The sequence below is a fragment of the Pseudomonas sp. P4_C8 genome, assembly GCF_056401975.1.
Map to the genome: position 1 here is coordinate 230,686 of NZ_JBFUIH010000001.1, position 57,671 is coordinate 288,356.

The following is a 57,671-nucleotide window of genomic DNA, read 5'->3' on the forward strand; positions in this document are numbered from 1 at the left end:
TGTCCGGGTACACCGTGACCGAGCCGAACTGGCGCTGCAACGATGCTTTGACCCAATCCACGGCGAGGTCGGGGTTGGAGGTTGTCACGAAGGCGTCATGAATCGACTGAACCAACAGGCTCTGGCCGAAACCGGTGCCAGCGTTGGCTCGATAGTCCTGGAGGTAGGCGCGATTGGTTTGGGTGTTTTGACTGTAGACAATGCCCAGCGAGACGTTACTGCCATTCGGAATGAGCGTGGCATTGCTGCGGCCAACGGGCTCGGTAAAGATGCCCTCCAGAGAAGATACAGCGCTCGGCGCGGTGGGGATCGAGCAGCCTGTTAAAACAACGGTCATCGTCAGGGTACTGGCAAGCGCAAGTTTCATGGTGTTACTCCCGTGAAACATCTTGTGTCGGAAAGTTAGTGTGCCGGTGTTCTCCAGCGGTAAATCCAGACTAAACCTGTCTTTGCTGAATTAAATGGCAAAAATGCGCGCTTCTCGGGAGGTGAATAGTTTTATTGGGTTTAAACAGTGGCGGTTGATTGCGTAGAGAAATAAAGAGGCCCGAAATCGAAGTTCGAGCCGTTTTATTTATAGCTGTACGTACAGGTATCAGTTTTCCAATGGGATCAACACTTTTTCATCCGGAGACAACACCATAAACACCAGCAGTTTGGCAGGCTGGGTGGCACTGGCGTTTTTTGACACCAAGTGTTCCGATCCCGCCGGTTCATACCAGTATTGGCCGGCCTTGTAAGTGACGGGTTGTTCACCTTTGACCTGGGAAATAATCTCCCCGGATATCACGTAGGCCATGGCGGTGCCTTCGTGTTTGTGGGCAATGGACGATTGCCCGGGCTCGTAATCGACTTCGATCATCAACGCCTTTTTGCCGGGCACATTTTTCAGCATCTGATCCTGCAGCACCGTGACCTTTTCAGAAGGGCCTTCGTGAGCAATGGCAGCAGCCGAAATGGTCAGGGCGAGGGCAGCGAGCGGGGCAGCAAGGAAACGCAACGTTTTCATGGGTCATTACCTGCGGTGGTTATCGTCAGGAGCAACGATAGTCCGCAGGGTAGGGCAATCAAACAGCCAATATTCGGGAAGCTTGGGGGACCAATCCTACACCGCAATGTTGGGCGTTTTAGCGGATCGGGAAGCTGTTGAAATCCACAGCATTCGCCAATTGATTGTCGATCAGGCCGATAAAGCCCTGGACCTCAGGGCAATTGAAATGCTGCCGCATGGCCGCTTCCGATTGCCAGTGGGCGCTGACGGTCCAGCGGTTGGTGTCCTCGGGGCAACGGTCGACCATATAGGAGTCGCAGCCCGGTAGTTCGCGCAGGGTTTCGACAATCTTTTGCAGTTGCTTACCCAGTTCATCCGAGCGGCCGGGGGCAGCCTGCACCTGTACGGTATTAATCACTTCGTTGGACATTGCTCACGCTCCTGAATCAGGCCGGACGAATCCTGCTCATTGAGGGATAACGCTTAGGCAGGATAGGCCTGCTTCCCCGGACCGCCAATAGCCAAACGCCCGGTAAAGCCGCAGACCAATCCGTCAGGCCACCTGCTGCAGAATGTCGCGCATACGGTCCAGAGCGGTGTCGATGTCCAGGGTTTCAATGGCGCCAAAACCCAGCAACAGCCCGGCCTGCGGCGCTTGCTGGAAGTAAAAGGCTTCGATGGAATAGAGCCCGACCTCCACCTTTTTGGCCAACTCGATTACCAATGGGAGATCGATAGGCACTTTGCACATCACTACCAGGTGGAACCCGGCCGTGGTGGGCACCGGCTCGAACCATGGCGAAAGGTCGCCCGCCATGCGCGCCAGAATCCGTTCGCGACGCCCGGCATAGATCGTGTGGCAGCGGCGGATGTGCTTGAGCAGGCAGCCTTCGGCGATGAATTTGGCCAGCGCCCACTGTGGCAGTGTGGAGGTGTGCAGGTCGGTGAGTTGCTTGGCGCGGATCACCGCTTCGAGAATCGCCGGGGGCAAAATCGCATAGCCGAGGCGCAACTCCGGCAGCAAGGTTTTCGAGAAAGTCCCGACGTACGCGACGACCCCGCGCTCATCCATGCTTTGCAGCGAATCGGCAGGGCGGCCCTCGTAGCGAAATTCGCTGTCGTAATCGTCCTCGATGATGATTGCGCCCAGTTCATAAGCCCGTTCCAGCAGCGCTACCCGGCGTTCCTGGCTCATCGGCAGGCCGAGCGGGAACTGATGGGACGGTGTGACGTAAATCAGCCGCGTGCCGAGGGGGATTTGGTCTACCTGAATGCCTTCGGCATCCACCGGTACACCGATCACCGTGGCGCCGTGCGAACCAAACAACAGGTGTGCCGGCGGGTAGCCGGGGTCTTCCATGGCGACAATGCTGCCGGGGCGGGTCATCACTCGGGAAATCAGGTCCAGTGCCTGTTGCGCGCCATTGCACACCACCACGTCCTCGTCCTGGCAAATGACCCCGCGGGAAAACGCGATATGCCGGGCGATGGCATTGCGCAGCGCCGGCAGGCCTTCGGGCAGGCTGTAGAGGCCTTTTGAGCCCGCCATCTGGCGCAAGGCGTGGGACGTGCAGCGACGCCAGTCATCCTGCGGGAATTGGCCCCTGCTGACGGCGCCGCCAATGAAGTCATAGCGCAACGACCCTTCCAGTGTCGGATGACGCAGGAACACCGGCAGATTGCGCCAGGATTCGATGACCTCAAAACTCGCCAGCTCGGAATGGCTTTGTTTACGGGTGATTTTGGACGGCCGGGCATTCACGTAGGTGCCTTTGCCGATCACACCAATGAGGAAGTTTTCGTAGGTCAGTTGCGAGTACGTGTCGGAAATGGTCTTGCGCGAAATTCCCAGTTGTTCGGCCAGCAAGCGGCTGGGCGGCAGCTGTGTCCCGGCGGCCAGGCGCCCGGATTCGATGGCGCTGCGCAGTTGGTTGTACAACTGGCCTGCCAGGTCCTTGCGGCCGTTGATGACAACATGAAGTTCCATACCGGCGAGGCTCCTGCAACGGTTGAGGCGCATGTGCGTCGCGCCAGATTACCCGCATGAGTGGCTGTGCAGAAGTTGCGTGGGCCAAAAACCTCAGATTGGTCTGTTGCCGAATGGTCCCGGGCTTTTTCGTTGAATTGGCACTGTAACGTACGTGCATCACCGCCTAACGTGGAGGTCACTATTCGATCCCTGAGGTCGCCCCATGAGTTCCCGCCTGGATTACTACAGCGCTTCGCCCAAAGCGATGAAAGCGATGATTGCCATGGAGGCCTTGACCAGCAACCTCAGTATCGAGCCCGCGCTGCTGCACCTGATCAAGATCCGCGCCTCGCAGCTCAATGGCTGCGCTTTCTGCACCGACATGCATTCGGTGGACGCACGGCGCCTCGGCGAGACCGATCGGCGCCTTTACTCGATCGTCGTGTGGCGCGACAGCGGCTTTTTCAACCCGCGCGAGCGCGCTGCGCTGGCCTGGACCGAAGCCGTGACGCTGCTTGCCGAAAGCCACGTGCCGGATGACGTGTTCGCACTGGCCCGGGAGCAATTCAGTGAAGCGGAGCTGGTCGATTTGACGATTGCCGTGACCACCATCAACAGCTGGAATCGACTGGCGGTGAGTTTTCGGCAAACCCCTGGCGGCTGAATCGATTATCCGCGCCCAGTGTCACGTCAGGTTCATAAACACTGCGCAGGATGAGGGTTTCAAGGACAGATCGACAAGGAGTCATTGATGTCATTCATGGAATCCACTTGCGCTGCCGGTATCGATCCGGTGCTGGCGCAGTCCTTCCGGGTGAGCGCCCGTTGCGGGAGCTTCATGCAGGCCGCTCGCAGCCTCAATCTCAAATCCACGCAGTTACGCAAACACTTGGCGCAGCTCGAGGCGCAATTGCAATGTTCGCTGTTCAATCATCAGGACAATGGCCTGGCCCTGAGTCGTGAAGGGTTGGCGCTTCAGGCGCAACTGATCGCGTTGGCCCATGAGCGCGATGCGCCGGTGATTGAGCAACCGCTGATTCGCCTGGCGGTGGCCGAGTCGATCCTGCACGACATTTTCGGTCGTGACCTGATCGCGTTGTTGCGCCGCAATGCCAGCGTGCGGCTGGACATCATTACTCTCGACAGTGAGCTGAGCCTGCAAGCGATCAGCGCCGATGTAGTGCTGTGGCTGGCCGGCACTGATTCGCCACTGCCGGGGCCGAGTTTTGCAGTGAGCGAACCGCAACGCCTGGCACGTCTGGAGTATCTGCCGCACATCGCCAAGCGCTATTCGCGAGTCGCGGCCCGGCCAGACAGCCTCGACGACCTGGCCGACTTCATGTTGGTGCAATGGCAGCATGATCGTCAGGTCGAGAGCTTTCGGACGTGGAATAGCGTGGTGGATCAGCGTTTGGCCGGCGTGGTGCAATTGCACTCCTATGCGCTAATGCTGGAGATGATCCGTTGCAGCGCCTGCATCGGGCTGTTACCGCGTTACATGAGCCAATTCGACCGAGGGCTGATTGCGTTGCCCGGACTGTTCGACCAGCCGATGCAACGTCAGGTGTGGATGGCAGTGAATGCCGAATCACAAGGGCAGGCCGGTGTGCAGATGATCGTTGAGCTAATCCATAACACCTTCAATGAACGCCGGGAGTGGTTCGAGAGCTGAACGCGGTCAAACTGTAGGAGCGAGCCTGCTCGCGATAGCGGACTGACATTCAAAATAGATGTCGACTGATACACCGCTATCGCGAGCAGGCTCACTCCTACAGGAGATAGCGTTGTAGAGTGAGCGACCATATGTGCATCAAGGATGAATCACCCATGCCCGCCACTGACCCCGTCATCACCCTCGAACGTTTCAACGAATCCCACATCGATGGCATCACGGCGCTCTACAACGACCCGGCGATTACCCGTCAGGTGCTGCAAATGCCGTTTCAGTCCACCGAAGTCTGGCGCAAACGCCTGGCAGCGGATAACGAACACGTGGTGCAACTGGTCGCCCTGCATCAGGGCACGGTCATCGGCAACATTGGCCTGGAGCAGTTCTCGCGGATCCGCCGCAGCCATGCCGGCAACCTTGGCATGGGCGTCGCGGTGGCGTGGCAGGGCAAAGGCGTGGGTTCGACATTGCTGGCGGCGGCGCTGGACATCGCCGACAACTGGATGAACCTGCAACGTGTGGAGCTCTCGGTGTACGCCGACAACGAAGCGGCCATCGGTCTCTACCGAAAATTCGGTTTCGAGACCGAAGGCCTGTTTCGCGATTACGCCGTGCGTGACGGCCGACTGGTCGATGCCTTGAGCATGGCGCGTCTGCGTCACACGCTTAACGCCGATTGACTCAGTCGCCCAGTGCGAACGCCACCGCCGCCTGCGCATGCAGTTCGGTGGTGTCGAGCAAGGGCAGGGCGCTGTGTTCGGGTTTGATCAGCAGGCCGATTTCCGTGCAGCCAAGGATGATCGCCTGGGCGCCTCGCTGGGCCAGCGACTCGATCACCTGCTGATAGACCTTGCGCGACGCCTCGCTGATTACCCCGACGCACAACTCGTCGTAGATGATCCGGTGCACCGCCTGGCGTTCCTCGGCTTCAGGCACCAACACGGTCAACCCCATCGTGCTCAGGCGATCCTTGAGAAAATCCTGTTCCATGGTGAACGCGGTTCCGAGCAAACCCACCTTCAACGCACCGGCATCCACGGCTGCCTGGCCGGTTGGGTCGGCGATGTGCAGGAACGGAATAGTGATCGCAGCCTGAATCTGCCCGGCCACCTTGTGCATGGTGTTGGTACACAGCACCACACACTCGGCGCCGCCAGCTTCCAGTCGTCGCGCCGCATTCACCAGAATCGCCGCCGCATCGTCCCAACGCCCGGCATGCTGGGCTTGTTCGACAGGCCCGAAGTCGACACTGAACATGAGCAACTGCGCCGAACGCAACGGCCCGAGCCGGTCACGAACCTGCTGGTTGATGAGGCGATAGTACTCGGCGCTGGACTCCCAGCTCATGCCGCCGATAAGGCCGATGGTGCGCATGGAACACTCCCTTTGTTATCGCCTGTATTGACGTTGCAGGCGGGCAGGAGAGTTTCGAATTCTTTCGCCAAGCGTGCCAGTGATAAATGCACTGGATCGTTCATTGCGTCACTGCCTGATCCGCTGCGACATAATGAAAGGTGGCTGTCCCCGTGGGGCTATTCGCGGGGGTCAGGCGGATAATGGGGACCACAATTTTGGGGTTGGTCGAGTTGTAGAAATCCCGTTGGTTGTATTGCGCGTCGGCGAGTGGTTGCGGGTCTGTACCGCCGTAAACGTAAAAGAACGCCATGATCGGAAGCGTATTGGGGCGCCCGGATGTCCAGGTTTTGATGATGACTTCGTTATGCCCGTTGAACCCCTGAGTACCCAATAGGGTTTTTGCCCGAAGGGATTGATAAAATGCCGGGCCTGCCAAGGCATTGCGATCATCGGTAATGTCGAAACCGCATTGCCGCAGATTCGGATTGCCGCCCGGTATATTCCAGACGGCCAGCCATTGTTCGGCAGTGGTCACGCCCGCGTTCTGGCAAAGTTGACTCTGAGCAGGATAGTCGCGATGGGGAACGCAGACGGATGTTTCACTTCGGTGCCACGTCCATCCATCCATGGGGTAAGAACACAGATAGTCCAGATCTGTTTTGTCAGTCGGTGCCTCGAATATGGGGTACAGGATATAACCGTTGCCATAGCCCCATGCCAATCGACCAAAATTCGCATCGGCCCGTAGATAAGAAAAGGAAACACCGCCGCTTTTAATGGATGTAGGGCTTGGGTCCCAGACTTTATAGGTATTGGCGGGGTCTTTTACCGTCACTCTCAATGTGACGCCGGCACACAGGAAAGCAGGTTGAGAGTTGGAGTTGTTGCAGTTTGCTACTGTTCTGCCATAAAGCGTCGTTAGTTGATTCGCAATAGCGGGCCCATTTTGAGTATTTCCCCCGCTGAGCCCACCGACTACATCGGTTTGGGGGTGATCGATTTGGCTGCAACCCGCGACCAATGCGAATAGAAAAAATCCAATTAATTTTCGCATGACAAAACTCCCTGTCGATTGGCGGGTAGTGACCTTGGTTGAGTGATCTGTTTTGGGGTTCGGTGAACCTGACTAAATCTGCCGTAATAGCCACTCGGCTATAAAGCGACTCTTAAACACCATGAAAAAATTATGGGGTCATTGGTGTCTGTTTTTCTCAGGGTGTAATTGAATATCACGTCAAACCCACGATTCTCCGTTAGCCATGCCTGTAAGACCGGAAGATTGGTATAAGAGGGTTGTGTAATAGTGACTTCTTCACCATATCGAGTCACTCGTCCGAACAGCGCGAGGCGCACTTTATAACTCCCCTCCAACGCCGGGTAATAAGTCCTGAGATTAAGTTTATCCGTGGACAGAGTGGGTTCTGGAAGATGGTGTTTCTGCCCGGTGATTTGAATGCCCAGCGTTTTGGATGGCAGGTCCTCAGTGGTGCCCGGTAACCGGACGGTGTAACTGATCTGCGCACGGGTGCTGATGCAATCAACAACTTCCAGCCTGGGGACTCGAAAGATCAGCGTCTGACCCACATAGGAGACCGTTTGAATCTCACTGCCATAGGTCGAGTTGCGGCCGAGCCAATAGACTTTGACGGTTTGTCCGCGAGCCGAACCTGGGAAATCGACTTCGACCGTTGCAAACGGGGCCTCATAGAAGTCTTTTTCAAAGTTTAATACGGTGCCGTTCTGTTCCTTGGCTTCCAGCACTCTGGGCGGTTTCAGATCCAGAACCGGTTGTCGGATGTGCACGTCTATGTGAGTGGTGGGTGACCAGATCGCCTGCGGTCCTGATGAATTTCCGATTTGATCCACGACTCGGAAGCGCATTGGAAATTGAGAATTATCAGTTTTGAACGCCTCTGCAAAAAGCTTCAACACGATTGTGCCGGCAGCGGCTTGTGCCGCTGTCACTGTATGAAGGACCGTGTGGCCATCACAATCGAGCGTGATTTTGTCGTGCGCTCGCATGTAAACGTAATTCAGTTTGACCTCTACCCCTTCGGCAACGCGATTGGCATCCAGACCTTTGGCGATGACATCCGCGGGAAGTGTCATGATCAGGTTGGGATTGTCCCCGGTCCCCGTCACTTCGCCACCGGAGCGAGGCGTGTTGAAGAGAACGACCAGGTCCTCCGAGGTTTCCGGGTCCTGACTGATCCGTTTGACCCTCAAACGGATCCGGTTGATACCGTCCTGCAAGCGGGCGACTGGTAGAAACAGTGAGAACCTTTTGTTTTCTTCACCCGACTTAATGGTTTTGTCGGCAACGGGTGTGGATTCGTTATTCAGCAGCAACTCTGCAGTATCGAACTCACTCATGTTGAGCCAAGGATCGACCACTGCTTCAGCGTCGGAAAGCCGTATGCCACCCTCGGGATTGCCCGCATGAATGACCGGCGTCGCCCACGGCAGTATGGTTACTTTTTCTATCTTTAAAATCTGGCTACTCATGAAGTGCGGTCCTTTGCTGACGGCAGTGGGCTTTCTCGTTACGTCGACTGCCTGATCATCAGACACCTGATAGGTGAGTGTCGGCTACTGTCACATCTGACAGGTCGAAGGGAATTGCCCCCTAAAAGGTAACCACTCGTCGTTTTCACTCGCCTTTCAATGGGCGCAGCCACCTGGCAGCTTTGTCGTACGTCGGCGGCCGTCATCTGCCATGATGAAAGTCCGCAGCACCGCTCCAACGAAAGGAACACCGCAATGGACGACGTACAACAACTGGGCGAGATGCTTCGCCACTACGCAGAAAGCGAAGCGCACAAGAAGCAAACGTTCGAGTCGCAATCGGCCGTGTGGGCAACGCGTATCAGTCAGCTGTTCGATCAGATCCAGCACTGGCTGGAACCGGTCCAGGCGCCGAATCTGCTGGAGGTGAGCCGCGAGGCGTATGTCGCTTCAGGGCCGAGCGTGCCGGTCGAAACGTCGACGTTCAAGACCGAGAAACTGTCCATTATGATTGCTGGCAAGCCAGTGGAGTTCGTGCCGGACGTGATGGGCGCGGGCGGTCAGATTTCATTGGCGGTGATGGGGCTGACGGCCGCGCGCTATGGCAGCGTTTCGCTGGTTTGCCTGCCGCCGTCGAGTAGCTGGCAGTGGCGCAAGACCAATGGCTTGAAAGACCCGGACACCTTCGCGTTCGATGCGAACTTTCTGGCGCAGCAGTTGCAAAGCCTGATCCCCCGCGATCGCGGCCAGGTTCTCCCGGATTGACCCAAAACCCTGTAGGAGCCGAGCTTGCTCGCGAAGCGGTGTGTCATTCAACATCAATGGTGACTGACACACCGCTTTCGTCGGAACGCCGCCCGGAGCAAGCTCGGCTCCTACATTATTGGATAGGTGGTGGGTCAGATGTCGAGGTTGCCCCAACCCGGTTTGACCTCTTCCGGCGCCACTGCTTTTACCGTTTTCCCGGTGGCCAGTTCGACCCGCCGCGCCACCTCGGGGTCATCCGCAAACGGAATCAAACTGGCATCCTCCAGACTCACCGTTGTCTGCCGCTTCAGGCAATATTCAACCCCCAGCCAAAATCCCGACACAGCCATCACATTCAATAGCATTTCAAACATTCCAGGCTCCTTGCCTCAGGCAATCTGCACTTCACGTTCAGCCATCGCCACGTCCGCAACCCTCACCGTGCGCCAGGTGTTGTAGGCCATCAACAACATGCCACTGAGGAAGAACACCCCGCCGGCAAAGCGCACCACATACCCCGGATGGCTGGCCTGCAAGGCTTCAACGAACGAATACGTCAGCGTGCCGTCATCGTTGATTGCGCGCCACATCAGGCCCTGAGTGATGCCGTTGACCCACATCGAGGCGATGTACAACACCGTGCCAATGGTCGCCAGCCAGAAATGTGCGTTGATCAGGCCGATGCTGTGCATCTGCTCGCGGCCAAAGACTTTTGGCACCATGTGGTAGACCGCTCCGAACGTGATCATCGCCACCCAGCCCAACGCGCCGGCGTGCACATGGCCGATAGTCCAGTCGGTGTAGTGGGAGAGGGCGTTGACCGTCTTGATCGCCATCATCGGCCCTTCGAACGTCGACATCCCATAGAAGGCCAGCGACAACACCAAAAACCTCAGGATCGGGTCGGTGCGCAACTTATGCCAGGCCCCCGAGAGCGTCATCATCCCGTTGATCATTCCGCCCCAGCTCGGCGCGAGCAGGATCAGCGACATCGCCATGCCCAGTGACTGTGCCCAGTCTGGCAACGCGGTGTAATGCAGGTGGTGCGGGCCGGCCCAGATGTACAGGGTAATCAACGCCCAAAAATGCACGATGGACAGGCGATAGGAATACACCGGTCGTCCGACCTGTTTCGGCACAAAGTAATACATCATTCCGAGGAATCCGGTGGTCAGGAAGAAACCGACCGCGTTGTGCCCGTACCACCACTGGACCATGGCGTCGGTTGCTCCGGAATACACCGGATAGGACTTGAACCAGCCCACCGGGATCGACAGGTGATTGACCACGTGCAGCATTGCGATCACGACGATGAACGCGCCGAAGAACCAGTTACCGACGTAAATGTGTTTGGTCTTGCGTTGCACCACGGTGGTGAAGAACACAATGGCGTACGCGACCCAGACCACCGTCATCCACACCGCGCCGGTGAATTCGATTTCGGCGTATTCCTTGGTGGTGGTGTATCCCAGCGGCAGGGTGATCAGCATGATCACAATTACCGATTGCCAGCCCCAAAAGGTAAACGCGGCCAGAGTGTCGGAGTACAGCCGCACCTGGCAGGTGCGCTGCACGGCGTAGTAACTGGCAGCGAACTGCGCGCTGCCGGCAAAGCCGAAAATCACCAGGCTGGTGTGCAACGGGCGCAAGCGGCCGAACGTGGTCCACGGCAAGTCGAGGTTCATTTCGGGCCATACCAGTTGCGAGGCGATCCACACCCCCATCGCCATCCCCACGACACCCCAGACAATGGTTGCCACGACGAATTGGCGGACGACCTTGTAGTTATAGGCCTGTCCGATTGTTGCTGTGCTCATGGTCAATGCTTCCACGGTTGCAAAGTCTTGCACTGTAGAAACCCCGTCGAAAACAAAACAGACTCAGGAAAACTTCATTTATGCGGATCAGATTTGAGGCAACCCTGCGGCCATCTGCCACATCCTGATACGGTTTTTTAGCGCGCAGGTGAATCTGTAACGCGCTGCGCCGCAGGTCCATAGTCCCCCTCACAAGCACCGCCAACCCCCTGTAGCAGCTATCGAGCACCGCGAGGCAGCGTTCGGCTGCGAAGCAGTCGTGAAATCAAGCGACACGGTGAGTCGGATGAACCGGGGAACACAGGGTTGACGACTGCTTCGCAGCCGAACGCTGCCTCGCGGTGCTCGACAGCTGCTACAGGGGCAGAGCGTGCGATCCATCCTGATGAGGTAGCCACATGTATCAGTACGATGACTATGACCGGGCCCTGGTCTTCGAGCGGGTTGCGCAGTTTCGCGATCAGGTCGAACGTTTCCTGGCAGGCGAGTTGAGCGACGAAGAGTTTCTGCCGTTGCGATTGCAGAACGGCCTGTACCTGCAAAAACACGCCTACATGCTGCGCGTGGCGATTCCCTATGGCACGTTGAGCGCCACGCAAATGCGCACGCTGGCCAGCATCGCGCGGGACTACGACCGTGGCTATGGTCACTTCACCACGCGGCAGAACATGCAGTTCAACTGGATCGAACTGGCTCAGGTGCCGGACATCCTCGAACGCCTGGCCGAGGTCGAGATGCACGCGATCCAGACCTCTGGTAACTGCGTGCGCAACATCACCACGGAAGCGTTCGCCGGTGTCGCGGCGGACGAACTGCTGGACCCGCGCCCGCTCGCCGAAATCCTGCGACAGTGGTCGACCATCAACCCGGAGTTCCTGTTCCTGCCACGCAAGTTCAAAATCGCCATCTGCTCGGCGAAACAGGACCGCGCAGCGATCATGATGCATGACATCGGTTTGTACCTTTATCGCGATGACCTTGGGCAGATGCTGTTGCGGGTGATCGTCGGTGGCGGCCTGGGGCGCACGCCGATCCTCGGTTTGCAGATTCGCGAGGGCTTGCCGTGGCAACATTTGCTGTCTTACGTCGAGGCGGTGCTGCGGGTCTACAACCGCCACGGTCGACGGGACAACAAGTACAAGGCGCGAATCAAGATTCTGGTCAGAGCTTTGGGTATCGAAGCCTTCGCCAAGGAAGTGGAGGAAGAATGGCAACACCTCAAGGACGGCCCGGCGCAGTTGACCGAAGTCGAATATGAGCGCGTTGCCAGTGCCTTTGTGCCGCCCGATTACCGTTCACTGTCCGACACCGACCTGGCGTTTGGCACACGCCTGACAGACAACCCGGCTTTCGCCCGTTGGGTTGCGCGGAACGTTCAGCCGCACAAGGTGGCGGGTTACACCAGTGTGGTGCTGTCGACCAAACCGGGCATTGCCTCGCCACCGGGCGATGTAACGGCCGATCAAATGATGGCCGTGGCCGAGTGGTCCGAGCAGTTTGGTTTTGGTGAGATTCGAATCGCCCATGAACAGAACATCGTGCTGCCGGACGTGCCCAAGGCCGATCTCTACGCGTTGTGGTGCCTGGCGTGTGAGCAAGGTCTGGGCTGCGCCAACGTTGGTTTACTCACCGACATCATCGCGTGCCCCGGTGGCGACTTTTGCGCACTGGCCAACGCCAAGTCGATCCCGATAGCCCACGCCATTCAAGCACGTTTCGAAGATCTGGATTACCTCCACGACCTGGGCGACATCAGCCTGAACATATCGGGCTGCATGAATGCCTGTGGTCATCACCACATTGGCAACATCGGCATTCTGGGTGTCGATAAAAACGGCAGCGAGTGGTACCAGATCACCCTCGGCGGCAGCCAGGGCAAGAACAGTGCACTGGGCAAGGTTATCGGTCCGTCTTTCAGCGCCGCCGAAGTGCCCGGCGTTATCGAGCAAATCGTTCAGACCTTCGTCAGCTACCGCGAGAGCGAAGAACTGTTCGTCGACACCTTGCAACGCATTGGTCTGGAACCGTTCAAGGAACAGGTGTATCCGCAGGTGCTGGAGGTGTCGGCATGAACAATGTGCTGGCGCTGGAGCAGGGGGTGGCGTGGATTGTTACCGATGATCCGTGGCGGCTGGTCAGGAACGAGGAAGATGAGTTGCCCGCCAGTTCTCTGATTGTGCCGCTGGCCCGCTGGCTGCAAAATCCTGCACGGCATGCGGTGTGGCTAGGCCCGGACGATGAGGTGGAAAGCCTCAAGCCGTGGTTGCCAACACTGTCGTTGATTGCCCTGGATTTCCCGAGTTTTCGTGATGGTCGCGCCTACAGTCAGGCGTACTTGCTGCGCACTCGACTGGGCTGGACGGGTGAACTGCGCGCGGTCGGTGATGTGCTGCGCGATCAACTCAGCCACATGCGCCAATGCGGTTTCGACAGCTTTGCGGTGCGCGAGGACAAATCTGCTGAAGATGCGTTGAAGGGGTTGGCAGGGATGAGCGTCTTGTATGGGCGTTCGGTGATCGAGCCGCGGCCGTTGTTCAGACGACGCTGAATACACGCGTCACATCACCGTTTAGGCGCTGCCCAATCCCCTGTAGGAGCCGAGCTTGCTCGCGATGGCGGCATCAATCGCCGGCAATTTCTTCCTTTCTTCCAGCCCTGCAGCAGCACCTGCGCTTTCGGTTCCTGCCCATTGCCCAGGTAGTACTGGATCAACGTCAGCCGCGCATTGCGGTTGACCGGCTGCACTTTGAGCAACTGCTCCAGCACTTCGCAGGCCTCTTCAACTTTGCCGCTGTCATGCAACGCCACCGCCAGCACGTAGCTGTACTGGCCGTTTTGCGGTTCCAGCTGCGCAGCTTTGCGTAATGCCGACATGGCCTGGTCCGATTTGCCCGCACGTACCAGCGACAAGCCCTGGGTGTACTGCAACAGCGCGGCGTCCGGGTGGTCTTTCAAACCTTGTGCCAGCAGCGCCTGTGCCTCCTGGCGTTGGCCATTGGCTTCCAGCCATTGCACCAGCGACACCAGCGCCGGGTAGAAATCCGGGTCGCGCTTGAGGGCCGTGCGCAGGTACTTTTCGACCTCGTCATTACGGCCACTGGCCTGATAGAACATGGCCAGGTTGAGGTTGGCTTCGGCCCGTTCCAGCAGGCTCATCTGTGCCGCTTCGTACTCGGCGATGGCCGCATTCCAGCTCGCCTGGGCGCTGCCCAAGCCCGTGCCGGCGACACTCAGCAGATCCCGGGCCGCGGCGATCCGCACAGCCATTACCGGGTCGGCCAGCAACGGCGTCAACAGCGGCACACGCTCGGGTGGCGGCAGGAGCGCGCTGATGGCCCTCACGGCACTTTCACGCACCTGTGGCGCCGGGTTGCCCAAGTCCTTGGTGGCCAGTTTCAACGCCTGCTCACTCGGGTACAGCGCCAACTCGGCCAGCAAGGTTGCCCGCTGAATCGCCGGCAAATTGCTGCGTTGCAGCTGCTCGTACAAGGCTTGTGCCGCACCGGGTTGGCCGTTTCGAACCAGCCACAGGCTTTCGTCATAACGCGCGGCCTGTGCGGTGGGCTCGCTGTTCCACAGTTTGAACTGCTCGGTGACCTTGTCGCCGTCCTTGCCCTGGTGGCAGGTGAGACAGGCGTCCGGTGTGCCGAGTTTTTTCGCCCGCTCCGGGTTGGGAATACTGAAACTGTGGTCATGCCGGAAGTCGTTGCCCATGTAGAACTTGCCGGGCATATGGCAATCCACGCACTGCGAACCCGGTTGGCCCATGGTGTGGCGAGTGTGTTCGATGGCGTCGTAGTTTTTCGCTTGCAGGCCTTTGCCATTGACGCCTTCCACCGAAGTTTTGCCCGCCGTGTTGTGGCATTGCAGGCAAACGCCGTTGCCCGGCGCCTTGAGCTCGTTGCTGTGCGGGTTATGGCAGTTGCTGCAGCGCACACCTTTGTCGAACATTTTGCTTTGGGCGAAGGAGCCGTGTTCAAACACTTCGTCCTTGATCTTGCCGTCCAGCGCATACAACTCGCGGGTCAGGGCGCTTGGCAAGTAGTCATCCATCAGGCGTTTGCCGGGGGTGTAGCCATCGCTCAGCGGTGCACGGCGCGAATGGCAGCGGGCACAGGTCTCGAGTTCGACAGTCGCGTTCTTGTCCTTGAGGTCGATGGCAAAACCGGCATGAATCAAATCACCTTTTTTCGCCGTCCATTCCAGGTGATTGGAAGCCGGGCCGTGGCACGCCTGGCAGCCGACACCGAGGCTGTTCCATTGGCTGTCAAAGGTGTTTTTGGCAGCATCGTAATTGCGTTTGTAGCCCGTGGTATGGCACTCGACGCACATGAAGTTGGCGTTCTGGCTTGGCTTGCTCCAGTGCAACGGGTTCTTGAAGTTCACGCCCTGGCCCGCGTAGAGGTGGAACCAGCGGTGTTTTTCGGTATCCCAGGCCACGCCCAAAGGTTGCAAGCGACCTTCGCCGACCTCGATCAGGTATTGCTGCAACGGCGCGATGCCGAAGGTATAAGCCACCTTGAAGTCGGCGTTCTTGCCGTCGATGCCCGGTGTGTTGACCCAGAAAGCGTCGCCCTTGCGCGAGAAAAYGGTGGTTTCGTTTTCGGCTTTGAAGGTGACGTTATTGAAGTCACCGAGCATCGTCTCGGCATTGGCTTCTTGCATCGCCAATTGGTGATGGGAACCTTGCCAGTCCTTGACCTGCTCGCTGTGGCAGCCCTGGCATTGTTGCTCATCGACCATCTTCGCCGGCGCCATCGTGACCGGTTGAGGTTTGGCCGGTTGCGCGGCAGGGGCGTTGACGGGCACGGGTTTCAGCGGTGCCGGTGTACTGCTGAACAGAAACCAGCCGATAGCAATGACCGCCAACAGCAATGCACTGATGGTCACAGGAAAAAGGTAACGATTGATCAGGTTCGGTTGCGAATCACGGTTTGCTGAGTTGTTTTTATGCTTCGGCATTGCGACTTCCGTAGTCCAGGTGCGTTTGCCTTAAGGCGCGCGATCAATCTGAGTGCAGCTTTGACGGATGCCGGGCATCTGTCAAATGACGTTGTGAAATGGTCTGCGGCGTTAGATGAGTTTTGTGGTTTTTTTCGCGAAATGGCTATCGGCGGGATCACCGGTTATGGAACTGATGACCCCTTCGCGGGCAAGCCCGCTCCCACATTGAAAGTGCTTAGTGTTTTTTTGCCTGTGCGCGAATCCGATCTTCCTGCTCGCGCAATTCCGGTGTGAACTCGGCACCGAAATCCTCTGCCTCAAACACCTGACGAATCTCGATCTCGGCCTCGGTGCCCGGCATCGGGTTGGGGCATCGCTTGACCCAGTCGATCGCTTCCTGTTTCGACTTCACCTGCCATATCCAGTAACCGGCAATCAGCTCTTTGGTTTCGGCAAACGGGCCGTCGATGACGGTACGTTTGTCCCCTGAAAAGCGCACGCGTGCACCTTTGCTGCTGGGGTGCAGGCCTTCGCCTTCGATCATGATGCCGGCTTTGACCAGTTCTTCGTTGTAGTTGCCCATGGCGGTCAGCAGTTCGTTGCTGGGCATCACGCCGGCTTCGGAATCCTGGCTGGCTTTGACAATGATCATGAATCGCATGGTGTTATCTCCGCTGGAGGTGAGGGGATTCACTACATGGTCGAATGGCGACAAGCCAAATCGACAGCACTTCAAAGATTTTTGAGCAGCGCAAACCCTGTGGGAGCGAGCCTGCTCGCGATAGCGGTCTGTATTTAACTTTTTAACTTTGACCTCTTCGAGATTCTTTACATCAACGTTCAGAAGGACTCCGTTCATGGCTCAAGTCACTCTTAAAGGCAACCCGGTTCAAGTCAATGGCCAATTGCCTCAAGCCGGCTCCAAGGCGCCAGCCTTTTCCCTGGTTGCCGGCAATCTGTCCGACGTGACCCTGGCGAACTTCGCCGGCAAGCGCAAAGTGCTGAACATCTTCCCAAGCATTGACACCCCGACCTGCGCGACCTCGGTTCGCACGTTCAACGCCCAGGCCAACGATGTCGCCAACACGGTTGTGCTGTGCATCTCCGCTGATCTGCCGTTCGCCCAAGCACGCTTCTGCGGTGCCGAAGGCCTGGAAAACGTGCAGAACCTGTCGACCCTGCGCGGCGCCGAGTTTATCGAGAACTACGGCGTTGCCATCGCTGACGGCCCGCTCAAAGGCCTGACCGCCCGTGCTGTCGTGGTGCTGGACGAAAACGACAACGTGCTGCACAGCGAACTGGTCAAGGAAATCGCTGAAGAGCCGAACTACGAAGCAGCGCTCGCCGTTCTGAAATAAGCGCAGCCTTTACAATTGTTAACGGCCTGGCCCTGTCCAGGCCGTTTTCATTTGTGCTTCAGTGTCTTAGACAAAATTCCTGATACGTAAGCCGAAGGTAAATTGCCGGTAAAGCCGCTTTGCTTAATGCCCGCCAGTGCTTATCGTTCAGCCACATGTAAAACAAGCCCACGCGCCCAATGGTTGATCATTCAATGCAATCCTCCGCTTCTCGTAGTCCTCGTCGCTGGCTTCTCGGCCTGCTTGTCCTGTTGGTCATCGCTGGCGTGTGCTGGAAATACTGGCCCACCGGTGCTGCTCACACGGAGGGTGCAGGGCAGAAAGCCGTGGCCGGGCGTAGCGGCAAGACGGGGGGGATGCGCCCGGGTTTCGGCGGGGCGACCGGCCCGGTGCCCGTGCGCGTGGCGCCTGCGGTCAAGGGGGACTTCCCTCTGTACTACAAGGCGCTCGGGACCGTCACCGCACTGAACACCATTAATGTGCGCAGCCGTGTCGGCGGTGAACTGATCAAGATTTCCTTTGAAGAAGGGCAGATGGTCAAGGCTGGCGATCTGCTGGCTGAAATCGACCCGCGTCCGTACCAGAACGCCTTGCTCCAGGCTGAAGGCACCTTGCTGCAGAATCAGGCGCAACTGAAAAATGCCCAGGTCGATGTCGAGCGTTATCGCGGGCTGTACAAAGAGGACAGTATCGCCAAGCAAACCCTGGACACCGCCGAAGCCTTGGTCGGTCAGTACCTGGGCACCGTCAAGACCAATCAGGCGGCAGTCAACGACGCCAAGCTCAATCTCGAATTCACCAAGATCCGCGCGCCGATTACCGGGCGTGTCGGCCTGCGTCAACTCGACGTCGGCAACCTGGTCGCCGCCAACGACACCACAGCGCTGGCAATCATCACCCAGACCCAGCCGATCAGCGTGGCCTTCACCTTGCCGGAAAACAGCCTCGACGTGGTGCTGGCCCGCTATCGGACCGGCGCTAAACTGCCCGCCGAAGCCTGGGACCGTAGCGACACCAAATTGCAGGCCACCGGCGTGTTGCAGAGCCTGGACAACCAGATCGACGTCACCACCGGCACCCTGAAATTCAAGGCGCGCTACGAGAACCGCGATCAAACGCTGTTCCCCAATCAGTTCGTCAACGTTCACTTACTGGCTGACACCCTCAAGGGCGTGGTGCTCGCGCCGTCGGCGGCCATTCAGTTCGGCACCAACGGCACCTTCGTCTATGCGCTGGACGGCGACAAGAAGGTCACCATCCGTCAGTTGAAAGTCGGCGCCAGCGACGGGCTCAACACCGTGGTCACCGAAGGCCTGGCCCCCGGGGACCGTGTGGTGCTGGAAGGCACTGACCGCTTGAAGGAGGGCAGCGAAGTCGAAGTGGTCAATGCCCCCCAGGACGTGCCGACTACCCCGACCGGGCACCTGCAAGGTAAACCGGCAGCGGATGCATCGGAGCCGGCGGCCGCCGACAAGGCGAAAAAGGGCGGCGCATGAACATCTCGCGGCTGTTCATCCTTCGCCCGGTCGCCACGACCCTGAGCATGCTGGCCATTGTGCTGGCCGGTTTGATCGCCTATCGGTTGCTGCCGGTGTCGGCGTTGCCTCAGGTCGATTACCCGACGATTCGCGTCATGACGCTCTATCCCGGCGCCAGCCCGGATGTCATGACCAGCGCGGTCACCGCGCCACTGGAGCGTCAGTTCGGGCAGATGCCCGGCCTGACCCAGATGGCGTCGACCAGTTCGGGCGGCGCGTCGGTGCTGACCCTGCGCTTCAGCCTCGACATCAACATGGACGTCGCCGAGCAGCAGGTGCAAGCCGCGATCAACGCAGCGACCAACTTGCTGCCCAAGGACTTGCCGGCGCCGCCGGTGTACAACAAGGTCAACCCGGCGGACACCCCGGTGCTGACCCTGGCGATTACCTCGAAAACCATGTTGCTGCCCAAACTCAATGACCTGGTCGACACGCGCATGGCGCAGAAAATCGCCCAGATCAGCGGCGTTGGCATGGTCAGCATTGCCGGTGGCCAGCGTCAGGCGGTGCGGATCAAGGTCAATCCCGAGGCCCTGGCGGCCAATGGCCTGAACCTGTCGGATGTGCGCACACTGATCGGCGCCTCCAACGTCAACCAGCCCAAAGGCAACTTCGATGGCCCGACCCGGGTGTCGATGCTCGACGCAAACGATCAACTGACTTCGCCCAAGGACTACGCCAACCTGATCCTGGCATACGCCAACGGCGCGCCGTTGCGCCTCAAGGATGTCGCGCAAATCGTCGACGGCGCTGAAAACGAACGTCTGGCGGCATGGGCCAATGAAAACCAGGCGGTGCTGCTGAACATTCAGCGTCAGCCGGGTGCCAACGTCATTGAAGTGGTCGACCGGATCAAGGCGTTGCTGCCGAGCATCACCGACAACCTGCCGGCCGGCCTAGACGTCACGGTACTCACCGACCGCACCCAAACCATTCGCGCCTCGGTCAAAGACGTGCAGCATGAATTGCTGATCGCCATCGCATTGGTGGTGATGGTCACGTTCCTGTTTCTGCGCCGCGCCAGCGCCACGATCATTCCATCGGTTGCCGTGCCGCTGTCGTTGATCGGCACCTTTGGCGTGATGTACCTCGCCGGCTTCTCGGTCAATAACCTGACCCTGATGGCCCTGACTATCGCCACCGGTTTTGTGGTGGACGATGCGATCGTGATGCTGGAGAACATTTCCCGGTTTATCGAAGAGGGCGACAGCCCGTTGAATGCCGCGCTCAAGGGCGCCAAGCAGATCGGTTTCACTCTGATTTCCCTGACCCTGTCGCTGATCGCGGTATTGATTCCGCTGCTGTTCATGGCGGACGTGGTCGGGCGTTTGTTCCGCGAGTTCGCGATCACGCTGGCGGTGGCGATTCTGATTTCGCTGGTGGTGTCCCTGACGCTGACGCCGATGATGTGCGCGCGTTTGCTCAAGCGTGAACCCAAGGCAGCAGAGCAGGGCCGTTTCTACCGGGCCAGCGGCGCGTGGATTGACTGGATGATCGCGGCCTACGGGCGCAAATTGCAGTGGGTACTCAAGCACCAGCCGCTGACGTTGCTGGTGGCCGTCGGCACGCTGGCGTTGACCGTGGTTCTTTACCTGGCGGTGCCCAAGGGTTTCTTTCCGGTGCAGGACACCGGGGTGATCCAGGGAATTTCCGAGGCGCCGCAGTCGATTTCCTTCGCGGCGATGAGCGAGCGTCAGCAAGAGTTGGCCAAGGTTATCCTCGCCGACCCGGCGGTGGAAAGCCTGTCGTCCTACATTGGTGTGGACGGTGACAACGCGACGCTGAACAGCGGTCGCCTGTTGATCAACCTCAAGTCCCACAGCAACCGTGACCTGAACGCAACCGAAGTCATTGCCCGCTTGCAACCGGAGCTGGACAAGCTGGTCGGCATCCGCCTGTTCATGCAGCCGGTGCAGGACCTGACCATCGAAGACCGTGTCAGCCGCACGCAATACCAGTTCAGTATGTCGTCGCCAGACGCCGAACTGCTGAGCCTGTGGAGCAATCGTCTGGTCGATGCGCTGGCCCAACGGCCAGAACTGACCGATGTTGCCAGCGATCTGCAGGACAAGGGTTTGCAGGTCTATCTGGTGATCGACCGCGATGCCGCTTCACGGGTCGGGGTGTCGGTGTCAAACATCACCGATGCGCTGTACGACGCGTTCGGTCAGCGGCAGATTTCGACCATCTACACCCAGGCCAGCCAGTACCGAGTGGTCCTGCAATCGCAGTCCGGGGAGAAGATCGGCCCGGATGCGTTGAATCAGATTCACGTGAAAACCACCGACGGCGGGCAAGTGCGCCTGTCGAGCCTGGCGCACATGGAGGAGCGTCAGGCGCAACTGGCAATCACCCACATCGGCCAGTTCCCGGCGGTGATGATGTCCTTCAACCTGGCACCGGGTGTGGCGCTGGGGCATGCGGTCGAGATCATCGATCAGGTGCAGAAAGACATCGGCATGCCGATTGGTGTGCAGACACAGTTCCAGGGCGCGGCCGAAGCTTTCCAGGCGTCGCTGTCGAGCACCTTGCTGCTGATTCTGGCGGCGGTGGTCACCATGTATATCGTGCTCGGCGTGCTGTACGAGAGCTACATCCACCCGATCACCATTCTATCGACCTTGCCTTCGGCGGCGGTCGGCGCGCTGCTGGCGTTGATCCTGAGCGGCAATGACCTGGGCATGATCGCGATTATCGGCATTATTTTGCTGATCGGTATCGTGAAAAAGAACGCGATCATGATGATCGACTTCGCCCTCGACGCTGAGCGCAATCAGGGCGTGGACCCGGAAACGGCGATCTATCAGGCGGCACTGTTGCGATTCCGGCCGATTCTGATGACCACCCTGGCCGCGTTGTTCGGCGCCGTGCCGCTGATGCTGGCCACCGGTTCTGGCGCGGAACTGCGTCAGCCGTTGGGGCTGGTGATGGTCGGTGGTTTGCTGGTGAGTCAGGTGCTGACCTTGTTCACCACGCCCGTCATCTACTTGTACTTCGACCGGCTCGGTCGGCGCTGGGGCCACAAGTCTGAAGCCGTGGACGCGGTAGAGCAGCCATGAACCTGTCCGGACCTTTCATCAAGCGCCCGGTCGCGACGATGTTACTGAGCCTGGCGATCATGCTGCTGGGCGGCGTGAGCTTCGGCCTGTTGCCGGTGTCGCCATTGCCGCAGATGGATTTCCCGGTGATCGTGGTCCAGGCCAGCCTGCCCGGTGCGAGCCCGGAAGTCATGGCCTCGACCGTGGCCACACCGCTGGAACGATCCTTCGGCACCATCGCCGGGGTCAACACCATGAGCAGCCGCTCCAGCCAAGGTTCGACCCGGGTGATCCTGCAATTTGACCTCGATCGCGATATCAACGGCGCCGCCCGGGAAGTGCAAGCCGCTATCAACGCCTCGCGCAACCTGCTGCCGAGCGGGATGCGCAGCATGCCGACCTACAAAAAGGTCAACCCGTCCCAAGCGCCGATCATGGTGTTATCGCTGACCTCGGACGTGCTGGAAAAAGGCCAGCTCTACGATCTGGCCTCGACGATCCTGTCCCAGAGCCTGTCGCAAGTGCAGGGCGTGGGCGAAGTGCAGATCGGCGGCAGTTCGTTGCCGGCGGTGCGTATCGAGCTTGAGCCGCAAGCACTTAATCAGTACGGCGTGGCCCTGGACGATGTGCGCAACACCATCGCCAATGCCAACGTGCGCCGGCCCAAGGGCTCGGTCGAAGACGGCGAGCGGTTGTGGCAGGTCCAGGCCAACGATCAACTGGAAAAGGCCAAGGATTACGAGTCGCTGATCATCCACTACAACGGCGGCGCAGCCCTGCGCCTCAAGGATGTGGCCAAGGTCAGCGACGGCGTCGAGGACCGTTACAACAGCGGTTTCTTCAACGACGACGCGGCGGTGTTGCTGGTGATCAACCGGGCGGCGGGCGCCAACATCATCGAGACGGTCAATGAGATCAAGGCGCAGCTGCCGGCGTTGCAGGCGGTGCTGCCGGCCAGCGTCAAGCTGAACCTGGCAATGGACCGTTCGCCGGTGATCAAGGCGACCTTGCACGAAGCGGAAATGACCTTGCTGATCGCCGTGACGCTGGTGATTCTGGTGGTTTTCCTGTTCCTCGGTAACTTCCGTGCGTCGCTGATTCCGACGCTGGCGGTGCCGGTGTCGCTGGTGGGCACCTTTGCGGTGATGTACCTCTACGGGTTCTCGCTGAATAACCTGTCGCTGATGGCGCTGATTCTCGCCACCGGGCTGGTGGTGGACGACGCCATCGTGGTGCTGGAGAACATTTCCAGGCACATCGACGAAGGCGTGCCGCCAATGAAAGCCGCGTACCTCGGCGCTCAGGAAGTCGGCTTTACCTTGCTCTCGATGAACGTCTCGCTGGTGGCGGTGTTCCTGTCGATCCTGTTCATGGGCGGGATCATTGAAAGCCTGTTCCGCGAGTTTTCCATCACCCTGGCCGCGTCCATTGTGGTGTCGCTGGTGGTTTCGCTGACCCTGACGCCGATGCTCTGCGCCCGTTGGCTGAAGCCGCATACGCCGGGTCAGGAAAACCGCTTGCAGCGCTGGAGCCAGCGCGCCAACGAATGGATGGTCGGCAAGTACGCGACCAGCCTCGACTGGGTGTTGCGCCACCGTCGACTGACCTTGCTCAGCCTGTTCGTGACGATTGGCGTGAATATTGCGCTGTATGTAGTTGTTCCTAAAACATTTTTACCGCAACAGGATACCGGTCAGCTGATTGGTTTCGTGCGCGGGGACGACGGTCTGTCGTTCAACGTGATGCAACCGAAAATGGAAACCTTCCGCCGCGCCGTGCTCAAGGACGACGCAGTGGAAAGCGTCGCGGGGTTTATTGGCGGCACCAACGGCACCAACAACGCCTTCATGCTGGTGCGCCTGAAGCCGATCAAGCAACGCAACATTTCCGCGCAGAAAGTCATCGAACGCCTGCGCAAGGAAATGCCCAAGGTTGCCGGTGCACAACTGATGTTGATGGCGGACCAGGACCTGCAATTTGGCGGCGGCCGCGAACAGACTTCGTCGCAGTATTCCTACATCCTGCAAAGCGGTGACCTGGGTGCGTTGCGTGAGTGGTACCCGAAGGTGGTCGCCGCGCTCAAGGCGTTGCCGGAGTTGACGGCGGTTGACGCCCGGGAAGGTCGGGGTGCCCAGCAGGTGACGCTGATTGTCGATCGCGATCAGGCCAAACGCCTGGGTGTGGACATGGACATGGTCACCTCGGTGCTGAACAACGCCTACAGCCAGCGGCAGATTTCGACGATTTACGACAGCCTCAACCAATATCAGGTGGTGATGGAAGTCGACCCGAAATACGCCCAGGACCCGGTTACGCTCAAGCAAGTGCAAGTGATCACTGCCGACGGTGCGCGGATTCCGTTGTCGACCATCGCGCACTACGAAGCCAGCCTGGAAAACGATCGGGTCAGCCACGAAGGCCAGTTTGCCTCCGAAAGCCTGTCGTTTGACATGGCCGAAGGGGTGACGGTGGAGCAGGGCACAGCGGCCATCGAACGGGCGATAGCCAAACTCGGTTTGCCCGAAGAGGTGATCGCGAAAATGGCCGGCACCGCCGATGCGTTCGCCGCGATGCAAAAAAGCCAGCCATGGATGATTCTCGGCGCGCTGCTGGCGGTTTATCTGGTGTTGGGTGTGCTGTATGAAAGCTACATCCATCCGTTGACCATTCTGTCGACTTTGCCATCGGCCGGGGTCGGTGCGTTGCTGTCGATCTATGTGCTGGGCGGCGAGTTCAGCCTGATCTCGTTGCTCGGGCTGTTCTTGCTGATCGGCGTGGTGAAGAAAAACGCCATTCTGATGATCGACCTCGCGCTGCAACTCGAACGCCATCAAGGCCTGGCGCCGTTGGAGTCGATTCGCAGTGCCTGTTTGCAACGTTTGCGCCCCATTCTGATGACCACCCTGGCGGCGATCCTCGGAGCCTTGCCGTTGCTGCTGAGCCGTGCCGAAGGTGCGGAAATGCGCCAGCCACTGGGCCTGACCATCATCGGCGGGCTGATTTTCAGCCAGGTGTTGACCCTTTACACCACGCCGGTGGTTTACCTTTATCTCGACAAACTGCGCCATCGCTTCAATAAATGGCGTGGTGTGCGTTCCGATGCTGCTTTGGAAACTCCGCTATGACTGACCGTTCGCTTATCCATCTGGCCTTCCCGCTGGCCGCCGCCCGAGGCTCGCGCCTGCTGAGCCTGGCGCTGTGCGTGGCGATGCTCAGCGCTTGCGCTGTCGGCCCGGACTATCAGCGCCCGCAAGCTGCCGCGCCGGTGCAATACAAGGAAGCGGCAGGCTGGCGTCAGGCCAGCCCGAGCGACTCCCTGGCGCGCGGTGCCTGGTGGGAGCTGTATGGCGATCGGCAGCTCAATGGCCTGATCGAACAACTCAACCGGTCCAACCAGACCGTGGCCCAGTCCGAGGCGCAATACCGTCAGGCCCAAGCACTGGTGCGCAGTGCGCGGGGTGCGTTTTTTCCGACGGTGGATCTGACCGTTGGCAAAAACCGCTCCAGCCAGGGCACCGGCAGCAGCAACTCGAGCCTGACCAGCTCCTCCAGCGGAATTCGTGACACCTACACCGCCCAGGCCGGGGTCAGCTGGGAAGCGGACGTGTGGGGCAAACTGCGCCGGGGCCTTGAAGCCGACACCGCCAACGCCCAGGCAAGCTTTGCCGACCTGGCCGCGATGCGCCTGAGTCAGCAGTCCGAACTGGTGCAGAACTACCTGCAGTTGCGGGTGATCGACGGACAGAAACGCTTGCTGGAAGCGACGGTCGAGGCTTATCAGCGCTCGCTGACCATGACCGAAAACCAATACCGCGCCGGTGTTTCCGGGCGGGACGCGGTGGCGCAGGCGCAGACCCAACTCAAAAGCACGCAAGCCGACATGGTTGACCTGATCTGGCAGCGCGCACAGTTCGAGAACGCCATCGCCGTGTTGATCGGGCTGCCCCCGGCCGAGTTCAGCCTGGCGGAAACCAACACCATCCCGACGTTGCCCGAGGTGCCGGTGGGATTGCCTTCGCAGTTGTTGGAACGTCGCCCTGACATCGCTTCCGCCGAGCGTTCGGTGATCGCGGCCAACGCCAACATTGGTGTGGCCAAGGCCGCCTACTACCCGGATTTCACCTTGAGCATGAACGGCGGATATAGCAGCAGCACCTATTCCAACTGGATCAGCGTGCCCAACCGCTTCTGGTCGGTCGGGCCACAAATGGCCATGACCTTGTTTGATGGCGGCCAGCGTTCGGCAGAAGTCGATCGTAGCGAAGCGGCTTACGACGAGACGGTGGCCAAGTACCGCCAGACCGTGCTCGACGGTTTCCGCGAAGTGGAAAACTTCCTGGTGCAGCTCAAGGTGCTGGAAGATGAAGCCGGCGTGCGCCAAGAAGCACTGGAGGCGGCACGTATCTCGTTGCGCCTGACTCAAAACCAGTACAAGGCCGGTTTGATTGCGTATCTGGACGTGGTGGTGGTTCAAGCCACGGCATTGAGTAACGAGCGCAGCGTGCTGGATCTTCAGCAGAGCCGGTTGATTGCCAGCGTTCAGCTGATTGCCGCGTTGGGCGGCGGATGGGACGGTGCGTTGCAGGTCAGCGAAAACCAATAACCAGCACCGGCCTCTGTAGCAGCTGACGAGCAGCGCGAGGCTGCGTTCGGCAGCGAAGCTGTCGTAAAACCTGAAAACGCGGTCTTCCTGAAAGACCACGTCACCTGATTTCACGACAGTTTCGCTGCCAGACGCAGCCTCGCGCTGCTCGACAGCTGCTACGGGGAATGTACGGATCGCAGGGGATCAAACAAGCGTTTCATCGGCTTGATGGCCATTTGCTTATTTTGTCAGTGCGTTCTTTTGCGCAATCAGTACAATCGCCCGCATTTGCCCCCCGAGTAAGAACGCTCTACGGCGGGCGCTCACGAGAAGTCTCATGCTGATCGGTAGCTATTCACCCACCCTGGTTATCATTTCACTCTGTGTCGCGATTCTCGCTTCCTATACCGCGCTTGACCTCACCGGGCGCATTGCCACGGCCAAAGGCTGCACGGTGCATTTGTGGACGACGGGCGGTGCTTTTGCCATGGGCATTGGGGTGTGGTCGATGCACTTCATCGGCATGCTTGCGTTCAAATTGCCGATTGATCTGGGTTACGACCTCACCATCACGTTGCTGTCGCTGCTGACTGCGATCCTATCTTGCGGCTTTGCCCTGTGGCTGGTCAGCCAGCCACGGTTACCGGCCTGGCAACTGGCGTTTGGCGCGCTGGTGATGGGCGCCGGGATCAGTGCGATGCACTACACCGGCATGGCCGCCCTGCGCATGCAGCCGGGCATCGATTACGACCCGACGCTGGTTGGCACCTCGCTGCTGATCGCCGTGGGCGCTTCGGGAGCGGCACTCTGGATTGCCTTCCGCCTGCGACAGCGCTCGCCGCATGTCACCCTGTTTCGGTGCGGTGCGGCGGTGATCATGGGCATCGCTATCGTCGGCATGCACTACACCAGCATGGCGGCTGCGCGTTTTCCGGACGGCAGTTTCTGTGGTGCGGCTGTCAGCGGCTTGAGCGGTAAAGGCCTGGACAATCTGGTGCTGATCACCACGCTGGCGGTACTGAGCATCGCCTTGCTGACGTCGGTGCTGGATGCGCGTCTGGAAGCGCGCACCGCTGACCTCGCGCGTTCACTCACCGAGGCCAACCGCGAACTGACGCAACTGGCCTTGCACGACCCCCTGACCGGATTGCCCAATCGCGTACTGCTGGCCGATCGCATCGAACAGGCAATGTCCAAGGTGCAGGAGCAGGGCGGCTGTTTTGCGCTGATGTTCATCGATCTGGACGGTTTCAAACCGGTCAATGACGCATTTGGCCACCAAATGGGCGATCAGTTGTTGCGTGAAGTCGCGGTGCGCCTGCGTGAGGATTTACGCTGTCAAGACACGTTGGCGCGCATCGGTGGCGATGAGTTTGTCCTGCTGGTGCGGCTCGCCGAGCCGGATGATGCGTTGAGCCTGGCTGCGCGTCAGGTGGGGTTGATCGCACGCTCGTTCCGGGTGGCTGAACATGACCTGCAGATTTCTGCCAGCGTCGGCATCGCGCTGTATCCGGGCAATGGACAGACCGCCCAGGACTTGCTGATGAACGCTGACGCGGCGATGTACCACGCCAAGGGTTCCGGGAAAAACGGCTACAGCTTCTTCGATGCCTCGATGAACAGCAACGCGCGCAAGCAGCTGCAATTGCTGCAAGACCTGCGAAATGCGCTCGATCAGGAACAGTTCAGCCTCTATTACCAGCCCAAATTTGACGCGAACAATGGCCAGCCGGTGGGCGCCGAAGCGCTGCTGCGTTGGGAGCACCCGACGCGGGGCATGATGCTGCCAGACACGTTTATCGACATCGCGGAAAAGACCGGGCTGATCATTCCTATCGGCGAGTGGGTGCTCAACGAAGCGTGCCGGCAGATGCGCGAATGGTATGTGCAGGGCTACACCGATTGGCGGATCGCAGTGAACCTGTCGGCGTTGCAGTTCTGCCATGCCGGCCTGGTTCAAAGCGTGGCCAAGGCCCTGAGCACCCATCGGCTGCCGGCCAATAGCCTGACCCTGGAAATCACCGAAACCACCGCCATGAGCGACGCCGATGCGAGCATGACGGTGCTGCAGGAGCTCTCGGCCATGGGCGTCGACCTGTCCATCGATGATTTCGGGACTGGCTATTCGAGCTTGATGTACCTCAAGCGCCTGCCGGCCAATGAGTTGAAGATCGACCGGGGTTTCGTCCGCGACCTGGAACACGACAGCGACGACGCCGCCATTGTCTCGGCGATCGTCGCACTCGGTCAGGCGCTGGGCTTGCGGATCGTCGCCGAAGGCGTCGAAACCGGTGTGCAGCAGGACTTTCTGACCAAACTGGGGTGTGATTCGTTGCAGGGCTATCTGTTGGGGCACCCACTGCCGGCCGAACGCTTCATGCTGGACATACATCGCGCAGAACAATTGGCAATAGCCTGAAAATCCCCGCTGGACGTAGCAGCTGACGAGCAGCGCGAGGCTGCGTCCGGCTGCGCAGCAGTCGTAAAACCTGCGCACGCAGTCTTTCTGAAACACCGCGCTGCCTGAATTCACGACAGCTTCGCTGCCGAACGCAGCCTCGCGCTGCTCGACAGCTGCTACGGGTGGCCGTTTGGAGGTGTTGGTCGTATCTGTTGATGTGAGCCCATGCAAAAGCCGGCAATGGCAGTTATTCTTGACCCAGACTGCTTACGCTTGGAATGGGGGGAACGCTCGCATGGACAAAGTCATCGTCATCACCGGTGGCGGCCGCGGTATTGGTGCCGCCACCGCCCTGTTGGCCGCTGAACAGGGCTATCGGATCTGTATCAACTACCAGTCTGACGAATCCGCCGCGGAACGCGTGCTGGAGCAAGTTCGTGCACTGGGCGCTCAAGCCATCGCGGTGCGCGCCGATGTCAGCATCGAAGATGAAGTGATCGCTCTGTTCCACCGCGTGGACACCGAACTGGGTCGGGTCACGGCGCTGGTGAACAACGCCGGCACCGTCGGGCACAAGTCCCGGGTCGACGAAATGTCCGAATTCCGTATTCTCAAAATCCTCAAGACCAACGTCCTGGCGCCGATCCTCTGTGCCAAGCACGCGATCCTGCGCATGTCGCCCAAACATGGCGGGCAGGGTGGCAGCATCGTCAACGTGTCGTCGGTGGCCTCGCGTTTGGGCTCGCCCAACGAATATGTGGATTACGCCGCGTCAAAAGGTGCGCTGGACAGCTTCACCATTGGTTTGTCCAAGGAAGTGGCGGGCGAGGGTATTCGTGTCAACGCCGTGCGGCCGGGGTTTATTTTCACCGACTTCCATGCGCTGAGCGGGGATCCGGATCGGGTCAGCAAGCTTGAATCGGCGATACCGATGGCGCGGGGTGGGCGACCGGATGAAGTGGCGGAGGCGATCGTGTGGTTGCTGTCGGACAAGGCTTCTTATGCGACCGGGACTTTTGTCGATCTGGGTGGTGGGCGGTAAATTTCAGAATTCGTATTGCCGGCTGAGGCCTCTTCGCGAGCAGGCTCGCTCCCACAGTGAATCTTCAGTGGTCACAAAACCTGTGGGAGCGAGCCTGCTCGCGAATAGACCAGACGACATCACACCCTCAGAACGACCGCACAATCCGCCCCAACGTCTCCATCGCCTTCTCCGAATCCTCGGTCCACGGGCTGCCGTAATTCAACCGAATACAGTTGCGAAACCGCTGCGTCGGCGAAAAGATCGGCCCCGGCGCAATGCTGATGCCCTGCGCCAAGGCCATCTGGAACAACTTCAGCGAATCCATCTGCGGCGGCAGTTCCAGCCACAAAAAGTAGCCGCCGGCCGGTTGACTGACACGCGTCTGTGCCGGGAAGTAGCGGGCGATGGCGGCGAGCATTGCGCTTTGCTGTTCTTCGAGGGCGTAACGCAATTTGCGCAAATGCCGGTCGTAACCGCCGTGTTGCAGGTAGTCGGCAATGGCCGCTTGCGCCGGCATTGAGGCGCAGAGTGAGGTCATGAGTTTCAGGCGTTCGATCTTCTGTGCGTAACGCCCGGCGGCCACCCAGCCGATGCGATAACCGGGGGCCAGGCTCTTGGCGAACGAACCGCAGTGCATCACCAACCCTTCTGTATCAAACGCCTTGGCCGGTTTCGGCGCCTGTTGCCCGTAATACAACTCGGCGTAGACGTCGTCTTCGATCAGCGGCACCTGATGGCGGCGCAGTAACGCCACCAGTTCCTGCTTTTTCGCCTCGGGCATGGTCGCGCCCATCGGGTTCTGGAAGCTGGTCATGCACCAGCAGACTTTGATCGGATGACGCTCCAGCGTCTGGGCCAGTACCCCCAGGTCAATGCCGTCCCGCGGGTGCACCGGGATCTCGACGGCCTTGAGTTTCAGCCGTTCCAGAATTTGCAGGCAGGCGTAAAACGCTGGCGCTTCAATGGCCACCAGGTCACCGGGTTCCGTGACCGCTTGCAGGCACAGGTTCAAGGCTTCCAGGGCGCCGTTGGTGATCAGCAGTTCTTCCATCGGCAGCATCAGCCCGCCGACCATGTAGCGCAGGGCGATTTGCCGACGCAGTTGCGGGTTGCCCGGCGACATGTCGGTGACGACCATGCGCGGGTCCATGTCCCGGGCCGCGCTGGCCAGCGAGCGCGACAGGCGCTGCAACGGGAACAGGGTCGGGCTGGGGAAGGCCGAGCCGAACGGGACGGTGTTCGGATCCTTGATCGAGTCGAGCACCGAGAACACCAACTCGCTGACGTCGACTTCGGTGGACTCGTTGACCTGGCTGCTGATCACCGGCTCCGAGAACGGGCTCGGCGCGTGGACGTTGACGAAGTAGCCGGAGCGCGGCCGGGCGCGGATCAGTCCGCGGCGTTCGAGCAGGTAGTAGGCCTGGAACACCGTGGACGGGCTCACCCCGTAGGTCTGGCTGGCGTAGCGCACCGATGGCACGCGCTGGCCGGGGCCGAGAACGCCGGAGCGGATCAGTTCAGCGATGTCGTCGGCGAATTTTTCGTAGCGTTTCATCGAGTGCCTGGATTTGATTTCAGTCAGAAAAGTCGAGGTGACTTCATCGCGAGCAGGCTCACTCCCACATTGGTTTTGTGAACACTGGAGATCCAGTGTGGGAGCGAGCCTGCTCGCGAATGGTGCCACCGCAGTCTAAGGGATCAACGGTTCATCGGCGCAACAAACCGGCTCTTGGCCTCGCTGTAGATGTCCGGCTCATCGCTGTCGACAATCTTGAACGTGATCGTCTGCGAGCCGCTGCTCGGCCGTTCCGTGGTCATCGCCACTGACACCGGCACATCGACAATCTCGCCGGGCGCCAGGCTCAGCTGCGTCTTGCCTTGCAACTGGAAGCCGTCGCCCTCCACCAGACTCAAACGATAGTCCTGGCGCAGCTGGGTTTTGTTGATGATCTTGAGGCTGTAGATGTTTTCGATCTGGCCCTGGCTGTTTTCGCGGAACAGGCCACGGTCCTTGCTGACGTCCAGCGACACCATTGGCCGTTCCACCAGTGCGAGGGCGAGGGCGCCGATCATCACCAACAGCACTGCCGTATAACCCATAAGCCGTGGTCGCAGCAGGCGAGTCTTGCCACCCTGCAATTGATGCTCCGAGGTGTAGCTGATCAGCCCACGGGCATAGCCCATTTTGTCCATGATCGAGTCACAGGCGTCGATGCACGCGGCGCAACCGATGCATTCCATCTGCAAACCGTCGCGGATGTCGATGCCGGTCGGGCAGACCTGCACGCACAGCTGACAGTCGATGCAATCGCCCAGGCCGACTTCGGCCGGTTTCACTTCGCGTTTACGCGCGCCTCGGTTCTCGCCACGGGCCGCGTCATAGGAAATGGTCAGGGTGTCTTTGTCGAACATCACGCTTTGAAACCGCGCATAGGGGCACATGTGCATGCACACCGCTTCACGCAGCCAGCCGGCGTTGATGTACGTGGCGCCGGTAAAGAACAGCACCCAAAACAGACTGACACCGCCCATTTGCCAGGTCAGCAACTCTTCGGCCAGCGGCCGGATCGGCGTGAAGTAGCCGACAAAGGTCAGGCCGGTGAGCAGGCTGATCGCCAGCCACAGCGTGTGCTTGGCCGAACGCCGCAGCAGTTTGTTCAAGCCCCACGGCGCGGCTTGCAGCTTGATGCGCTGGTTACGCTCGCCTTCGGTGATTTTCTCGCACCACATGAAGATCCAGGTCCAGGAACTCTGCGGGCAGGTGTAACCGCACCAGACCCGGCCGGCGAACACAGTGATCGCAAACAGGCCGAACGCAGCGATGATCAACAGCGCCGAAAGCAGGATGAAATCCTGCGGCCAGAAGGTCGCGCCAAAGATGTGGAATTTACTTTCGGAAAGGTCCCAGAGCACCGCCTGGCGGTCGCCCCAGTTCAGCCACACGGTGCCGAAGAACAGCAAAAACAGAAAACCCGCACCGCTCAGCCGCAAGGTGCGGAACAGGCCGGTGAAGCTGCGGGTGTGGATCAGGTTGTCGCTGGACTTGGCCTTCATCTTCGGTCGCGAAGGCTCAAATGTCTGTACCGCAGGCGTGCTTTCAACTAATCGGACGGGGATTCTATCGCTCATGGTCTGTCGCTCATCAGCCTCCATCAGGCCAGCGCACTATGAGCGTCGATCTGTTTGCATAACAGACTCAGGTATTGCAATAAAAAGCGGATCAGATGAGCGCTGATCCGCTGCCTGCGACAACTTGAAGCAGCTGCGCCGGCGGGACGCAAACGCCTATATCACGCCTGTGCAGGTCTTGTTGATCAGCGTCAGTCAAATCACCGAATCACTGTCCGTGGCCTTCAAATGCCGGCGACCGTCGACTGCGCCTGCTACGGTCAATGCGTCGGCTTCTGCTTCGGTGATGTAGATACGTTGGCCGTCGAGGTCCACCGCTGACATGGCTTTTTCCGAGTCAGTGATGATAGTGACGTCAGGGCACAGGCGAATTTCTTCGCCGTTTTCGGTGGTGAAGAAGCAGGTCTCATTTTCGATGCGCACGCTCATGGCGAGGTCCTGTTTTCTGCGAATACGTAAGCGTTAGGACGCACTCAATGGCCATCGTTCGGTGCAACCGATTAATGGTCGGCGCGGTCCATCCTTTAACAACGCGCACAAGGACAACAGCATGAACGCCTGGTGGCATGAGGTTTGGGTGACGCTGCAAGCGGAGTTCGCCGATATCGGTGATGCGTCCCAATTGACGCGCATCACCGTGCGCCTGCTGATGGCAGCCGTGTTGGGCGGCATCCTCGGTTTCGAGCGAGAGCACAAGGGCAAGGCCGCCGGAGTCCGCACTCACATGCTGGTGGCGCTGGGGGCAGCGCTGTTTGTGCTGGTGCCGCAAATGTCCGGTGCGCAAGCCGACGCGATGAGCCGGGTGGTGCAGGGTGTTATCGCCGGGATCGGTTTTCTCGGCGCCGGGACTATTCTTAAAAACACCGAGGGCGATGAGGGCCACGTCAAAGGCCTGACCACCGCCGCCGGGTTGTGGATGACCGCCGCCATCGGCGTGTCGGCCGGGCTGGGGCGGGAGGCAACGGCGGTGTTCAGTACGCTGCTGGCGTTAGCGATTTTCAGTGTGATGCCGAGGATCGTGCGACTGATCGACAAAGATCACGCCCCTTAAATCAGGGATTTACATCATGTGTGCAGGTTGTTCGACAGTCTAAGCCGTGCTTTTTGCTCTTCGTTTCTGAGAGCTCATGTTGGCTGTAGTCGTACTCACTATGAAGCAGATGATTCTCCAGATCCTTGAGGATCGAGCTTTTGATGGATTGTTCGGGAAGCACGTGTTTGGTATGGAAATGAAGAATTTCGTAATTGAATATTTTCAAAGTGAGGCCAGCCGCCGGTCATTTGTTCACGGTTGAACGCTTTTCTCTTTGCGTTCGGACTTTCTGTGAAACCGTTGATGCGGAAAAATATTGTTTTCATGGCTGACCACACTCAAAGCTGACGATGTGGTGGTTTTGTAAAGTACGCGCGGTGGTCTCGTAAAGTGTCGGAGGGGACAGAACGCCACTTAAGGACCGGTACTACGCATTTTTAGGAATAGTCTTTCGTTTTTTTTGAGAGCTTCCGCACAAAGGATGGGAGCGATCAACTGTAGTCATTCCGGATTCACAATGATCGGCGGCATCGTAGTGGATGGATCTTCCCGTGCTGGCGGAGTGGTTCCCGGCGGGTCTTCTTCGGGCACGGGTTCCGGCTCGGTCGGTGGAATGACCGGGCTGTCGATGTTCGGATCAGGCGTTTCGGCAGGGATTGGAATACTCATTATCAAGCCTCCAGTGGCACATGGCGTAAGTCGTGCTTAAGTGAGTTGACCTCCCTGAGCGTGAATTGATTCCCCGCGACCGCTTGGGCAATTCCCTCTGAACTTTTAGCCCGCCCGGTGGTTCCCAACCTAAGTGAATCTATTCAGGGAACACCCGGTACAAGAGCGTCCATGGGGCGTAAAGGAGAGATGCTCGATGACTGCTGAAAAACCGACAGAGCTCAATTACAACCCTCACATGCCGCTGTCGCAGGCTTTATTACTGCCGCGAATCGCGATTGAAAACACCCAGCCGACCCTTGATGGCGGACAGTTCGCCGTCAAATCCGTCGTGGGCCAGGACGTGGTGGTGACCAGCAAAGTGTTTGCCGACGGTCACGACAAACTGGCTGTGCGGGTGCGCTGGCGGGCCGAGGGCGATGACATCTGGCAAAGCGAAGTCATGGCGGACGTGGGCAATAACGGCTGGCAAGGCCAGTTCCGTGTCGAGCGTCAGGGTCGCTATCTGTTCTGTATCGAAGCCTGGATCGATCAGTTCGCCAGCTTCTGTTATGAACTGGAGAAGAAGCACGCCGCGCGTATCCCCGTCAGTCTGGAATTGCAGGAAGGACGCACTCAGGTCCAGCAGGCGGCTGAGCGCAGCGAAGGGGCGTTGAGTGAACAACTGACGGCGCTGCACCATGAGTTGTCCGGTTTGCTCGAAAACGAGCAGGTGGCACTGTTTCTGCACCAACGTAGCGCCGAGCTGATGGCGCTTGTGAATCATCACGCGTATGTGAGCCTGAGCCCGGAGTACCCGCTGGATGTTGAGCGGGAGCTGGCGCAATTCGCCAGTTGGTATGAACTGTTTCCGCGCTCGATCACTGATGATCCGGCCCGTCATGGCACGTTCAATGATGTGCATGAGCGGTTGCCGATGATTCAGGACATGGGGTTCGACGTGCTGTACTTTCCGCCGATCCATCCGATCGGCCGCAGTTTCCGCAAAGGTCCGAACAATTCCCTGATCGCCGGTCCCGAAGATCACGGTAGCCCCTATGCGATTGGCAGCGAAGAGGGCGGGCATGAGGCGATTCACTCGCAGCTCGGCACCCGCGAAGACTTTCGCCGCCTGGTCGCCACGGCGGCGGACTACGGGATTGAAATCGCCCTCGACTTTGCCATTCAGTGTTCCCAGGACCACCCATGGCTGCAACAGCACCCGGGCTGGTTCAACTGGAGGCCGGACGGCACGATCAAATACGCCGAGAACCCGCCGAAAAAATACCAGGACATCGTCAACGTCGACTTCTACGCCACCGAGGCCATTCCGAGCCTGTGGGTCGAACTGCGCGACATCGTGGTCGGTTGGGTCGAAGAGGGCGTGAAGATCTTTCGCGTCGACAACCCGCACACCAAACCGCTGCCGTTCTGGCAGTGGCTGATTGCCGATGTGCGCGCCCTGTATCCGGAGGTGATCTTCCTCGCCGAAGCCTTTACCACGCCAGCGATGATGGCGCGTCTGGGCAAGGTCGGTTATTCGCAGAGCTACACCTATTTCACCTGGCGTAACACCAAGCATGAGCTGGCGACGTATTTCACCGAGCTCAATGAATCGCCGTGGCGTGAATGCTACCGGCCGAACTTCTTCGTCAATACGCCGGACATCAACCCGTTCTTTCTGCATGAGTCCGGGCGCGCGGGCTTTCTGATCCGTGCGGCGCTGGCGACCATGGGCTCTGGCCTGTGGGGTATGTACTCGGGCTTTGAACTCTGTGAGTCGGCGCCGATACCGGGCAAAGAGGAATACCTCGACTCCGAGAAGTACGAGATTCGCCCACGGGATTTCAACGCGCCGGGCAACATCATTGCCGAGATCGCGCAGCTCAATCGGATCCGCCGGCAGAACCCGGCCCTGCACACGCATTTGGGGCTGAAGGTTTACAACGCGTGGAACGACAACATTCTGTATTTCGGCAAACGCAGCGCCGACGGCAGCAACTTTATTCTGGTGGCCGTTAGTCTCGATCCGCATAACGTCCAGGAAGCTAATTTCGAATTGCCGTTATGGGAAATGGGCTTGCCCGACGACGCCAGCACCCAGGGCGAAGACTTGATGAACGGCCACCGCTGGACCTGGCATGGCAAGTACCAGTTCATGCGAATTGACCCGGCGTATCAACCGTTCGGCATTTGGCGGATTACTGTTTAACACGATCGTCCCCACGCTCTGCGTGGGAATGCAGCCCGGGACGCTCCGCGTCCCCTCCAGAGCCGAACGCGGAGCGTCCGTAGAGGCATTCCCACGCAGAGCGTGGGAACGATCATCAACAGGAGTTTCAAATGGCGAAGAAACCCAAAGCAGCCACCTTCATCAAAGACCCGCTCTGGTACAAGGACGCAGTGATCTACCAGGTTCACGTCAAGTCGTTTTTCGACTCCAACAACGACGGAATCGGCGACTTTCCCGGCCTGATCGCCAAGCTCGATTACATCGCCGACCTCGGCGTGAATACCATCTGGCTGTTGCCGTTCTACCCCTCGCCACGCCGTGACGATGGCTACGACATCGCCGAGTACCGTGGCGTGCACGCCGATTACGGCACGATGGCCGACGCCAAGCGCTTCATTGCCGAGGCGCACAAGCGTGGCCTGCGGGTGATTACCGAGCTGGTCATCAATCACACTTCGGACCAGCACGCCTGGTTCCAGCGTGCGCGCAAAGCCAAGCCCGGCTCGGCGGCGCGGGACTTCTACGTCTGGTCCGATGACGATCAGAAGTACGACGGCACGCGCATCATCTTTCTCGACACCGAAAAATCCAACTGGACCTGGGACCCGGTGGCCGGCCAATACTTCTGGCACCGTTTCTACTCCCACCAGCCCGACCTGAACTTCGATAACCCGCAGGTCATGAAAGCCGTGCTCTCGGTCATGCGCTACTGGCTCGACATGGGCATCGACGGTTTGCGGCTGGACGCCATCCCGTACCTGATCGAACGTGACGGCACCAACAACGAAAACCTCCCCGAGACCCATGACGTCCTCAAGCAGATCCGCGCCGAGATCGACGCCAATTACCCGGACCGCATGCTGCTGGCCGAGGCCAATCAATGGCCGGAAGACACGCAACTGTACTTTGGTGACACCGACAAAAAGGGCTTGAACGGCGACGAGTGCCACATGGCCTTTCACTTTCCGTTGATGCCGCGCATGTACATGGCGCTGGCCCAGGAGGATCGCTTCCCGATCACCGACATCCTGCGTCAGACCCCGGAGATCCCGGCCAATTGTCAGTGGGCGATTTTCCTGCGCAATCACGATGAACTGACCCTGGAAATGGTCACCGACAAAGAGCGCGACTACCTGTGGAATTACTACGCGGCCGACCGTCGGGCGCGGATCAACCTGGGGATTCGCCGCCGACTGGCGCCCTTGGTGGAGCGTGATCGGCGTCGCGTGGAGCTGCTCAACAGCTTGCTGCTGTCGATGCCCGGCACGCCGACGCTGTACTACGGCGATGAAATCGGCATGGGCGACAACATCTACCTCGGTGACCGCGATGGTGTGCGCACGCCGATGCAGTGGTCGATTGACCGCAACGGTGGCTTTTCCCGCGCTGATCCGGCCAGCCTGGTGCTGCCACCGATCATGGACCCGCAATACGGCTACCTGTCGGTCAACGTCGAAACCCAGGCCGGCGATCCGCATTCGCTGCTCAACTGGACCCGGCGCATGCTTGCCGTGCGCAAACAGTCCAAGGCGTTCGGTCGAGGAACGCTGAAAATGCTTTCGCCGAGCAACCGCCGAATTCTGGCCTACACCCGTGAATTCACCGGGGCCGATGGCAAACACGAAATCATCCTGTGCGTGGCCAACGTCTCGCGCAGTGCACAAGCGGCGGAACTCGACCTGTCGGCGTACGTCGGCATGGTGCCGGTGGAGATGCTCGGCGGTAACGCCTTCCCGCCGATTGGCCAGTTGAATTTCCTCCTGACCCTGGCGCCTTACGGCTTCTATTGGTTCGGGCTCGCGGCGGAAAACCAGATGCCGAGCTGGCATGTGGAGCCGGCGCAAAGCCTGCCGGACTTCACCACGCTGGTGTTGAAGCACCGCATGGAAGAGCTGCTCGAAACGCCGTCCCGTGGCACGCTGGAGCAGGGCATTCTGCCGACCTGGCTGCAGAATCGCCGCTGGTTTGCCGGCAAGGACGCGGCCATTGAGCAGGTCAACCTGGCCTACGGCGTGCGCTTCGGCGATCCGCTGCACCCGGTGCTGTTGAGCGAAATTGAAGTCACCAGCGCAGGCCAGACTCACCGCTACCAGCTGCCATTCGGCTTTATTCCGGAAGATCAGGTCGGCGCCGCGTTGCCACAGCAATTGGCCTTGTCGCGGGTGCGCCGTGGACGTCAGGTGGGTTTGATCACCGATGCCTTCAGCCTCGAACCTTTTATTCATGCCGTGTTGCAAGGCATGCAGAACGACACCGTGCTGCCATCGAGCGCGGGCGACATCCGTTTCGAGCCCACGGCAGAACTGGCGAAACTGGGGCTGACGCAGGAGTCACCGGTGCGTTATCTGTCCGCCGAGCAATCCAACAGTTCGGTGGTGATCGGCAACAGCCTGGTGCTCAAACTGATCCGCAAACTCGCCTCGGGCGTGCACCCGGAACTGGAAATGAGCGCGTACCTGACCCGCGCCGGGTTCCGCAATATTTCGCCGCTGCTGGGCTCGGTGGTTCGCCGCGACGAGCAAGGCGAGGACACCTTGTTGATGATCGCTCAGGGCTATTTGAGCAATCAGGGCGATGCCTGGGAATGGACCCAGAACAACCTCGAACGCGCGCTGCGAGACGAGTTGGCCGATGCCATGTCCGAGCAGGAACAGCACTACAACGCACTCGGTGAGTTGAAGGATTTTGCCGGCATGCTCGGCCAGCGTCTGGGGGAAATGCACCAGGTACTGGCCGCTCCGACCAAGTCCCCGGACTTCACCTCGCAAGTCACCACTCAGAAAGAGGCGCAGGCCTCGGCCAAGGACGTGGCGGCGCAGCTGGAGCACGCACTGAAGTTGCTCAAGCAGCATCAAAACGAACTGAGCCCGGCGGACCAGACCTTGGTCAGTCGTTTACAGGACCACAAAAAAGCCATCCTCAGCCATGTGCAGGAACTCGGTAAGAAAGCCGCCGGTGGCTTGCGCATCCGCGTTCATGGCGACTTGCACCTGGGCCAGGTGCTGGTGATCAAGGGCGATGCCTACCTGATCGATTTCGAGGGCGAACCGGCGCGGCCGCTGCGTGAACGGCGGGGCAAGCACAGCCCGTACAAGGACGTCAGCGGGGTGTTGCGTTCTTTCGATTACGCCGCCGCGATGACGATCAATGTGCATAACGTCGACAACACGCCCGAGGCCCAGGCTGCCCGTCAGCGGGTCGCCGAACGCTACCTTTTTGAGGCAAAACAGGCATTTGTTGACGCTTATCGGCTGGCGGCAGCTAGTCTTGCTCATGCGTGGCAAGATCCGGAGGGCGAGGACGCCGCGCTGGCGTTGTTCGGACTGGAGAAGGCGGCCTATGAAGTGGCGTATGAGGCGGAAAATCGACCCACTTGGCTGCCGGTGCCTCTGCACGGCTTGTATGGATTATTGAGTGGGCTTAAACCCTTTTCCGAACTTGGTGGAGAGTAGTCATGAGTTTCTCGAACAAGGAACAGGGTCACGCTAAAGAGGCGTTGCTACCCAGAACGCGGGACATCGATGCGTTGGTGCGCGCCGAACATCACGACCCTTTTGCAATTCTGGGGCCCCATGGCGATGGCGCCGACGGGCAGTTCATTCGAGCCTATTTGCCTGACGCGTTGAGCGTACAGGTGTTGGCCAGAGACTCCGGGGAAGAACTTGGCAAACTGGAGGCCACGCAGACACCTGGGCTGTTTGTCGGGCACTTCGAACGGGCCCGGCCGTATCTGCTGCGCACCCGTTGGGCCGGCGGCGAACAAATCAGCGAAGACCCCTACAGCTTTGGCCCGCTGCTCGGTGAGATGGACTTGTACCTGTTCGCCGAAGGCAATCACCGCGACCTGAGCAGTTGCCTCGGCGCTCAGCTGAGGACGGTCGAGGGTGTCGACGGCGTGCGTTTTGCCGTGTGGGCACCCAACGCCAAACGCGTGTCGGTGGTGGGTGATTTCAACAACTGGGACGGTCGCCGCCATCCGATGCGTCTGCGCCATCCGACCGGGGTCTGGGAGCTGTTCATCCCGCGCCTGCGAGCAGGGGAAGCCTACAAATACGAAATCCTCGGTACTCACGGCATTTTGCCGCTTAAAGCTGATCCGATGGCGCTGGCCACCACCTTGCCGCCGGACACCGCCTCTAAAGTCACCTCACCGCTGACCATCGACTGGCAGGATCAGGCGTGGATGCAATCGCGTGGCGAACGTCAGCGACCGACCGCACCGCTGTCGATCTACGAATTGCACGCCGGTTCCTGGCAATGCGAGCTGGACGATCTGGGCGAAGTCGCCCGCCAGTACACCTGGCCCGAGTTGGCTGAGCGCCTGATTCCGTATGTGAAGGATTTGGGTTTCACCCACATCGAACTGATGCCGATCATGGAGCACCCGTTCGGCGGCTCGTGGGGCTATCAACTGCTTTCGCAATTCGCCCCGAGCGCCCGTTACGGTTCACCGGATGACTTTGCCGCGTTCGTCAACGCCTGCCACCAGGCGGAAATCGGCGTGATTCTCGATTGGGTGCCAGCGCATTTCCCGACCGATATCCACGGCCTGGCACAATTCGACGGCACGGCGCTGTACGAATATGGCAACCCGCTGGAAGGTTTTCATCAGGACTGGGACACGCTGATCTACAACCTGGGTCGCACCGAAGTGCACGGTTACATGCTGGCCTCGGGGTTGCACTGGCTCAAGCATTTTCACGTCGATGGCCTGCGCGTCGATGCCGTGGCGTCGATGCTCTACCGCGATTACTCGCGCAAGGCCGGCGAATGGGTGCCGAACCGCCATGGCGGTCGGGAAAACCTCGAAGCCATCGACTTTTTACGTCACCTCAACGACGTGGTGGCGCTGGAGGCGCCCGGTGCGCTGGTCATCGCCGAAGAGTCCACGGCGTGGCCGGGTGTCAGTCAGAGCACGCAACAGGGCGGTTTGGGTTTTGCCTACAAATGGAACATGGGCTGGATGCACGATTCGCTGCATTACATTCAGCAGGATCCGGTGTACCGCGCCCATCACCACAACGAACTGAGTTTTGGTCTGGTGTACGCGTGGTCCGAGCGTTTCATCCTGCCGATTTCCCACGATGAAGTGGTCCACGGCAAGCATTCGCTGATCGACAAAATGCCCGGCGACCGCTGGCAGAAGTTTGCCAATTTGCGCGCCTACTTGAGCTTCATGTGGACGCACCCTGGCAAGAAGCTGTTGTTCATGGGCTGCGAATTCGGCCAGTGGCGCGAGTGGAATCACGATCAGCAACTGGACTGGTACTTGCTGCAATACCCCGAACACAAAGGGGTGCAGAAACTGGTCGGTGACCTCAATCGGCTGTACCGCGAAGAACCGGCGCTGCATGAGCAGGATGATGCCCCGCAAGGCTTCCAGTGGCTGATCGGCGACGATGCGATCAACAGCGTTTACGCGTGGTTGCGCTGGAGCAAGGAGGGCCGGCCGGTATTGGTCGTGGCCAACTTCACCCCGGTGCCGCGCGAGGGTTATCGCGTCGGCGTACCGTTTGCAGGGCGCTGGACCGAGGTGATCAACAGCGATGCGGCGATGTATGCCGGTTCCAACTATGGCAACAGTGGCGGGGCGTTGACCGAGGAGGCACCGAGCCATGGGCAGGCGCTTTCGCTGGTTCTGAATCTGCCACCGCTGGGGGTGTTGATCTTGCGGCCGGAGGGTTGAGCCAAGACCGAGTCGCTGTCATCGCTGGCAAGCCATGCTCCTACAATTGGAATGCATTCCTCTGTAGGAGCATGGCTTGCCAGCGAAGGGGCCGGCCCAATCAACACATAACTTCAAGACAAAACCTCACCACCGCATCCTCACCCCCAAACTCCCAATCAACCCATTCAAATCATTGTCATCCACGTCACTGCTGTAATCCGCACTGATATACACACTCACCGCAGGCGTGACCCTGGCCACCAGCCCCAACCCCACTTCAACCGTCGATGAATTGCGACTGCTGCTGATCTTGTCGACCTGGTCGAGGGTCACGGTGTTGCCGGTGTTCACGGTGCGCCACAAGTTAGTCCGCACGTAGGGTTCGACACCCAGGCCATTGAAGTCGTAATTACCTTTCAATCGGGCGCCGACCCGTCCGCTCCACGACGTCAGGTCGCTCGATGACGCATTGCCCGAGCCGGCATACGGCGTATCCAGCGAAATGCGCTGACTAATCAACTGCGCCTGGGGTTCGACCACCCAGTTCTCGCTCAGGCCAATCGGGAAACCGCCTTCCACCGACAATGTCATCGCCGTGCCTTCAGTTGCCTGCCGAGCGCCCTGGTGGTTACGGCTAAAGCCGTTGACCCGGCCACCGCTGGCGGTCAAATCCACATGCCAGCCTTGAGGGCCGGTCAGGCTCCAGTAAGCGCCGAGGCTTTGGCCTTGGAGATTGAGGGTGTCGTGGGCGGGGTTGGCCAACGCTGGATGGGTCAGCAAGCCGTTGCTGTTGCCTTGTAAGTGGGTGGTGCCGCCGATCAGCCCGACCTTGTGGGTATGACCACTACCGCTTTGCAAGGTGAGGATCGCCGGACCTTTGAATTCTGTGGTGCCAGGGATCGAAGATTCCAGTGACAGGTAGTCGGTCTGCGCTTGTCGCGACGGTTTACCGTACACCTGGTCCCAGGCTGAAGGCGCTTCGTCTTCGATGGTCAGGTGTGAGCTTGTTGTATCGGACGCGGCGCTGAAGTGGCCGGGGTAGGCGGCAGTGATGCTCGTGGTTGGCAAGGTTAAGGCCGGAACATCCTGGCGATACCACGGAGCGGTTTCTTCTTCCGTCGGTCCCGCCTGGGCCTCGAGGGTCGAGCACAGCAAGATAGAGCTGGTGACAGTGCAAAAAGTGACTTTGATCTCTTGTTGGGAGAATGACGTTTTCATGGGGGTCTACCTTGCAATCGCATGGGGTCTCTCGCTATGGCGTCTCTCCTACCCCGAATGAGGGGCGGCCGAATGAATGGGGCAAGCCTATGGGCGCCCGTATTGGCGGGTGTCTGGGGGTGCCCCCTGATGGTACTTCGGGGGTAGTAAAGTGAAGCTAAGAAGACTGCTGACAGTGCGTCAAGAAGATGATTGATAAGTGGTACTGGTATTTTTGGTGTGTCAAATGACTGATTTACGGCGCTGATCTAAGTGCTTGTTTGTTCGAGGACGCGTCAAAAAAACCGCGATCCAGAGCCTTTTGACTCGTTTGCTAGAGGTGCACTTCGACGGCCAACGGCAAATGATCCGACAAGTGCGTCCAGGGTCTATGACTTAGAATTCGCGGTTCATGGCTGCTGGCGTTACGCAGGTATATCCGGTCCAGGCGTAACAATGGAAAGCGTGCCGGGTAGGTTTTGGCCGGGCGCCCGTTATGGCGTTCGAACGCCTCATGCAGGTAGTTTCGTTGGGCGAGGGCGGCGTTGCCTTGCAACTGCCAGTCGTTGAAGTCGCCAGCGATGATCACCGGGGCGTCGTCGGGCAGGGATTCGAGCAGTTGGCAGAGCAGCTGCAACTGCAACTGGCGATGACTTTCGAGCAGGCTCAGGTGCACACAAATGGCATGAACTTCAGCGTGCCCCGGCACCTCCAGCACACAGTGCAGCAACCCGCGGCGTTCGGGGCCAGTGATCGACACATCAAGGTTTCGAAATTCGCGAATCGGGTATTTCGACAGCAGTGCATTGCCGTGGTGGCCATCGGGGTAGACCGCATTGCGCCCATAAGCGAAATCGTTCCACATGCTGTCGGCGAGAAACTCATATTGAGAGGTCGACGGCCAATGGTTGTAACGGGAAGAATGCCGATCGTGTAATCCCACCACTTCCTGGAGGAACACCAGATCCGCTGCCGTACTGCGCACCGCCTCGCGCAGCTCCGGGAGGATGAAACGCCGGTTAAAGGCGGTGAAGCCCTTGTGAGTGTTGACCGTCAGTACCCTCAGTCGATGAATCGCCGCGGACGGGGGCAGCGCGGCCCGTTGCTCGGAATCGCTGATCACGTGTGCTCCTCTGAATCTGGCCTGCGTATGCATGCGACTGATGCGGCGGCAGGCAGTTCAGTCTGAGCGATACCAAAAACCCTGTGGGAGCGAGCCTGCTCGCGATTGCGGTGTATCAGTCGACATCGATTTTGGCTGACACAGCGCAATCGCGAGCAGGCTCGCTCCCACAGGGGGATAGTGTCAGACAAAGACTATTTCATAGGGCAATCGCATGCGGTCCAGGAGCACTCGGGGCAGCAGCGGTGCGATGCCGATGGTGGGTTCGCCGTCGAGCTGGCTGGCGTAGGCGTGGACGGCGTGGCTTTTACGCGCGACGGTCCAAGTGTCCAGGCGCAATTTGCGTGCACGGTGCCAGGGCACGAGTCGCTGGTCGCGAGCCGGCCAGTGCCAGGCCCAAATAGGCACTTCATGGAACGCCGCACCGACCTTGCTCGCAGCAACGGCGCTGGCACGGCCGACGGCGTCGTGATCGGGCGTGCCGTCTTCGCGCCAGGTGCTGAACACCACATCGCCAGGCCGCAAGTAGCGGGAGATGAATTGGGTCAGTTGTGTCTCTTGCTCGGCCAGGGCGAAGTCAGTGAAGCCACCACGAATCCATTTCAGGCTGTGCATCGGCAAGCCGAGCCTACGCAAGGCCTCGACGCTTTCCTGGCCGCGAAATACGCTCAGGCGCTTCTCCGACCATTGTTGGGAGCCCGGTTGGCTGGCACTGCCATCGGTGACCGAGATCATTTGCAGTGGATGACCGAGGCTTGCGAGCAGTTGCAGCAGGCCGCCACAGCTGACCACTTCATCACCTGGATGCGGCGCGATCACCACGGCGCGTGCGCCGGCGGGGACCAGGGTCTGGGTGTTGATGACGGGGATGTTGTCCAGTTGCAGCGCACTGTTCCAGATTTGTGCTGGCTGGCTGCTGTCGATGAGGGTGAGGGGTTTCATCGGCCTACGTCCTTGTTTTGTTTGATAGCAATGTGCAACGTTCCGTACCTTGGATTGTTGCGAACTGAGTATTGCTCAAGTCTCGCTGTTCGTCGCGTGGCGGTTTCATCTGAGGCGATTTTTTTTAACCAATTCGTACCAAATCGCGTAAATAGCCCCCGAAACCACCGTGCGCAGCTCCATTTCACTCGTCTTCCTCATGCTGCAATTCAAACAGCAGCAACGAACGGCCGGTCACCGAATATTCGTGATCGAGTTCAAAGCGTTCCTGTCCTCGAATCGACGGTTGATTGGTGTCGATCATGCAGGTCCAGAACCCGCCATCGGGCACTTGCGGCAGCGTGAAGTTGACGATGTCGTGGTGCGCGTTGACCACCAGCAACAGCGTCGCGTCAGCGCCCTTGCGGCGGATCCCGGTTTCCTGGGCGCGACCGTCGAGCAAGATACCGAGGCAACGACCGTGGGCCTCGCCCCATTGTTCCTGGGACATTTGCGTACCGTCCGGCGCCAGCCAGGTCACGTCTTTGACACCGATGTCCTCGTTGTAATTGCCCACCAGGAAACGGCCGCGTCGCAGGATCGGGTACGCCAGGCGCAACTTGATCAGGCGTTTGACGAACTTGAGCAGGGCCTTGCCGTCCTCGCTGAAGTCCCAGTTGACCCAGCCGATCTCGCTGTCCTGGCAATAGGCGTTGTTATTGCCCTCCTGAGTCCGGGCGAATTCGTCGCCTGCGACCAGCATCGGCGTGCCTTGGGACAGCAGCAGCGTGGCGAAAAAGTTGCGCATCTGCCGCTGGCGCAATTCGTTGATCTCGGGATCGTCGGTCGGACCTTCAACGCCGTGGTTCCACGACAGGTTGTTATTGCTGCCGTCCTGATTGTTCTCGTCGTTGGCTTCGTTGTGCTTGTCGTTGTACGACACCAGGTCGTTGAGGGTGAAACCGTCGTGGGCGGTGATGAAATTCAACGAGGCATATGGCCGGCGGCCACGCTGGTTGAACATCTCGCCGGAGGCGGTCATGCGGCTGGCGAAATCGGCGAGTTGGCCGTCGTCACCTTTCCAGAACGCGCGCACGGTGTCGCGGAATTTGTCGTTCCACTCCACCCAGCCCGGCGGAAAGTTGCCGACCTGATAACCGCCGGGGCCGCAGTCCCACGGTTCGGCAATCATCTTCACCTGACGCAGCACCGGGTCCTGGCGGCAGGCCACGAGGAAGCTGTGACGCTCATCGAAACCGTCGTGGTAGCGACCGAGAATGGTCGCCAGGTCAAAGCGAAACCCGTCGACGTGCATTTCCGACGCCCAGTAGCGCAAGGAGTCGGTGACCATTTGCAACACGCAAGGATGGCTCAAGTCCAGGGTGTTGCCGGTCCCGGAATCGTTGATATAGAAGCGTTTGTCTTCGGGCTTCAAGCGATAGTACGAGACGTTGTCGATGCCGCGCATGGACAGGGTCGGCCCTTGTTCATTGCCCTCGGCGGTGTGGTTGTAGACCACGTCGAGGATCACTTCCAGATTGGCTTCGTGCAGGTGCGCGACCATTTCCTTGAACTCGGCGATCTTGCCGCTGGCGAGATAGCGCGGGTCCGGGGCGAAGAAGGCGATGCTGTTGTAGCCCCAATAGTTGGTCATGCCTTTGTGCAGCAAGTGTTGATCGTTGACGAACGCGTGGATCGGCAACAATTCAACCGACGACACGCCGAGTTTGCGGATGTGGTCCAGCATGTCATCGACCATCAGCCCGGCGAACGTACCGCGCACATTCTCGGGAACGGAAGGGTGACGCATGCTGATGCCGCGCACGTGGGTTTCGTAGATGATCGTTTTGTCCCACGGCACGCTGACGCGATGGTCGTGGCCCCAGGTGTGCGCCGGGTCGATAACTTTACATTTGGGCACGAAGGGCGCGCTGTCGCGTTCATCGAAACTGAGATCCGCATCGGGGTGGCCGATGGTGTAGCCGAACAGCGCTTCGGACCATTTCAACGCGCCAACCAATTGCTTGGCGTAAGGGTCGATCAACAGTTTGTTGTGGTTGAAGCGATGACCGTTGGCCGGGTCGTACGGTCCGTAGACGCGATAGCCATAAATCAGTCCCGGATGGGCGTCGGGCAAGTAGCCGTGGTAGATCTCGTCGGTGTATTCGGGCAGCTCGATGCGTTCAAGTTCCACCTCGCCCGAGTCATCGAAGATGCACAGTTCGACCCTTGTGGCGTTGGCGGAAAACAAGGCGAAATTGACCCCCAGGCCATCCCAGGTTGCGCCCAGCGGGAAGGGCAAGCCTTCACGGATTCGCGACGCCTCGGCGTGAGGTTCTGGCGCGGTTTTTTTTGGCGTGGTCATAAGTGCTCCTGCAAATGGGGATCAAGGGGTTTTCGAGGACGAACGCGGCCCCAGTGGCGAGCGGACTCGCCACGTCCTTGATCAAAACAAATCGTCCTGGACGTCAGGTGATAGGTGGCTTTTTCGCCGCACGAGGTTTCTTCTCGACGGCTTTTTCCCCCGGCAGGATCACTTTCGACGCCGCAGCAGGTTTAGCCTTGGCTTTGGGTTTTGCTGCGCTGGCTTTACCGTCCAGCACGCCATTGGCCTTGCCCGCCGCAGGTTTAGTGGCGGCGGCTTTAGTGGCGCTGGCTTTCGGTGATTTTTTCGGTGCCAGGGCTTCCGCTTCGGCCAGCTTGCGAGCCATCTCCCAGTGTCGGGCGTCCTGGCCCTCCGGTTTGCCCTCCGATTCCCAGATCTGATAGGCAAATTCGCGAACGCGTTTATCGTCGGTACTCATCGCAATGCTCCTGAACTGAACTCAAGCTTGGGTAAAGTGTTGGATAAAGAGATTGACCGGGACAATCTCCAGCGCAGCGCTGATGTTCAGCTCCCTGTGTTTTGTGACTGCAACGCTGGAAAAAAGTCCCTTCAGATTTTCATCAGAGGCGGTGAACGGTAATTTGACCCGTGTATCGCCCCACTGCAGCGCATCTATCCTTGGTTCAGCACTGTTTTTTAGCAGATCGGTTTTCAGTAGTTCGGCGCAGCGTATCGGTACGATCACGATGGCGCGTTTGCCTTCCAGCGAGCGAGCAAAAGCCAGCACTCGATGTGCCTGGCTGCCGATCACTTCAAGGGCTTGATACGTCCCTCGCGAAAACAGTTCGGCATGCTCGGCCCGCAGGTTCAGCACCTCGGCGATCAGCGTCTGCTTGATGCGCCCGTCACGCCAGTTCGCCAGCAGTTCGGGCACGTCCGGTGTTGCTTGAAGGGCCCGTTGACGGCTGGCGTAATCCACCGGACGGCGGTTGTCCGGATCCACCAGGCTGAAGTCCCAGAAGTCGTTACCCTGATAGAGATCCGGTATCCCCGGCACGGTCATTCGCAGCAAGGTTTGCGCCAATCCATTGAGGGCGCCGGGTGCGGCGATGGCCTGAACCGCTTGGCCGAGGGCGGCGCGTAACAGCTCACCTTCGGGGGCCAAAAACAGACGCTCGATAAACACCTGCATCGCGTGTTCATAGGCGTCGTTCGGCGCGCTCCAACTGCTTTGCAGCTTGGCTTCGCGCAAGGCTTTTTGTTGCCACTGCCAGAGGCGTTTGGCGTAGTCCTCAAGTGCAGGCTGATCGTCAATCCGCAGGGTCAACGACCAGCTGCCGAGGATCGCCTGGTACAGGATCAACTCATCGCCCGCCGTCGGCATCTGCTCGTCTTCGCGCAGCGGCCGGGCGAGCGTTCTCCAGAGCGAGACTTGCTCGGCGTACCAGGCGCTGCGTTCACTCAGCACGGCTAAACGGGCACGAGTGTCTTCGCCGCGTTTGTGGTCGTGGGTGGCGGTGGCCAGCAGATTGTCCGGGAATTCGGCCAGGCGATTGACGCAAGCGGCATGAAAGTCGGACAGCGGGGCGCTGAACTGTTCGGTGCTGAACCCGACATCATTGCGTGACAGCAGCACCGCCGAGCGATAGAACGCGGTGTCTTCGACCGCTTTGGCGGCGGCCGGTGACGTCAGTTGCTGAAAGCGTACGCAGGCATGCTTGAGGATCTTGCGCTGACGACCTACCGGGCGTTTGCGCCAGGGGGCACCACCGAGCCAGCCGGCCAGGCAATCGAGCACCGGCCAGTCGGCTTCGCTGAGGGTTTGCCGCGCACCGTCCATGGCTTGCTGGAAAAATACATCGTCTTCAGCTGAGCGGCCACGGGGGCTGATGTACGTGCGGTAAACCGGGAAGTGCACGATCAATTCCTGTAACGCCCGGCGGATCGCACCGAGGGTCAGGTCGCGCGTCATCAAGTCGTCCCGGGCCACTTGCAGCAAGGCCTGGGCAACGCTTTCGAAATCACCGGCCAACGAGCCGTTGAGGATTTGCTGGCGTGCCAATTGGGCTTCCTGGCGGAAGTCGGCAGGTCGTTCGCTGAAGCGCTGCCAGAGTTCGCCCAAGGTCTGGGCGCCTTGCGGGTCGTGTTGCAACAGCGACAGCTGGTTCATGAATTCGTAACCGGTGGTGCCGTCCACCGACCAGTCGCGGTGCAGGGTTTCGCCTTCGCCGAGGATCTTCTCGACGTAGATCGGCAGGTGTCGACCCGGTGACAGGCTATCGACCCGGCGTCGAAGTTTGCGGCAGTAGCCACGGGGATCGGCGAGGCCGTCGATGTGGTCGATGCGCAAACCGTCCACCAGCCCTTGCGCCACCAGTTCGAAGATTTTAGCGTGGGTGGCTTCGAACACGGCCGGCCGCTCGACGCGCAAGCCGCCCAGTTCGTTGACATCGAAAAAACGCCGCCAATTGATGTCATCCGCTGCCGTGCGCCAACTCGCCAGCCGGTAACTCTGGCGTTCAAGCAGGGTGTGCAAACGCTGGAAACCATCGGGGGTGAGTGAGTCGTAAGCGCTGAGGTGTTGTTCGATGGCCTGGTGCATCGCCGGATCACAGGCCAGTTCGCGCAATCCGGCTTTCAGCGGCACCGCCAGACTGTGAGCGTCGGTCTGATAACTCAAGGTGGTGAAGCGCTCCGCCAGCGATTTAAGCGGTTCGACATCCATGGGCAGCAATTCGCCAAAATGCATCGGGCAGATCGGGAAGCGGTGATCGTAATGCTGCACGTAAAAGCTGCCGTCCTGCGCATCGAAGCGCAAGGGCAGGGTGCCGTCCTGCAAGGCAATGCCGTAGTCGCTCCCCAGGAATGGCAGCAATAACTGACCTTCCATCAACGGGTCCGGCGAGTGCCATTGAATGTCGAAGAACTCGCCGAACGGGCTCAAACGCCCCCATTCCAGCAAGTCCAGCCACCAGGGGTTATCAGCGCCACCGACGGCCATGTGGTTGGACACGATGTCGAGGATCAACCCCATCCGCTGTTCGCGCAGGGCATGGACCAGACGCCGCAGCGCCGCTTCGCCACCCAGCTCAGGGTTGACGGTGGTCGGGTCCACCACGTCGTAGCCATGCATGGACCCGGCGCGAGCAGCCAGCAGCGGCGAGGCATAGACGTGGCTAATCCCCAGACGGGCGAAATACGGCACTAGTGGCACCGCTTGATCCAGGGTGAAGCCTTTATGAAATTGCAGCCGCAGGGTCGCCCGCGGTGATTGGATAAACGGTGCCGTCATTGGTCACGCTCGCCCGCTTGAAGCCGCGCGCAGGCAAGCAGTTCCAGGCGCCGGGCCGCGTCAGGGTCATCGAGCAGGGCTTCGCTGTCGCCGGGCAGGCGCCGTGACCAGTTGGGGTGGGTGTCGATGGTACCGGGCAGGTTCGCCTGCTGTTCAATGCCCAAGGCATCTTCCAGTGGCAGCAACACCAAGGGCGCGCGGGTATGCCCGAGGAACCGGACGCTGGCGTCGAGCACCTGATCGGTTTCGTAGGACTCCTCACGAAAGTTCTGTGGGTCTTCGCTCAACACCCGACGCAGGCCTTCACGTTCGCGCTCGCGGTGTTGGCGCCATTCGATTTCGCCGCTGGCGTCTGTCAGGCCGAGGCGGGCGTGCCAGTCGATGTCGCGGCCATGCCACCAGCCATTGAGCGTCGGCAAGTCATGGGTGCTGGTGGTCGCCAGCGCGTTATCCGGCCAGTCGAGGATGGGCTTGAAGTGGGCGTTATCCTGTTCAAACAACAACACACGCATACCGAGGATCGAGCGCGCGATGAGTTTTTCCCGCAGGCCGTCAGGCACGGTGCCGAGGTCTTCGCCCAGCACAATGGCTTGATGACGATGGGATTCGAGCGTCAGCAGACGCAGCAAATCGTCGACGGGGTAGTAAAGATAGGCACCATCGCGGGGAGGCGCGCCGTTGGGGATCACCCACAGCCGTTGCAGGCCCATGATGTGGTCGATCCGCAGGCCGCCGGCGTGGGCGAAATTGGCGCGCAGCATTTCGATAAACGCGCGAAACCCGTTGCGCACCAGACCTTCGGGCGAAAACGCGGAAATGCCCCAGCCCTGGCCGGTGCGGTTGAGGATGTCCGGTGGCGCACCCACCGTCAGCGAGGCGAGCAGTTCGTCCTGGCGACTCCAGGCCTGACTACCGCCGCCATCGGCACCGACGGCGAGGTCGGCAATCAGCCCGATGCTCATGCCGGCACTGCGGGCGGCGGCTTGCGCGCGCTCAAGACAACGGGTGATCAGCCACTGGCAGAAGGCGAAGAAGCCGATGCGTGTGGCGTTCTCTTCAGCGAACTCGGCAAGGGCGACGCTGCGCGGGTCGCGCCATTGTTCGGGCCATTCGCGCCAGTCGAGGCTTTCTCCCAGGGTGGCGCGGGCTTCTTGGAGAGCTTCGAAGCGGCAATGATTTTCCAGTGCTTCGCCCGAGGCATGGCGGAAACTGCTGAAGTCTTCATGCAAGGGGTGTTCGCCGTGAATAAAGCCGTCGTACAACGCCTGCAAAATTCGGTGTTTGGCGTGCGCGGCCACGGGCCAGTCAATCAACGGCCGTTCTTCAAGCTGCTGCAGTTCGGCGGCGAGCCCGGTGGCGTCAATCGCCGTGCGCATCGCCCGCTCCCCGAGGATGGCGCCGGGCGCGGCGTAAAGACTGTTGAGAAATAAGCGACTGGAGGGCGAGTAAGGGCTGTAGCGCTGGGTGTCGCTGCCGAACATCGCGTGCAACGGACTGATCGCCAACGCTTCGGCGCCGCGTTCACCGGCCACCCGGGCGAGGTCTTCCAGTGCCTGGGTATCGCCGAAACCGCCATCGCCGGCACGCCGCAGTGAGTACAGCTGCACGCTCAGTCCCCAGGTGCGCGGGATCGGATTGTCCACGGCATCGCCGACGCTATAGCAGCGTTCAGGTGCCACGGCGAGGGTGAAGGATTGCCCATCGATGCTGACATGCTGGTAGCCGACCGGAATCAACCCCGGCAGCACCGCGTGTGCATCGAGCTTCAGGTAGATCCGCGAGCCGTCTTCGAGATGAACGTCGCAGGGCGTTTCGGGTTCAAAGTAGCGCGCCAGATCGAGACCGACACCGACGTCAACCGTCATCAGCGGCGGCAGGCGGTGGGTCTGCTGGGCGGCTTGCAGTTCCAGCAGGCTCGCGTCGATTTCCTGGGCGCTGCCGGCCGGATGCCCCAGGCCCGTGAGCACGGCGCGCAAGACTGACGGGCCGACTTTCTGCGGGCGGCCATTGGCGTCGATCCAATCGACGGCCAGGCCTGCGCGGCTGGCCAGTATTTCAAGTTGCGCATCGCTCATGGGCGCTCTCCATCCGGGGGTAGCAAAGGGGCTGCGGCGGTGAGGCTGACTAACGCACAATACGGGGCAAGTTTGCCCTGGCGTAACAGGCCGGCTGAATGGGGCGGGTGTTCGAACAGTAAGATGGTGTCGACCTCTGGGGTGTGGACCACCGGCGTGTCGCTGAGGTTCAGGTCAATGCGCAGCTCACTGCCATCGCCCAGCCGCCAGCGTGCGCTCACCGCACCGTGCCCCAACACATGGGCGCCCAGTGCCTGGGTACCAGGCAGGCGAGGGATGAGGTGCTGGTGGCGCAGCTGCAACAGGTGGCGATACACATCGTGAATGGCCGGCAGAGCGCTGGCGTTCAGCTTCGGTTGCGACGCTTCAAAGGTCTGGGGCGCATTTGGGTCGGGAATCTGCTCACGCTTGTGCGGATCGGCAAAGGCGCTGAACGCCGCGAACTCGTTGCGTCGACCTTCGCGCACCTGTTCTGCGAGTTCACCGTGGTGGCTGGTGAAAAACAGGAACGGTGCCTGCGCTGCGAATTCGTCTCCCATGAACATCAGCGGGATCATCGGCGACAACAGCAGTAATGCGGTGGCGGCGTAAAGCGCATCAGGGTGGGTCAGTTGATGCAGCCGTTCGCCTAACGCACGGTTGCCGATCTGGTCATGGTTTTGCAGAAACAGCACAAAGGCAGTCGGCGGCAAATGACCACAGGGCTCACCTCGCGGCTTACCGTGGCGGTTGAGTTGGCCCTGAAACACAAAACCCTGGCTCAGGCAGCGAGCGAGTTGTTCGGTGGGCTGCTCGGCGTAATCGGCGTAGTAGGCGTCGGTTTCGCCGGTCAGCAACACGTGCAGGGCGTTGTGACCGTCATCGTTCCACTGCGCATCGAAACCCTGTTCCAGCAGGCTGGCTTCATTGTGTTCGTTTTCCACCATCAGCCACACATGGCGTGTGGGCTCGGTTTGCTGGCGAACACGTTGGGCCAGTTCTTCAAGGAAGTCCGGGCTTTCAATGGCGTGCACCGCGTCCAGGCGCAAACCGTCAAAGCGATACTCCAGTAGCCACATCAACGCGTTGTCGATGAAAAAGTCCCGCACCTCACGCTGCCGGAAGTCGATGGCCGCCCCCCACGGCGTGTGCTTGTCTTCGCGGAAAAAGCCCTTGGCGTAGTGGTGCAGGTAATTGCCATCCGGGCCGAAGTGGTTGTAAACCACGTCGAGAATCACCGCCAGGCCGAGGCCATGGGCGGTGTCAATCAGGTGTTTGAGTTGTTCGGGCGAACCGTAGGATGCCTGGGGTGCGTAAGGGAGGACGCCGTCGTAACCCCAATTGCGCTCACCGGGGAATTGCGCCAAGGGCATCAGTTCAATCGCCGTGATGCCGAGTTCGACGAGGCGCGAAAGATGTTGCTCGACGGCACTGAAACCGCCGAGCACACCGACGTGCAGCTCGTAGATGATCGCCTCGTTCCATGGCCGACCGTGCCAGGTGTTGTGTTGCCATTGATAGGCCAGCGGATCGACCACCACGCTGTGGCTGTCGATATCCCCGGCTTGCGCGCGGGAGGCCGGGTCCGGCACCTCCAGCTCGCCATCGATGTTGTAGCGGTAACGGGTCCCCGCCGGGCAGCGGGTCTTGATCACGAACCAGCCGTCAGCCTGAGGCAGCAACGGCAGGGATTGTCCATTTTCCAGTTCGACACTGACGTAAAACGCATCAGGCGCCCACAAGGCAAAACGCGTGTGCTCTGCGTCCAGCATGATTGCGCCGTGGGGCCAGGTCTCAAGGGTCCGTAACGGCATCGTTGAAAACCTCTTACTGTCGGCCCGATTTACCCAAAGCCTTAGCCACAAGCTGTTCGTAGAGTTCGGCGTAGGGTTCCACCGCCTTGCACCAGTTGAAAGGCGCGGCCATGGCCCGGCACCGCATGGCATGGAGCAGGTCGGGGAAGGCGAACACCTTGAACGCGCGGCTCAGGGCCTCCTGATAACTCTCGACCGTGGATTCATCGAAGAGGAAACCGGTCACGCCGTTTTCAATGGTGTCGGCCAGGCCGCCGGTGTTGCGTGCTACCGGCAACGAGCCGAAGCGCTGGGCGTACATCTGGCTCAGGCCGCAGGGTTCATAACGCGAGGGCATCAGCAGGAAATCGCTGCCGGCGAACATGCGCCGGGCGTCGGTTTCGTTGAAGCCGATGCGCACGCCGATCTGCCCTGGAAAACGCAGGGCCAGTTCACGCATGGCTTGTTCTTCCTCCGGCTCGCCACGGCCGATGATTGCAATCTGGCCTCCGGATTTGACGATGTATTCGGAGACCGCTTCGGTCAGGTCCAGGCCTTTCTGATAGACCAGACGCGAAACCACGGCAAACAACGGACCTTCAGAATCAGCCAGGCCGAACAGTTCGCGTACATGCGCGGCGTTGACGGCTTTGCCGTCCCAATCACCGATGCTGAAGGGACGGAACAGGTGTGTATCAGTCGCTGCGTCCCAGCTTTCATCGATGCCATTGGGGATGCCACTGAGCAGGCCTTGCTGGGTCTTGGCGGCGAGAAAGCCGTCGAGGCCACAGCCGAAGGCCGGCGTAGTGATTTCCTGGGCATAGGTGGCGCTGACGGTGGTGATGTGGCTCGAATAGGCCATGCCGGCCTTGAGGAACGACATCTTGCCGTAGAACTCCATGCCTTCCTGTTGCAGGGCGTGCGCGGGAATCCCCAGCTCGGGGCACGAGCCGAGGCTGGTCACGCCCTGGTAGGCCAGGTTGTGGATGGTGAACAGGGTCGGGGTGCGCTGCCCACGCCAGTGCATGTAGGCCGGCGCCAGGCCCGCCGGCCAGTCATGGGCGTGCACCAGATCCGGGCACCAGTGAATTTGTGCGAGATTGGCGGCGATATCCGCAGCAGCGAGGCCCAGGCGGGCGAAACGAATGTGGTTGTCTGGCCAGTCGCGGCCATTGTTGGCGCCGTAAGGCGAACCTTCTCGCTCGTAGAGCTCAGGGCAGATCAACACATAGATGACCAGACCGTCCGGCATGTCCATGCGCCCGATCTTGCAGGCTGGCAGTGCGGCGTGCCCACCCAGTTCACCAATGATGTGGATCGGGTTTTCGCTGTGCAGCACTTGCGGGTAGCCGGGGATGAGGACCCGCACATCGTGCAGGTGCGACATGGCGCGTGGCAGTGCGGCGGAAACGTCGCCCAGACCGCCGGTCTTAACCAGATCGGCAATCTCGGAGGTGACAAACAACACTTTCTTTCTGTTCGGATTCTGACTGGCAGCCGGTGTCAGCGTCTTGGTGCCAGGGACGCTGATTGATTGCGCGCTCGGTGCATTGACGACGCTCGATTCGCCGACCTGCTGCTGAGCACGTTCACCCTGAATATCTAAAGCCGCACTTGTCATATGAATCTCCCGTGGTGTTGATCTAATTCTTAGGTCTGGCACAAACGGTGTGGCCAAATCCTGTGGCCGTGCGCAAACGCGCACGCATCGGTAGCAAATGCTGCCCAATGCGGTGAAGCAGATGGGTGGAGGGGCCGTTGCAAGGAATGCACCAGTCGCGTTGGCCCTACCTTTACCCTGACCCATGGCCAAGACTGAAAGTTTCGAGTTTTTTACAACCAGATGACCGACCGGTTTTACCTCGCGAAAATGAGTCTAGGCCAGATCCTAGAGCGGGGCGGGTCATCTGGTGAAATTGTTCGACAATCAGTTTTCAGAGGGTAAAAGAACCGCGTGACGAAGGGGTGACCGCACCGACGAAGTGCAGGTTTATTTTTGGAGGTGGGTCAAAACAGGACTGGCAAGTCACAAAAGTGGGCGGGTTGGGCGGTGGGGTTGCACTGTTGCGGTGCGTTAGATTCAGTTTGTTGGGTGTGCTTGATGGCCCCTTCGCTGGCAAGTCGAATCGTCGCACCGCAGCTCCTACAGGGTTCGCGCATACCCTGTAGGAGCTGGCTTGCCAGCGAAGAATTTGACTCGGTCCTAAGTGAAAACCCGAATTGGTTTCCCCGCCGACCACGCCTGAATATCTTCGATCCTCCGCGAAAAGAACAACTGGTAGTTCTCCCGGCTCACATGCCCGACATGGGGC

At 59.7% G+C, this 57,671-nt stretch carries 42 protein-coding genes and 1 pseudogene (2 of these 43 only partly in view); 17 read left to right on the forward strand and 26 right to left on the reverse strand.

The genetic code is table 11. From position 1 onward, the window contains the following. The 4 genes from AC1DWM_RS00935 to pdxR all read right to left on the reverse strand — a co-directional run. Window positions 1-367 carry the 5' portion of an ATPase gene (locus AC1DWM_RS00935; protein ID WP_477794440.1) on the reverse strand. 344 nt of this gene lie to the left of the window's left edge, so 367 of the gene's 711 nt are visible here — the first part of the coding sequence; its start codon is at window positions 365-367; its stop codon lies beyond the left edge, outside the window. Between the two features lie 228 nt (window positions 368-595). Further along, window positions 596-1,009, reverse strand: coding sequence for a cupin domain-containing protein (locus AC1DWM_RS00940; RefSeq protein WP_223520751.1), 414 nt, complete (start codon window positions 1,007-1,009; stop codon window positions 596-598). Window positions 1,010-1,127: 118 nt separating this feature from the next. Continuing rightward, the gene (locus AC1DWM_RS00945) at window positions 1,128-1,421 is read right to left on the reverse strand and encodes an antibiotic biosynthesis monooxygenase family protein (protein WP_223520749.1); all 294 of its coding nucleotides are present in this window, start codon (window positions 1,419-1,421) and stop codon (window positions 1,128-1,130) included. Between the two features lie 123 nt (window positions 1,422-1,544). Continuing rightward, a complete protein-coding gene (gene pdxR / locus AC1DWM_RS00950) occupies window positions 1,545-2,978 on the reverse strand; it encodes a MocR-like pyridoxine biosynthesis transcription factor PdxR (RefSeq protein WP_477794441.1) in 1,434 nt (477 codons plus the stop codon). Window positions 2,979-3,183: 205 nt separating this feature from the next. On the opposite strand from pdxR, the gene AC1DWM_RS00955 reads away from it, so the two are divergent. The 3 genes from AC1DWM_RS00955 (at window position 3,184) to AC1DWM_RS00965 (ending at window position 5,309) form a co-directional block, all read left to right on the forward strand. Beyond that, window positions 3,184-3,624 (forward strand): carboxymuconolactone decarboxylase family protein, encoded by a 441-nt coding sequence (locus AC1DWM_RS00955; protein WP_223520745.1) that lies wholly within the window; start codon window positions 3,184-3,186, stop codon window positions 3,622-3,624. 87 nt (window positions 3,625-3,711) lie between these two features. Further along, complete coding sequence (locus AC1DWM_RS00960) at window positions 3,712-4,632, forward strand: LysR substrate-binding domain-containing protein (RefSeq protein WP_477794442.1); 921 nt, start codon at window positions 3,712-3,714, stop codon at window positions 4,630-4,632. A gap of 155 nt (window positions 4,633-4,787) precedes the next feature. Beyond that, a complete protein-coding gene (locus AC1DWM_RS00965; RefSeq protein WP_223520742.1) occupies window positions 4,788-5,309 on the forward strand; it encodes a GNAT family N-acetyltransferase in 522 nt (173 codons plus the stop codon). Window position 5,310: 1 nt separating this feature from the next. Here the strand turns inward: AC1DWM_RS00965 and AC1DWM_RS00970 are convergent, their stop codons facing one another. The 3 genes from AC1DWM_RS00970 to AC1DWM_RS00980 all read right to left on the reverse strand — a co-directional run bounded on the left by AC1DWM_RS00970 (window position 5,311) and on the right by AC1DWM_RS00980 (window position 8,490). Then, a complete protein-coding gene (locus AC1DWM_RS00970) occupies window positions 5,311-6,003 on the reverse strand; it encodes an aspartate/glutamate racemase family protein (protein WP_223520740.1) in 693 nt (230 codons plus the stop codon). 100 nt (window positions 6,004-6,103) lie between these two features. Continuing rightward, complete coding sequence (locus AC1DWM_RS00975; protein ID WP_477794443.1) at window positions 6,104-7,039, reverse strand: halovibrin HvnC; 936 nt, start codon at window positions 7,037-7,039, stop codon at window positions 6,104-6,106. 98 nt (window positions 7,040-7,137) lie between these two features. Continuing rightward, complete coding sequence (locus tag AC1DWM_RS00980; protein ID WP_223520736.1) at window positions 7,138-8,490, reverse strand: hypothetical protein; 1,353 nt, start codon at window positions 8,488-8,490, stop codon at window positions 7,138-7,140. A gap of 255 nt (window positions 8,491-8,745) precedes the next feature. Between AC1DWM_RS00980 and AC1DWM_RS00985 the strand changes: the two genes are divergently transcribed. Further along, window positions 8,746-9,255, forward strand: a complete 510-nt coding sequence (locus tag AC1DWM_RS00985; protein WP_477794444.1) for a hypothetical protein — start codon at window positions 8,746-8,748, stop codon at window positions 9,253-9,255. A gap of 134 nt (window positions 9,256-9,389) precedes the next feature. Here the strand turns inward: AC1DWM_RS00985 and AC1DWM_RS00990 are convergent, their stop codons facing one another. Together AC1DWM_RS00990 and ccoN are read right to left on the reverse strand one after the other, a co-directional pair. Next, window positions 9,390-9,611 (reverse strand): cbb3-type cytochrome c oxidase subunit 3, encoded by a 222-nt coding sequence (locus AC1DWM_RS00990; RefSeq protein WP_223520732.1) that lies wholly within the window; start codon window positions 9,609-9,611, stop codon window positions 9,390-9,392. A gap of 15 nt (window positions 9,612-9,626) precedes the next feature. After that, complete coding sequence (gene ccoN / locus AC1DWM_RS00995; RefSeq protein WP_223520729.1) at window positions 9,627-11,054, reverse strand: cytochrome-c oxidase, cbb3-type subunit I; 1,428 nt, start codon at window positions 11,052-11,054, stop codon at window positions 9,627-9,629. Between the two features lie 398 nt (window positions 11,055-11,452). Here ccoN and AC1DWM_RS01000 point away from each other — a divergent pair, with 398 nt between their 5' ends. Together AC1DWM_RS01000 and AC1DWM_RS01005 are read left to right on the forward strand one after the other, a co-directional pair. Continuing rightward, window positions 11,453-13,126 (forward strand): nitrite/sulfite reductase, encoded by a 1,674-nt coding sequence (locus AC1DWM_RS01000; protein ID WP_223520727.1) that lies wholly within the window; start codon window positions 11,453-11,455, stop codon window positions 13,124-13,126. Continuing rightward, a complete protein-coding gene (locus AC1DWM_RS01005) occupies window positions 13,123-13,602 on the forward strand; it encodes a DUF934 domain-containing protein (protein WP_477794445.1) in 480 nt (159 codons plus the stop codon). The genes AC1DWM_RS01000 and AC1DWM_RS01005 overlap by 4 nt, the downstream gene beginning before the upstream one ends. Before the next feature lie 14 nt (window positions 13,603-13,616). On the opposite strand, the gene AC1DWM_RS01010 is transcribed toward AC1DWM_RS01005, so the two are convergent. Further along, window positions 13,617-16,016, reverse strand: a complete 2,400-nt coding sequence (locus AC1DWM_RS01010) for a tetratricopeptide repeat protein (RefSeq protein ID WP_477794446.1) — start codon at window positions 16,014-16,016, stop codon at window positions 13,617-13,619. A 217-nt stretch (window positions 16,017-16,233) separates the two neighbouring features. Beyond that, window positions 16,234-16,659, reverse strand: coding sequence for a YciI family protein (locus tag AC1DWM_RS01015; RefSeq protein WP_223520695.1), 426 nt, complete (start codon window positions 16,657-16,659; stop codon window positions 16,234-16,236). Between the two features lie 196 nt (window positions 16,660-16,855). On the opposite strand from AC1DWM_RS01015, the gene tpx reads away from it, so the two are divergent. The 7 genes from tpx to AC1DWM_RS01050 all read left to right on the forward strand — a co-directional run bounded on the left by tpx (window position 16,856) and on the right by AC1DWM_RS01050 (window position 29,960). Beyond that, window positions 16,856-17,356, forward strand: coding sequence for a thiol peroxidase (gene tpx / locus AC1DWM_RS01020; protein WP_223520692.1), 501 nt, complete (start codon window positions 16,856-16,858; stop codon window positions 17,354-17,356). 179 nt (window positions 17,357-17,535) lie between these two features. Beyond that, window positions 17,536-18,852 (forward strand): MdtA/MuxA family multidrug efflux RND transporter periplasmic adaptor subunit, encoded by a 1,317-nt coding sequence (locus AC1DWM_RS01025; protein ID WP_477794447.1) that lies wholly within the window; start codon window positions 17,536-17,538, stop codon window positions 18,850-18,852. After that, a complete protein-coding gene (locus AC1DWM_RS01030; RefSeq protein ID WP_477794448.1) occupies window positions 18,849-21,953 on the forward strand; it encodes an MdtB/MuxB family multidrug efflux RND transporter permease subunit in 3,105 nt (1,034 codons plus the stop codon). The genes AC1DWM_RS01025 and AC1DWM_RS01030 overlap by 4 nt, the downstream gene beginning before the upstream one ends. Further along, on the forward strand, window positions 21,950-25,057 hold the full coding sequence (locus tag AC1DWM_RS01035) for an efflux RND transporter permease subunit (protein ID WP_477794449.1): 3,108 nt from the start codon (window positions 21,950-21,952) through the stop codon (window positions 25,055-25,057). The genes AC1DWM_RS01030 and AC1DWM_RS01035 overlap by 4 nt, the downstream gene beginning before the upstream one ends. After that, a complete protein-coding gene (locus tag AC1DWM_RS01040; protein WP_477794450.1) occupies window positions 25,054-26,535 on the forward strand; it encodes an efflux transporter outer membrane subunit in 1,482 nt (493 codons plus the stop codon). Before AC1DWM_RS01035 ends, AC1DWM_RS01040 begins: the two co-directional genes overlap by 4 nt. Before the next feature lie 319 nt (window positions 26,536-26,854). Further along, window positions 26,855-28,936, forward strand: coding sequence for a putative bifunctional diguanylate cyclase/phosphodiesterase (locus AC1DWM_RS01045; protein ID WP_477794451.1), 2,082 nt, complete (start codon window positions 26,855-26,857; stop codon window positions 28,934-28,936). A 277-nt stretch (window positions 28,937-29,213) separates the two neighbouring features. Next, window positions 29,214-29,960: an SDR family oxidoreductase gene (locus tag AC1DWM_RS01050; RefSeq protein ID WP_223520682.1), complete on the forward strand. Its 747-nt coding sequence runs from the start codon at window positions 29,214-29,216 to the stop codon at window positions 29,958-29,960. A gap of 127 nt (window positions 29,961-30,087) precedes the next feature. Here the strand turns inward: AC1DWM_RS01050 and mapR are convergent, their stop codons facing one another. From mapR to AC1DWM_RS01065, 3 genes are all read right to left on the reverse strand, one after another. Next, a complete protein-coding gene (gene mapR / locus AC1DWM_RS01055; RefSeq protein ID WP_223520680.1) occupies window positions 30,088-31,497 on the reverse strand; it encodes a GntR family transcriptional regulator MpaR in 1,410 nt (469 codons plus the stop codon). A 143-nt stretch (window positions 31,498-31,640) separates the two neighbouring features. Then, window positions 31,641-33,071 (reverse strand): cytochrome c oxidase accessory protein CcoG, encoded by a 1,431-nt coding sequence (gene ccoG, locus AC1DWM_RS01060; protein WP_477794452.1) that lies wholly within the window; start codon window positions 33,069-33,071, stop codon window positions 31,641-31,643. Between the two features lie 195 nt (window positions 33,072-33,266). Further along, window positions 33,267-33,500 (reverse strand): DUF3203 family protein, encoded by a 234-nt coding sequence (locus tag AC1DWM_RS01065; protein ID WP_223520676.1) that lies wholly within the window; start codon window positions 33,498-33,500, stop codon window positions 33,267-33,269. 121 nt (window positions 33,501-33,621) lie between these two features. On the opposite strand from AC1DWM_RS01065, the gene AC1DWM_RS01070 reads away from it, so the two are divergent. Continuing rightward, window positions 33,622-34,122, forward strand: coding sequence for an MgtC/SapB family protein (locus AC1DWM_RS01070; RefSeq protein WP_223520674.1), 501 nt, complete (start codon window positions 33,622-33,624; stop codon window positions 34,120-34,122). A 98-nt stretch (window positions 34,123-34,220) separates the two neighbouring features. Here the strand turns inward: AC1DWM_RS01070 and AC1DWM_RS01075 are convergent, their stop codons facing one another. Next, window positions 34,221-34,430, reverse strand: coding sequence for a hypothetical protein (locus AC1DWM_RS01075; protein ID WP_223520671.1), 210 nt, complete (start codon window positions 34,428-34,430; stop codon window positions 34,221-34,223). A 175-nt stretch (window positions 34,431-34,605) separates the two neighbouring features. Beyond that, window positions 34,606-34,773, reverse strand: coding sequence for a hypothetical protein (locus AC1DWM_RS01080; RefSeq protein ID WP_223520670.1), 168 nt, complete (start codon window positions 34,771-34,773; stop codon window positions 34,606-34,608). 196 nt (window positions 34,774-34,969) lie between these two features. On the opposite strand from AC1DWM_RS01080, the gene AC1DWM_RS01085 reads away from it, so the two are divergent. The 3 genes from AC1DWM_RS01085 (at window position 34,970) to glgB (ending at window position 42,671) form a co-directional block, all read left to right on the forward strand. Next, window positions 34,970-36,964, forward strand: coding sequence for an alpha-1,4-glucan--maltose-1-phosphate maltosyltransferase (locus AC1DWM_RS01085; RefSeq protein WP_477794453.1), 1,995 nt, complete (start codon window positions 34,970-34,972; stop codon window positions 36,962-36,964). 131 nt (window positions 36,965-37,095) lie between these two features. After that, window positions 37,096-40,437, forward strand: a complete 3,342-nt coding sequence (gene treS, locus AC1DWM_RS01090; protein ID WP_223520665.1) for a maltose alpha-D-glucosyltransferase — start codon at window positions 37,096-37,098, stop codon at window positions 40,435-40,437. A 2-nt stretch (window positions 40,438-40,439) separates the two neighbouring features. Further along, the gene (glgB, locus tag AC1DWM_RS01095) at window positions 40,440-42,671 is read left to right on the forward strand and encodes a 1,4-alpha-glucan branching protein GlgB (RefSeq protein WP_477794454.1); all 2,232 of its coding nucleotides are present in this window, start codon (window positions 40,440-40,442) and stop codon (window positions 42,669-42,671) included. Window positions 42,672-42,797: 126 nt separating this feature from the next. On the opposite strand, the gene AC1DWM_RS01100 is transcribed toward glgB, so the two are convergent. The 10 genes and pseudogenes from AC1DWM_RS01100 to AC1DWM_RS01145 form a co-directional block, all read right to left on the reverse strand. Next, window positions 42,798-43,871 carry an autotransporter domain-containing protein gene (locus AC1DWM_RS01100; protein WP_477794455.1) on the reverse strand — a complete coding sequence of 358 codons (1,074 nt, stop codon included), beginning with the start codon at window positions 43,869-43,871 and terminating at the stop codon, window positions 42,798-42,800. A gap of 313 nt (window positions 43,872-44,184) precedes the next feature. After that, entirely contained in the window at window positions 44,185-44,973 is a 789-nt protein-coding gene (locus tag AC1DWM_RS01105; protein ID WP_223520659.1) for an endonuclease/exonuclease/phosphatase family protein, read from the reverse strand. Between the two features lie 183 nt (window positions 44,974-45,156). Beyond that, entirely contained in the window at window positions 45,157-45,915 is a 759-nt protein-coding gene (locus AC1DWM_RS01110; protein WP_223520656.1) for a PIG-L deacetylase family protein, read from the reverse strand. A 184-nt stretch (window positions 45,916-46,099) separates the two neighbouring features. Next, complete coding sequence (glgX, locus tag AC1DWM_RS01115) at window positions 46,100-48,259, reverse strand: glycogen debranching protein GlgX (protein WP_223520654.1); 2,160 nt, start codon at window positions 48,257-48,259, stop codon at window positions 46,100-46,102. Window positions 48,260-48,362: 103 nt separating this feature from the next. Then, window positions 48,363-48,698: a DUF2934 domain-containing protein gene (locus AC1DWM_RS01120; RefSeq protein WP_223520652.1), complete on the reverse strand. Its 336-nt coding sequence runs from the start codon at window positions 48,696-48,698 to the stop codon at window positions 48,363-48,365. A 21-nt stretch (window positions 48,699-48,719) separates the two neighbouring features. After that, window positions 48,720-51,512: a malto-oligosyltrehalose synthase gene (locus tag AC1DWM_RS01125; RefSeq protein WP_223520650.1), complete on the reverse strand. Its 2,793-nt coding sequence runs from the start codon at window positions 51,510-51,512 to the stop codon at window positions 48,720-48,722. Next, the gene (gene malQ / locus AC1DWM_RS01130; protein ID WP_223520647.1) at window positions 51,509-53,587 is read right to left on the reverse strand and encodes a 4-alpha-glucanotransferase; all 2,079 of its coding nucleotides are present in this window, start codon (window positions 53,585-53,587) and stop codon (window positions 51,509-51,511) included. The genes AC1DWM_RS01125 and malQ overlap by 4 nt, the downstream gene beginning before the upstream one ends. Next, window positions 53,584-55,380: a malto-oligosyltrehalose trehalohydrolase gene (gene treZ, locus AC1DWM_RS01135; RefSeq protein ID WP_477794456.1), complete on the reverse strand. Its 1,797-nt coding sequence runs from the start codon at window positions 55,378-55,380 to the stop codon at window positions 53,584-53,586. The genes malQ and treZ overlap by 4 nt, the downstream gene beginning before the upstream one ends. Window positions 55,381-55,393: 13 nt before the next feature. After that, complete coding sequence (glgA, locus tag AC1DWM_RS01140) at window positions 55,394-56,980, reverse strand: glycogen synthase GlgA (RefSeq protein ID WP_477794457.1); 1,587 nt, start codon at window positions 56,978-56,980, stop codon at window positions 55,394-55,396. Between the two features lie 582 nt (window positions 56,981-57,562). Next, window positions 57,563-57,671: pseudogene (locus AC1DWM_RS01145) on the reverse strand (D-2-hydroxyacid dehydrogenase family protein) (its annotated part continues 20 nt past the right edge of the window); the annotation flags it as partial.

Coding starts and splice junctions, on each gene's coding strand:
- AC1DWM_RS00965 (WP_223520742.1), top strand. CDS start 4,788: ATGCCCGCCACTGACCCCGTCATCACCCTCGAACGTTTCAACGAATCC.
- treZ (WP_477794456.1), bottom strand. CDS start 55,380: ATGCCGTTACGGACCCTTGAGACCTGGCCCCACGGCGCAATCATGCTG.
- mapR (WP_223520680.1), bottom strand. CDS start 31,497: ATGAAACGCTACGAAAAATTCGCCGACGACATCGCTGAACTGATCCGC.
- AC1DWM_RS01035 (WP_477794449.1), top strand. CDS start 21,950: ATGAACCTGTCCGGACCTTTCATCAAGCGCCCGGTCGCGACGATGTTA.
- AC1DWM_RS01005 (WP_477794445.1), top strand. CDS start 13,123: ATGAACAATGTGCTGGCGCTGGAGCAGGGGGTGGCGTGGATTGTTACC.
- AC1DWM_RS00990 (WP_223520732.1), bottom strand. CDS start 9,611: ATGTTTGAAATGCTATTGAATGTGATGGCTGTGTCGGGATTTTGGCTG.
- AC1DWM_RS01080 (WP_223520670.1), bottom strand. CDS start 34,773: ATGAGTATTCCAATCCCTGCCGAAACGCCTGATCCGAACATCGACAGC.
- malQ (WP_223520647.1), bottom strand. CDS start 53,587: ATGAGCGATGCGCAACTTGAAATACTGGCCAGCCGCGCAGGCCTGGCC.
- AC1DWM_RS01050 (WP_223520682.1), top strand. CDS start 29,214: ATGGACAAAGTCATCGTCATCACCGGTGGCGGCCGCGGTATTGGTGCC.
- AC1DWM_RS01030 (WP_477794448.1), top strand. CDS start 18,849: ATGAACATCTCGCGGCTGTTCATCCTTCGCCCGGTCGCCACGACCCTG.
- AC1DWM_RS01040 (WP_477794450.1), top strand. CDS start 25,054: ATGACTGACCGTTCGCTTATCCATCTGGCCTTCCCGCTGGCCGCCGCC.
- AC1DWM_RS01025 (WP_477794447.1), top strand. CDS start 17,536: ATGGTTGATCATTCAATGCAATCCTCCGCTTCTCGTAGTCCTCGTCGC.
- glgX (WP_223520654.1), bottom strand. CDS start 48,259: ATGACCACGCCAAAAAAAACCGCGCCAGAACCTCACGCCGAGGCGTCG.
- glgA (WP_477794457.1), bottom strand. CDS start 56,980: ATGACAAGTGCGGCTTTAGATATTCAGGGTGAACGTGCTCAGCAGCAG.
- pdxR (WP_477794441.1), bottom strand. CDS start 2,978: ATGGAACTTCATGTTGTCATCAACGGCCGCAAGGACCTGGCAGGCCAG.
- AC1DWM_RS01100 (WP_477794455.1), bottom strand. CDS start 43,871: ATGAAAACGTCATTCTCCCAACAAGAGATCAAAGTCACTTTTTGCACT.
- AC1DWM_RS00955 (WP_223520745.1), top strand. CDS start 3,184: ATGAGTTCCCGCCTGGATTACTACAGCGCTTCGCCCAAAGCGATGAAA.
- tpx (WP_223520692.1), top strand. CDS start 16,856: ATGGCTCAAGTCACTCTTAAAGGCAACCCGGTTCAAGTCAATGGCCAA.
- AC1DWM_RS00940 (WP_223520751.1), bottom strand. CDS start 1,009: ATGAAAACGTTGCGTTTCCTTGCTGCCCCGCTCGCTGCCCTCGCCCTG.
- AC1DWM_RS01015 (WP_223520695.1), bottom strand. CDS start 16,659: ATGCGATTCATGATCATTGTCAAAGCCAGCCAGGATTCCGAAGCCGGC.
- AC1DWM_RS01110 (WP_223520656.1), bottom strand. CDS start 45,915: ATGAAACCCCTCACCCTCATCGACAGCAGCCAGCCAGCACAAATCTGG.
- AC1DWM_RS01070 (WP_223520674.1), top strand. CDS start 33,622: ATGAACGCCTGGTGGCATGAGGTTTGGGTGACGCTGCAAGCGGAGTTC.
- AC1DWM_RS01045 (WP_477794451.1), top strand. CDS start 26,855: ATGCTGATCGGTAGCTATTCACCCACCCTGGTTATCATTTCACTCTGT.
- AC1DWM_RS01125 (WP_223520650.1), bottom strand. CDS start 51,512: ATGACGGCACCGTTTATCCAATCACCGCGGGCGACCCTGCGGCTGCAA.
- treS (WP_223520665.1), top strand. CDS start 37,096: ATGGCGAAGAAACCCAAAGCAGCCACCTTCATCAAAGACCCGCTCTGG.
- glgB (WP_477794454.1), top strand. CDS start 40,440: ATGAGTTTCTCGAACAAGGAACAGGGTCACGCTAAAGAGGCGTTGCTA.
- AC1DWM_RS00970 (WP_223520740.1), bottom strand. CDS start 6,003: ATGCGCACCATCGGCCTTATCGGCGGCATGAGCTGGGAGTCCAGCGCC.
- AC1DWM_RS00980 (WP_223520736.1), bottom strand. CDS start 8,490: ATGAGTAGCCAGATTTTAAAGATAGAAAAAGTAACCATACTGCCGTGG.
- AC1DWM_RS00985 (WP_477794444.1), top strand. CDS start 8,746: ATGGACGACGTACAACAACTGGGCGAGATGCTTCGCCACTACGCAGAA.
- AC1DWM_RS00945 (WP_223520749.1), bottom strand. CDS start 1,421: ATGTCCAACGAAGTGATTAATACCGTACAGGTGCAGGCTGCCCCCGGC.
- AC1DWM_RS01065 (WP_223520676.1), bottom strand. CDS start 33,500: ATGAGCGTGCGCATCGAAAATGAGACCTGCTTCTTCACCACCGAAAAC.
- AC1DWM_RS00975 (WP_477794443.1), bottom strand. CDS start 7,039: ATGCGAAAATTAATTGGATTTTTTCTATTCGCATTGGTCGCGGGTTGC.
- AC1DWM_RS01085 (WP_477794453.1), top strand. CDS start 34,970: ATGACTGCTGAAAAACCGACAGAGCTCAATTACAACCCTCACATGCCG.
- AC1DWM_RS01120 (WP_223520652.1), bottom strand. CDS start 48,698: ATGAGTACCGACGATAAACGCGTTCGCGAATTTGCCTATCAGATCTGG.
- ccoG (WP_477794452.1), bottom strand. CDS start 33,071: ATGAGCGATAGAATCCCCGTCCGATTAGTTGAAAGCACGCCTGCGGTA.
- ccoN (WP_223520729.1), bottom strand. CDS start 11,054: ATGAGCACAGCAACAATCGGACAGGCCTATAACTACAAGGTCGTCCGC.
- AC1DWM_RS00960 (WP_477794442.1), top strand. CDS start 3,712: ATGTCATTCATGGAATCCACTTGCGCTGCCGGTATCGATCCGGTGCTG.
- AC1DWM_RS01000 (WP_223520727.1), top strand. CDS start 11,453: ATGTATCAGTACGATGACTATGACCGGGCCCTGGTCTTCGAGCGGGTT.
- AC1DWM_RS01075 (WP_223520671.1), bottom strand. CDS start 34,430: ATGAAAACAATATTTTTCCGCATCAACGGTTTCACAGAAAGTCCGAAC.